The sequence below is a fragment of the Hymenobacter defluvii genome (genome assembly GCF_017589435.1).
Classification (GTDB): Bacteria; Bacteroidota; Bacteroidia; order Cytophagales; family Hymenobacteraceae; genus Hymenobacter; species Hymenobacter profundi.
Window position 1 is genome coordinate 173015 of sequence record NZ_JAGETX010000005.1, and the last position, 57671, is coordinate 230685.

The window sequence follows — 57671 nt, forward strand, 5'->3', positions numbered from 1 at the left end:
TTCAGGGTATTCGTTTGTGTGCAGGCCGAGGTTTGTGCCCAGGCCGGCGGGAGCCCCAGAGGAATCAGGGCTAGCAGTAGCCCCAACAAGCGTAAGGTTGTTTTCATATAATAAAGTTTTTTAGTGAGATGCGAGAACTGGGGAGGATCCGCTTGTATTAAATTGTATTAAGCAGCTGAATACTCAATCTGGGAAATCTGGACAAGGTCTTTGCAGCAACCTGCGCACCTTCTGTCCATCATATAATATGCTCGATTTAAGCCTGTAGCCACTTGTTCTTCTTAACCACCCATTATATACTACCCACAAAAAATAAAATCAAGCTTTCTATTTTTGAATCAAACTATTTCATTTTAGGAAATAGACAATAATAATTAATTGTCATTGTTTATTTCAAGCAATCATACGCACAGCATTCATTCTCATAATTGACTATTCAACAGCTATATGAGAATAAACTAGGCGCTTATTTGCACCGTAATTACCCAATATTGAGCCAATACATTGACGCAAAACAGGTGCATTAGGGGCATTTAATTAAAATCATTACCTAGTACTATTTACAATTATTAATAAATAGCATTAGGTAATATTTAAATCAATAATAATTAAACCATCACTCTTAAAAAGTTTAATTCACTTTTTTATATATTCACTTTGACAAGTTCAGATGGAATACGCTCATAAAGCAATTTTTTATAACTTTTTCAATAAAATATATATTAAAAAAGCCCAATACTACAGAGGTAGCATTGGGCTTTCGAGTATTTAGACGATCTACCTGAGTAAGCAGGCAGGGGGCAGTTATGTGGCTACACTAGGTCACGGCTGCACATGGCCACCAACTGGTGCAACTCGTGATTGAAATTGGTGGCCCGATTCAGGTCTTCCAAATCGAGGTGCAGACGGTATTTCCAAAAGTGCTGCGGGTTGGCGGGCACGTTGATCTGCTCGTCCTGCGGGTTCTCGCGGCGCAGGTCGGCGCTGAGAGCCAACAGATCCTGGAGCGGGAAAATGGCCCACATGGCAGGCGAGTGCAGGTGTTGCGCCACAATCTCGCGGGCCACCCACGGCTCGCAGTAATAAGGCGCCTGCTCGCCCCAGTGGCCCAGCGTGTTTTCGAAGAAGTGCTGGGTTTTCTGGCGGTCTTCCTCCCACCAACCGCGCAGGGTGCTCATATCGTGCGAGCCGGGGCTAACGACGGAGAGGTAGGGCGCCGCGTCGGGGTGGCCGAACTCCACCTTGGGGTCGGAGGGCATACGCTGGATGTTGAGGCCCAGGATGCCAAGCTGCTTCATCACGCCGGGCACCGAGGCAGGTACCATGCCCAGGTCTTCGCCGCAAATCAGCATGTTGGTGGCGTAGCGTACGGGCGGCAGCTTAATGAGGCCCTGCTCGCGCCAGAACTCCTCGTTGCGGCCGTAGAAGAAATTGATGTAGATGTCGTCGTAGAGTCGACGGCGGGCTTCGTCGCCGTCCAGCTCGCGGAAGGAGTAGGTTTTGTTGAGCGTGATGCGCGGGTGGTAATAGTCGTTGCCAGCGGGTAGGAACAGCACCTCGTTCACCAACTGATACAGGCCTGTACGCAGCCACTTGTAGTGGTCAGCGCTATGCGGCTCGCGGGCAATCTTCTCGTCTATATATGCCTCAATCTGCCGCTGCGAGGCCACGTGCGGCTTCAGTTGGATGGCACCGTAACCAGCATCGTCCATGTACTCGTCGTACACGGCCTGGGCCTGGTCGTGGAAGATGTCTTGCAGCATGTGCCACCGGATGTAGGGCATGCACAGACGGCCATAGTCAAACCAACCCAAGCGGCGCTCAATCTCATCGCGGTGCAGGGGTAGGGCCGGCGCAAAGTGGCCCAGTAGACCCTCCACCGAGTTGCCGGGCATCTCCCAGATGCGGAAGAAGCCTAGGATGTGGTCGATGCGCAGGGCGTCGAAGTAGCGGGCTAAGTGGCCCATGCGCTGCTTCCACCACGCGTAATCGTCCTCGGCCATGCGCTCCCAGTTGTAGGTAGGAAAGCGCCAGTTCTGGCCGGTGGTAGAGAAGTCGTCTGGTGGGGCGCCGGCTTGGCGGTCCATATGGTACAGCTCAGGCTGGGTCCACGCATCTACCGAGTGGCGGTAGATGCCAATGGGCAGGTCACCCTTCAGTACCACGCCCCGCTCGCGGCCGTAGTTCACGGCCTCAAGCAGCTGCTTATCGAGGTGAAACTGCGTGAAGAAGTGCACACCAAACTCGTCGAAGTCGGGTTGCGTCTGGGCCGTGAGAGCTTCCAGGTCGTGCGGAGCGCGGAACTCCTGGGGCCACTGCTGAAAATCGGCCGTCCCGAACCGGTCGCGTAGGGCTGAGAAGGCCGCGTACGGCACCAGCCAGCTGCGCTGCTCCTGCAAAAACGCTTTGAACGCCGGATCGGATAAGAACTGCTTTTTCTCTTGCTGGTAGAGCTTGCGAATAAACGCCCATTTGGCGTTCATCACCGGCTCGTAGTCCACAAAATCCTTGGCGTTCAGCTCCTCACGCAGGCGGTCCAGCTCGGCGCGGTCGGCGGGGTCTTGCAGCTCGGCCACCGCATCCAGGTTCAGGTACTGCGGGTGCAGGGCAAACACCGAAATAGCGGCGTAGGGGTAACTGTCTACCCAGGTATGGGTAGCGGTGGTATCGTTGATGGGCAATACCTGCACCAACTGCAAGTTGGTGCGCACAGCCCAGTCCATAAGCAGCTTCAGATCGGGGAACTCCCCTACCCCCAGGCCTTGCTGACTGCGCAGGGCAAACACGGGGAGGGCCACGCCGGCCCCGCGCCAGTGACCGGTGGTGTAGCGGAAGTTTTCGTCGGCGCGCACGCGCAGGGTGTACTCCTGCTCGGAAGGCGGCAGCACCCGGTCTTCGCCGGTTTCCAGCTGCACCATGGTTTGGGTGGCCGGGTCCCAGATACCATACTTATATAAAGCAATGCGGTCGGGTTGGGCCAGGGTTATGTCGGCGTGCCAGGTAGGGTAGTCGGCATCCGATAGCACTAGGGCCTGCTTGGCATCCCAAGCGCCCAGGGCGGCATCGGAGCCCAGCACGCACACCTGGCAACCCGAGGGCACACGCGGCGCGGCCAACTGGAAGCGCACCGCGGTGTTGCCAGTCACGCCCTCCGTGGCAGCCTCAGCTGGCGCGGAGGTAGGGCGGCGCATCAAGGCCTCGGTGAAAGCGGCCGTAAACAGCTCATTTTCGGGTTCGGCGGGTGCCCGCCAGAAATCGTGCAGCAGGACGCGCTGGTATTGTCCCTGCTGGTAGTCGATAGTACGATTAGGCCCCCATTCCCACTCCTGGGTACCGTCCTGCTGGTTCAGCAACATATACTTATAGGAGACGGTGCCGCTGGCGGTATCCGGCAGGGTAATTTCCTGGCTCCAGGTGCCCACGGCGGGGTCGAAGTGCAGGTTTAGAGCCTGATCAAGGTTCCAGTTGCCCAGGCTAGGCTCAGAACCGCATACCACCAGGCGTTGCCCCCAGGCAGTGAAGTAGGGAATAGAAAAACGGAGAATCATACGCAGCGCGTGAGTAGGAAAAGAATGCGAAGGGTCTGGTAGGGTTTACGACCAAACCGGGTGCGAAGCTACAACTGTTAGCTATTAGCTGATGGCTGTTAACGTCGGCTTTTATGTGGAAGAAGCTAACAGCCATCGGTCAATAGCTAATAGCCTCCGAAGCCAACCTAAGCGGGTAGTTTTGCGTTGGTTATCTCGATTCAATCTCTTTTTGCCTATTTCCCTTGCCTACTTTCGCCCGTCGCATCCTTTACGGTATTCTTGGTTTGCTGGCCTTTGTGCTGCTTCTTATTATGGGAGTGGTCGTTGCGCTGCAATTCCCGGGAGTGCAGGATTTTGCTGCCAACAAAGCAGCTTCCTACTTGCAAGATAAGATTGGCACGGAGGTGCGCATCGGTAAGTTTCGCACGGATTTCAAGCACGCCATCAGTCTAGACGGGGTGTATCTGGAAGACCAAAAAGGTGATACACTGGTGTCGGTGGGCCATTTAGGCGTCGATCTGGATTTGTGGGCTCTCACTAAGTCGGAAATCAACCTTAGCTCCCTGGAGCTGAACGACGGCACCGTGCACATCACGCGCACCGAGCCCGACAGCGCCTACAATTTCGACTACATCACGGCCGCTTTCGCTACTGCCGATACGGCTACCACCACCCCCGCCGACACCACGGGCGGCTTCAAATACAACATCGGCGATGTGCGCCTGACCAATATTTTCCTGACCTACCAGGACCAGGTAGATGGCATGAACGTGCGCAGCCGGGTAGGCGAGCTGGCCGTGAATATGGAGGAGGTAGACGTAGATAAGTCCATTTACCGGGTTAGTGATGCCAAACTGGCCCGCGCCGGCTTCAATATTCGGCAAACTAAAATAACGCCGGACACACCTTCTGAGCCACTCACGCTCACGTTCGACCTAAACAAAGTGAACTTGGATACCGTGAGCCTGGTGTACCAGGATGACCCCTCGGGGCAGTACATCAATACGAAAATTGGGCAGGCAGAAGTAACCGCTGATAACATCGACCTGATTAACAGCAAGGTAGCCTTGAACTCGCTGGTGCTCAAGAACAGCACCTTCGCCTACGCCCAGAACAAAGACATACCGACGGAGCAGCGCACCATCAACCCCGCCGAGGTAGTGCGCGGATTGGATAGCGCCGTAACCAAAACCACCGGCGACTCGACCAGCTGGGCCGTGACGCTGAAGAAGTCTGACATCAGCGGGCTGGATGTGAAGTTCGACAACTTCAACGAGCCCAAGCAGAAGACCCGCGTGCCGGCCATGGACTACAACCACCTGGATTTTACGGACCTGGCCCTGCAAACCAACAACCTAGTATACACTGAAAACAGCACTACCGGCCGCATCAACGAGTTGAAGGGCAAGGAGCAAAGCGGCTTCCAGATCAACCACGCCGAGGCCGATGTGATATTCGATTCGGTGCAAACGCGCTTGGATAATCTCGACCTTGTAACGCCCAATACCCGCATCCGGCGCACGCTGGCTATGGGCTACGAAAGCCTGGGCGGCATTGCTGACGATATTGCCAACCTCAAGATTGAGGGCGACCTGCGCGAAACCCGCATCGGCTTCCGCGACATTCTCTACCTCTACCCCGACATTGCCAGCACCCCACCCTTCACCACTGGCCCCGATCAATCAGTGCTGATTAGTGGGCAGGTGGACGGCCGTGTGGGCGACATGCGCATTCGCAACCTGAACTTTGTGGGCTTCCGCAATACGCAGGTGGTGGGCAGTGGCCGCATCCAGGGCCTGCCCGAAACGGACCGCCGCCTGTATGCCGATTTCGACGTGCAGAAGTTTACGACCACCGACGCCGACATTCGGAGCTTGGTACCCAAGGGTACTATTCCGGCTGGCTATTCCCTACCCCCCAACATTGCCGCATCGGGCACCTTCAAGGGTAGGCCCACGGCCATGGTATTTGACACCAATCTGAAGGTGCAAACCACCTACGGAAATGCCAATGCCGTGGTGAACATGGAAGCCGGTCCGGCTGGTAGGGAACCCATTACGGCCCGCTTTGCCGTGCAGAATTTCAATGTGGGTAAGGTACTACGCGACCCCACCATTGGCAGCGTAACGGCCACCGGCCGCTTCAACGGCCGTGGCCTCGACCCTAATACCATGGTAGGCCGCCTGGTGGCCGACGTGCAACGTGCGGGCTACCAGGGCTACGTATATCACGACATCAACGCGGTGGTAGACATCGACCGCAACAAGTACGACATCACGGCCCGTAGCGAGAAAGACGCCAACTTGGCCTTCACGCTCGACGGGGTAGTAAATCTGCGCGACGCCGACAACCCGGCGTACAGCTTCAATACCAACATCAAAGGCGCCAACCTCACCAAGCTGGGCTTCTATACCGGCGGTGATTTGCGGGTGCAGGGCAACTTGAACTTCGACCTGAGCGGAGCCAGCGCCAACACCATCAACGGCACGTTCTCGGGTACCGACGTAGCCATTGTGCTCGACAATCAACCCATCGTGTTCGACCGGTTGCAGGGCAAGATTGTGCAGCAGCCGGGCAACACGTCCTTGAACCTGGACTCGAATGTGTTGGCCGTGAACTTGCAAGGCAACACCCCGCTCGGCGACCTGGCCACAGTGCTGCAAGAGCACATCGACCGCTATTTCGATTTGCCGGGTGTGCGCTACCAGCCGGGTGGCCCTGTGCGGCAGTTCACCTTCGATGCCAGCTTGCTGGATACGCGCATTGCTACCAGCATGGTGGATGGCCTCACTACCCTGTCGCCCTTCAAGCTGACGGGTAGCTTTGACAGCCGCGATGCCGACCTGACTATGAACGCCCGCGTGCCGGTGATTGTGTACACCGGCTACCGCATGGATTCGCTGCGCCTGAATGTATCGTCGGACCCGCAGAAACTAGACTATGCCGTGCGTCTCAACCAGGTAACCCAAGACACTAGCCTGCGCCTCCCCCACCCCAGCCTCACGGGTAGCATCGCCAATAACAAGGTAGGCACGCACCTGCGCATTGCCGAAAAGGACAGCACCACTAAGCTGGACTTAGCTGGCGCGTTGCAAGTGCTCGAACAGGGTGATGCCTACTCGTTCAGCTTCGACCCCAAGCTGGTGCTCAACGATCAGCAGTGGACCGTGGCGCCCAACAACTCCATTGCTTACAACGTGAACAGCGGCGCCATTCGGGCCGAGAATGTGAACCTGAGCCAAGGCAACCAGCTAATTGCTTTGCAAACCCTACCCGGCGCCGACTATCCGCTGCAAGCCCGCCTTCAAAACCTCGACCTGAACATGCTGGCTACGGCCGGCGGCCTGCAGGACTCGCTGGTAGGCGGCACGCTGAACGGCGAAGCTGTGGTGCGGGCCATTGGGCAGCCGCGCATGGCCTTCACAGCCGACGCGAACCTCAACCAATTTGCTTATAATAAGTCGGTGATTGGGGATGTATCGCTGAAAGCCACTAACCCTACCACCGACCGCTACGAGGTGGATGCCCGCCTGACCGGTGGCCCCAACAACAACGACGTGCGCGCCACCGGCGCCTACCTCGCCAGCGGCGCTTTGGATATGAACGTGAACGTAACGCGCCTGAACCTAGCCACCGCCGAGCCCTTCGCGGCCGGCGAGATTAAGGACATGAGCGGCTACCTCACGGGCCAGATGAGCATTGCAGGCACTACCACGGCGCCCGAGATTAGGGGGAGCCTGAACACCAACGACGCGGGTTTCCGCATCACGCAGCTCGGCTCGCCCTTCACCCTACCCAACGAGAGCCTGGTGTTCGACGACCGGGGCATTCGTTTTGACAACTTCACGATTCTAGACTCGCTGCGCAACAAAGCGGTGGTGAATGGCTACGTGCTGACGCAGAATTACATCGACGACTACCGCTTCCAGCTTCGGGCCACTACCAATGATTTCATTGCCGTGCAGAGCACAGCCAAGGACAACGAGCTGTACTACGGCAAGCTGGTAGTAGACTCGGATACCCGAATCACTGGCGACCTGAACCTACCTAGAGTACGTACCACGGCTACCGTGGTAGACCCCTCGGCCCTGACGGTGGTAGTGCCCAACGACGAAGCCGGTAAGGTAGAGAGCGAAGGCATTGTGCAGTTCATCGACAAGAGCGCGCCGCTGGATACCATGCTGGCCCGGCAAGTACAAGTTGATTCGGCGCAGACGGCAGCAGGCTTCGATATTGCCGCTACCATCACCATCAACGACGATACGCCCTTCACCATCATCATCGACCCCATCACCGGTGACAACCTGCGCGTGCAGGCATCGGGCACGCTGAACACTGCCATTGACCCGGCCGGTACTATCACGCTCAGCGGGGCGCTGGCCGTGAAAGAAGGTCAGTACCATATGTCGCTGTATGACTTGGTAGAGCGCGACTTCGAAATTGCGGAGGGTAGCACCATTGTATGGGCCGGCGACCCGTACAACGCCCAACTGAACGTGTCGGCCATATATAACATCAAGGCCGCGCCTTCGGAGCTGCTGTCGTCGCAGGGCACCAACTCTGACACAGACAAGAACTTGGCCCGCAACACCATCCCGTTCCGCGTGTTTCTGAATGTGAAAGGCGAGATGCTGAAGCCGCTGATTGATTTCGACATTAAGCTGCCGGAAAACAACAGCTCTCCGCTACGTCCGCAGATTGAAAACCGCTTGGCGCAGTTGCGGCAGCCCAGCGAAACCAGCGAGCTAAACAAGCAGGTGTTCTCCCTGCTAGTACTGGGCCGCTTCATGACCGACGACCCCTTCCAGTCGACAGGTGGGGGTAGCATTGTGGGCGACCAGCTGCGCGGCTCGGCTAGCCAGGTGCTCACCCAGCAACTCAACAACCTCACAGGTAGCTACCTCTCCAACTTGGGCGTAGAGCTGGGGGTAGACTCGCAGAATCAGTTCGATAAGGCTGGCAACCAGAGCACCCGCACCGACCTGAACGTGGCCGTGCGCCGCCAGCTGCTCAATAACCGCCTCACGGTGCGCCTGGGTACCGATGTGCCCCTAGCTGGCGGTAACCCTGCCTCGCAGGGCAACCAGAGCGTCAGCAACTTTGGGGGCGACGTGAGCATTGAGTACAACATCCTGGCCAACGGCCGCCTGCGCCTACGCGCCTACCGCAACAACGCCTACGGCGACATTGATGGGCAGTACGTGCGTAACGGGGCCTCCCTGATTTTCCAGCGCGACTACCAAAACCTGGCCGACCTGTTTAAGGGCATCGATAAGGATGTGAAGCAGGAAAGCAAGCAGCGCCGCCGCCAGGACAAGGAAGAAAAGAAAGCTGCCCAGGACTCTACTGCCACCCGTACTGCCGCAGCACCCGCCCGGCGCGACTCCACCCGCACCACAGCGCGCCGGGACTCTACTCGCGCCCGCACCGTGGCTCGGCGCGACTCTACCCAGCGGTAGCGCGCCGGGTTCTGGCGCTATCTTCGCGCCCTCCCTGCTCATTGTTTCGCCTTTTATTTCTGCCTTTTGATTCGTTTTTCTTCCCCGATGATGTCCCGCTTCTCGTTTCCGCTCTCGGTGCTGGTGGCCTCGCTGTGGCTGGCGGTGGCCGGGTGCAGCGGCACCAAGTTCATCCCCGAAGGCTCCAAGCTCTACACGGGTAGCACCGTAAAGCTGAAGTCGGATGCAGCTATTCCCAACGAAAGTGAGCTGACTACCCAGCTGGAAGGCGTGATTGCGCCTAAGCCCAACAGCTCCATTCTGGGCCTGCGGCCTAAGCTGTACTTTTGGCACATGGGGGTAGGTAAGGAAAAAGGTCTGGGCCACTGGCTGGCCGATAAGTACGGCGAAAAGCCGGTGCTGCTGGCCGAAGTGGACACCCAGCGCGTGCAGGATTTGATGCGGAACCGCCTCAACAACAACGGGTACTTCAAGCCTACCGTCACCAGCAAAATCATCACGAAGGACCAGACGGCTTCCGTTGATTACACGGCCAATGTGGGCAAGCCCTATCGCATCAAGGAGATTCACTTTCCCGACCGCGACACGCTGCTGGACGCCGCCATTCGGGCTACCCAGCCGGGCACGTTGCTGAAGGTAGGCGACCCGTATAACCTGCAAACGTTCATCAACGAGCGCACCCGCATCGACGCGGCCCTCAAGAACCAGGGCTATTATTACTTCACGCCCGAGTACATTCTTTTTCAGGTGGATAGCACCCTTGATAACGAGGCCAACGTGTACGTGAAGGTGAAGGGCACGATTCCGCCCAAGGCAGCGCGCCCCTACGTGCTCAACCGCGTAACGCTGAACACGGACTTCAAGCTCTCCGACACTACCACCAACGTGCAGCCCATGATGTACCAGGGCTACCGTTATTTCCCCGACGAGTCGATGTTCCGGGCCAAGGCCATTACCAACGCCGTATTCCTGTACCCCGACAGCGTGTATCGTCGTCGCCGCTCCGACCAGACCCTGGCCCGCCTCATGAGCCTGGGCACGTTTAAGTACGTGGATATTCAGTACCGCCCGGCCCGCAATGCCCCCGACTCGGCCGAGTACGGCAAGCTGAATTCTTTGGTGCGCATGACGCAGGTGCCCAAGAAGTCGTTGCGGGCAGAGCTGCAAATGAACGTGTCGAACATCTTTACGGGGCCGGCCTTGGTGGTGGAATACCGTAACCGATCGGCCCTACGCGGCGCCGAGCAGCTGATTGTCAATGCCACGGCGTCGGTAGAGCAGGGCAAGGGCACGTTGTCGGGCATCACGTCCACGCAGTACGGTATTGATGCCAAGCTGCTGGTACCGCGCCTGATTACGCCGCCGTTCGACATCCGATTGGCTAACTCCGACTTCCAGCCGCGCACGTTCTTCAACGCAGGGTATAAGCTGGTGTCGCGCACCGAGTATTTCCGGCAGGACGTGTTCAACCTGGGCTACGGCTACTCCTGGAAGACCAAAGCCACCAACGAGCAGCAGTTTCAACCCATTGACTTGCAATACAACCGCCTGAGCGGCGTGACGGGTAGGTTCCAGGATATTCTGGACCAGCGGCCGTTTCTAGCGCGCAGCTTTCGGCAACAGTTTATCCTGGGTAGCAGCTATACCTACACCTATAACCAGCAGGTGCTGGACAACAAGCGCAACCAGATTTATTTTAGCGGGGGCATCAATTTATCAGGTAATCTAGCCTACCTGATTCAGAGCCTCGCAGGCGCCAGCAAAACGCCCATAGGCGACACTAATCCGCGCGACGCCTATACGCTGTTTGGTCAGGCCTATTCGCAATACACCCAGGTAAACCTGGAGCTACGCGACTATTTCCGTACGTCACTCGACCCTACCAGCGGCAACAAGTTTGCGACTCGCTTGCTGATTGGGGTAGGGATGCCCTACAAGAACTCCGACGTGCTGCCTTACCTCAAGCAGTACGGCATCGGTGGCCCCAACAGTATCCGGGCTTTCAACGCCCGCGGCCTCGGCCCCGGCACTTACCGCACTACGGCGGCCGAGCAAGGCGGCTTCTACGACCAGGTAGGCGACATCAAGCTGGAAGCCAACGTGGAATACCGCCAGGACCTGTTTCCCTACGTGAAGGGCGCCCTGTTTGTAGATGCCGGCAACGTGTGGCTGGTAAACGCCGACCCCAGCCGCGTCACCTACGACGACAATGGCAACCCCGACGGCCTGAATGGACAGTTCAAATTCAACACGTTTATGAAACAGATAGCCGTGGGCGCTGGCGCCGGTATCCGCATCGACGTGCAATTCTTCGTGATTCGTCTGGACGCGGCGTATCCGCTCATCTATCCGTATTCTTTCGCAGCTCCGGTAGGCAGTCCGGAAGGCTTGTATGAAGATAAACCTACTGGCTTCAAGCCAGTGAAACTGAATATTGCTATCGGCTATCCGTTCTAGCGTTTCCTACCCTGTCAAACATAAAGAGGCCCGACCGTGAAAACGGTCGGGCCTCTTTGTGGTTAGCAAATTACAGTTACGCCTCTACCGCTTCCGGCTTAGCTTTCTGCGTCTTCTTAGCCACTTCCGAAGGCACCACTGTCACGACTACATATTTCGAGGTAGGCGTATTGCTGACCTTGGCTACGCTGGCAACGGGTACTAGCGGGTTGGCCTCGGGGAAGTACGCCGACACGTTGCCGCGCGGAATGTCGTACGGGATGGCCAGGAACTTCTCCACGGTACGCATATTACCCTCGTAGTGGCTTGTGATGTCGATGAGTTGCTTGGACTCCAGGCCGCGGTCGGCCATGTCCTGCTTGTTCATGAACAGTACGCGCCGCTCGCCGTACACGCCGCGGTACCGGTCGTTGTAGTCGTAAATGGTGGTGTTGAACTGGTCGTGCGAACGGATGGTCATCAGCACCAGTTGGTCGGGCTCCAGGGTGTACTTCTCCAACTCGGTTTTGGTGAAGTTGGCCTTGCCGTTTTCCGTCGTAAACTTCCGGTCGCGGGGGCCATTGGGCAGGTAGAACCCGCCAGGACGACGCAGCTTCTCGTTGAAGTTATCGAAGCCCGGAATCACACGGCTGATGTGGTCGCGGATGACGTCGTAGTTTTCCGTCATGGCTACCCAATCGGCAATGTTGGTTCGCTCGCCCAGGGTAGCAATAGCAATGCCGCTCAGGATGGCAACTTCGCTCATCATCTGCCCGGCCAGCGGCACCAAAATGCCTTTGTTCTGGCTCACCACACCCATCGAGTTTTCGCAGGAGGTCATCTGGTGTCCCGATTTCTGCATGTCGATATCGACGTGCGTAAAGCAGGGTAGCAGCAGGCTAGTTTCGCCGGTAGTCAGGTGGCCGCGGTTGAGCTTGGTGCCCACAAATACGGTCAACTTCTGCTTACGCATGCCTTCGGCAATAACTTCTGTATCGGGGCCAGCCGCCAGCAGGTTGCCGCCCAGGCTAACGAATACCTTCGTCTTGCCCTTGTACATGGCCTTGATGCTTTCTACCGTATCGTAGCCGTGCTTGTAAGGAGGCGTGAAGTTGAACTCTTCTGCCAGCGAGTCCTGGAACTGCTTGGTAGGCTGTTCCCACACACCCATGGTCCGGTCGCCCTGCACGTTGGAGTGGCCGCGCACTGGGCAGGTGCCCGCGCCGGGCTTGCCTACGGCGCCTTTCATCAGCAGCAGGTTTACTAGCTCCTGAATGGTTTGCACACCCTGACGCTGTTGCGTGAGGCCCATGGCCCAGCAGGCAATGATTTTCTTTTTGTGCGCCAGCAGATTGGCAGCTTCCAAGAGTTGCTCGCGGGTGCAGCCGCTCAGCTCCTCAATATCCTCCCAGCTGGTATTCTGGATGTTCTCTACCACAGCATCGTAGCCGGTGCAATACTCGGCAATAAAGTCGTGGTCAACTACCTTACCGGGGTTCAACTCCTCAGCGGCCAGCAGGTGCTTCATAATGCCGCGCAGCAGGGCCATATCACCATCCACGCGCACTTGCAGAAACACGTCGGTGATGGTCGTACCGTTGCCGAGTAGTGTGCCCAGCACCAGCAGCGGATTCATGAAATCCTGCGGGTTTTTGAAGTGGTTGAGGCCGGCTTCGATCAGCGGATTCACGCTGATAATTTTGGCTCCATTGCGCTTGGCTTCTTGCAGAGCAGAGAGCATACGCGGGTGGTTGGTGCCGGGATTCTGACCGATAATCATGATGACTTCCGCCTCATGAATATCATTCAGCGTGACCGAGCCTTTGCCTAGCCCAAGCGTAGTAGACAACGCCGCGCCGCTGCTTTCGTGGCACATGTTGGAGCAGTCGGGCAGGTTGTTGGTGCCGAACTGCTTAGCGAAAAGCTGGAACAGGAAAGCCGGCTCGTTGGGCACTTTGCCGGAAGTGTAGAACACCGCCTCGTTGGGCGAGTCCAGCGCGTTCAACTCGTTGGCCACGATCTGGAACGCCTCGGGCCACTCAATAGGCTCGTAGTGCGTACCGCCGGGGCGCTTCACCATTGGGTGCGTCAGGCGACCCGCGTTGTTTTGGTCGCGGTCGGTCATGCGCGACAACTCGGCTAGGCTATGCTTAGCAAAGAACTCAGGGCCAGCGGCTTTGTCGTCGGCGTCAGAAGCCGTGGCCTTGGCGCCGTTTTCGCAGAACTCCGCCACCGAGCGGTGATGGTCCGGGTCGGGCCAGGCGCAGCTGGAGCAGTCGAAACCGTCCTTCTGGTTGAGACCAAGTAGAGCTTTGGTGCCACGGCCTACGCCGCCTTCACTCCAGCTAAACTCCATCGATTTGATAACGGCCGTTACGCCCGCCGCTACCTTAGCTTGCTCTTCCAGCTTCAGGCCCGTTAGAGCTTCTGGCGGCTGCGCCAGAATGGGGTTCTTGTATTTGGCACCGGCCACATCGGGGGCCGGAATATTTTCCTGGTCCCGCTCGCCCTGTGGGTCGGGACGGTAGTTGTCAGTCACGGGCGCTTCGCCCTGATCTGGGCGCTCGCCACTTTTCGGGGCGTTTTCAGCCTTTTGCTCCTGGCTCTTGCCAGCCTTAGCCGGGTTGGTTTTCGGTGATTCTTCCATTTCAGTCTCGGGTGGTTTAGATTCAGTTACACAGGAAAGCCACTTGCGTACTAATGCCGGCAGCCTAAGTCTTTCTCTACTAATATACGCAACTCAGTCGCTTCGGCTACGTGCAGGGTAGCAGAAAGGCTAATTTCTTCGGACGCAACCCAATTGTGTGCTACTGTTTCGGGCACCAGCACCGTGAGGCGCCCCGGCAGGTAGGCCACGCGCAGGGCTTCGGCAGCAGCCGTGGAGTTGTCGGGGGCGCGTTGCAGGGCGTAGGTGAGCGTGCCGTCGGGGCCGGGCGCCAGTGGCACGTGGGAGGCTACTTGTCCGGTTTCGCCGAAGGTTGCTACCTCCTCTTCCGAGAGACGAAGGCGTAGGGTGTTATCTTCAAAACGGAGCTTCATGGGTGGGAGAGGAAAGTTTTGAGGTTGTGAAGTAGTGAGATGATGAGTGGCGAAATGATGAAGAGAGGCGCAACTGCTGACGCATTTGCGACCCACGTCAGAGGTAGCAAGTCGAAAAATCATGTGTCATCCTGAGCTTGCGAAGGACCTTCTCACGGCTGAAATGACAAGCGTAATAACGACTCGTTCTGCGGGCACAAGGTCCTTCGCAAGCTCAGGATGACACATGATTTTGCTTACCTACCCCTTACAAGTTCACTATTTCACCCTTAATCCGCCACGGGTGCGAATAGATATTATACCGTTGCTGGCGCACAAAGCCCAGCAGCGTCATGCCGAAACCAGCGGCGGCCTGCACGGCTAGGCTACTAGGGGCGCCCACGGCGGCCAGCACCGGAATGCCGGCCACGGCCGCTTTCTGCACCAGCTCAAACGAGGCCCTACCGCTCACCAACAGCACGGTATCGTGCAAGGGCAACTGCTCATTGAGTAGGGCCGCACCAATGGCTTTGTCGAGGGCGTTGTGGCGCCCCACGTCTTCGCGCAGCAGGCGCAGCTCGCCGGTGGGTGAGAAGAGGGCCGCTGCGTGCAGGCCGCCGGTTTGCTCGAATACCTCCTGGGCTGCCCGTTGCCGCTCAGGTAGCTCATGGATAATGCTGGCCTCCAAGTAAGGGCCATCGGTGGGGAGCACGGGGCAGCTGCTGGCGTGCACCGCGTCGATGCTGGTTTTGCCGCAGACGCCACAGCTGCTGCTGGTGTAAAAGTGGCGCTCCAGGCGCGGCAGATCCACCGGGACGGAAGTAGCCAGCTCGGCGCGCACCACGTTTTCGCGCTCCTCTTCCTTGGTTACGTCGGGGCAATAGATAACGCCGTTCAGCTCTGCCCTACTTCGAATGATGCCTTCGGTGAGTAGGAAGCCCGCGGCCAACTCAAAATCGTGGCCGGGCGTGCGCATGGTAATGGCCAGGGTGCGGTGCTCGCGCGCATCCGTCGGCCCATAGCCTACCCTGATTTCCAGGGGTTCTTCGGCGGCCAGCACGTCGGTGGCGGTGGCCGCACCGTGTCCGGCTGTCACCTTCTGCACGGTTACGTACTCGTAGCTGGTGGGGGGTAAGAAAGATTGCAAAGGGCGAAGAGGTAGGAAGTGATACGTGTAGTATCTTAACCTCTTTCACCGGGCACAAGTTTGCAAATGGCCTTGCCGGTCCGACGCCGTAGGCGTCCGACCGGTCGTCGTTGCGGTCGGCCGCGCCGCCGGGGGTAGGCACTGGCAGGCGTTTGCGTGCAGATTGGGCAACGAGCACGCAGACATCAGCACGCAGCTCGTTCAACGACGACCGGTCGGACGCCTGCGGCGTCGGACCGGCCAGTTACTTCTCTGCTAGCACGTTAGCAACAGCTGCTCGTAGCCGCGCATCACGCCTTCCAGCGACAGGTGCTGCTCGGCGTAGCGGCGGGCATTCTGGCTGAACTGCGTGGTGTCTTGCGACATGGCTGCGGCAATACCGTCGTTCAGGGCCTGCTGGTTTTCGGCTTCTATCAGAATGCCCATCTGGTGCTCCTGTACCAGCGCGTGCATCCCCGAGCCGGGGTTGGAGGTGATGACGGCCACGCCCCCCACGGCCAGCACGGTGGTCAGCTTGGAGGGCATCACTAGGTATAAGTGTACCCTATCAGGAAGATTCTATTCTTCCTGAATGAAGAATGAGGTCTAAGGCGCAACGCATATCGTAGCCTTCGCTCCACAAATTTGACTGGATTATGCGTGCTTCCTAAGCAAGAGATATTTTTTGATCGTGGGCAGCTGCCGTTTCTATGGCCTGCTGCGCCTCTTTCTCGTCGGCCACCGAGGGCTCCACGTACAAGGCTTGCAGGTGGGGCGAGCTAGTGAGGCGCGCCAGGTAGTCTACGGCGTCGAAGTAGTGCGTACGCAGCTCCTGGTACTTCTCCCAGGCGGCATCCTGGTCTACCACTATCGGAATTCCCTGGGCAGCCAGCTGCTCCAAAGCCGCTGCATAGGCGGCCGGATCGGGGTCAACAATTGCATTCTTCTCCCGCCGCCAGAAGGACACCCGCGTGTGAGAATGGTCGTGAAAATAGCGCATAATCCGATTCAGTGACATGCACCCGGCCCGGAAGCATAGCTGTGTATACCGGTTGGAGGTTTGGTCTACGCCACTGAGAATAAGCGCTGCTGTGTCTAAAATGATATTTGCGGCCGTTACCCAGGAGCGCCCTGGCTGCGGCGACCGAAAAAACGTGAGCATGGGCAATGACGTGTGACTGGCCTTCAACTCCACAAACCAGGCCGCCCACTGGTCCCATTCCTTCTGGTCGTCGTCGAGGGAATGGGAGCGACCCAGCCAGCACACCAGGTCGATGGCCGAGCGGTTGTTGCCGGCGCGCAGTTCCAGCTGACTTACCACGGCCTCACGCCGAGCAAAGGCCTGATACATGGTTGGAATATACGATATCAGCAGTGTGATAAGCAGCAGGCCCAGTGCCGCCTCGGAGTAGGAAAAGGCGCTAACCACGAGCGAGCGGGACTCGTCGGTACCCAGCGTGAGCAGGGAGCTGCTGCTGAGCTTGTAGCACCGAGGCAGGCTACCGCTGCCCAGCGCCAATAGATGGCAGTGTACCCGGCCGACACCAGCCCCAAGCATATAAGGGGTAGCATTACCAGCCCTACCGGTGCAAACAGTGCCATTACCCGGTCGCGCTGGGCGTAGGTTTTGCCAAATACAGCTACTGTATCAAACAGGTAGCGCACCAAGGTCAGCGCCCACTTGTTGATGCGTACTGCTTCGCTGCGGGGCAGCACGAAGGAGCGAACGGCAGCCAATACCGTGGCCAACACCAGAAAGACTCCACCCATGAAGATGGGCACTCGCCACCATAAATCTGACATAGCCTACTTGCGCTGCTCCGTGAGTAAGGTTTCTCTATACGGCGGCGCCCAAATAGCGACGATTTCTTCTTTCCCTTATCATCATTGCCTCACGGTTAAGCTGCTTTGGGGGAGCGCACACGCTTTGGCTTGTGTCTGGCGTTGGAAGCATGTACCCTAGCCCCCTACCCTATGCTGCTTATCGACGACTTGCAGGTGGAGCGCGACATTCTACCGCTCTTCAACTTCACCCACCAGGAACAGTCGGAGGCCGCGTTGCGACAGCTGTTTGACGAACGGCCGCCTACCAAAGCAGCCGTAGCCGAGCGCCAGGCCATCGTTCAGGCATTTCTCAACAACTGGGCAGTGCTAGGCAATTTCTCCTACTCGGTGCTGTACTTCCGCGGAGCTCAGTCGTTTATGCAGGAGGTGCAGAGCGGACGCTATTTGCTGGCTACCGGGGCGAAGGCCCGGTGGCAGTTTTTCTTTTCGGAGGCAAAGCGTCACCACGTTCAGTCGCAGGTAGTGCAGCTGATTCTCTTTCTGGAAAAGCTGCATACCAGCTACCTCGCTCGCCTCGACCTCGCCTCTTTTCCGCCAGCTTTCAGGGCTGAGTTAACCGCTGCCAATGCCTTTCTGGGCTTATTTGACTTACGCGCGCAGGCTGCGGCGGTGCGAGAAAACGCCTTCACCGTCTCCCACATCTTGCAGACTACCAATTCATTGCAAAAACTGACAGCCGAAGAAACTGTGGCGTTCTGGTCGTTTCTATTTCGGTTTGAGGCCTACTGGTCGGTGGCGAAAGGCGTGATGCAGCACCAGTTGTGCTTTGCCCGATTCGACGACCAGCAATTGGTGGTAGAAGACCTCTACCATCCGCTTGTGCCCCAAGCAGTGCGCAATACCTTTCGGCTGCGGCCCGGCGAGAACGTGCTCCTACTCACGGGCCCTAACATGGCCGGCAAGTCTACGTTTCTGAAAGCCATAAGCTTGTGCGTGTACCTGGCGCACCTGGGCTTGGGCGTGCCGGCCACGGCGTGCACCCTACCCTACTTCGATACCATTGCAGTCAGCATCAACCTCAACGATAATTTGCGCAGCGGCTACAGCCACTTCATGACCGAGCTGTTCCACCTGAAAACCGTAGTGGAGCAGTCGGCGCAAAAGGGGCAGCAGCGGTGCTTGATGAGCTATTTCGCGGTACGAACCAGGACGATGCGCTGGACATCACCCAAACTACTGTCGGCGGCCTCACGCGCTTTCCACGCTCCGTCTTTTTCCTCTCCACCCACCTGTTGCAGCTAGAAGAGCAACTGCCACCACTGGGTGCGGCCGTGAGCGCCTACTGCATTGACTGCTCCATCGTCGACGGCCGTCCGGTGTTTTCCTACCGGCTCCGTCGGGGTTGGTCGCAACTGAAAATCGGGCGGCTGTTGTTTGACGAGGTAGGGTTGGACCGGCTGCTGAAGTCGTAAGCGGTAACGCTGGATCAGAGTTTTCAAGGTTTTTCCACTCGCTGTAGAAATCCTACCGTTCGCTGCAAAAAAGTAGCAAGTCAGCAAAAAGAGCCGGTTGCCCGGGCCTAGCGGCTTCATCCTTGTACTAGTCCACACAGCAGAAGCAAACCAGCCTAACCCGCTGATTTAGAATTCTGCGCGGTCTTCATCTCTTCTTGTTTTCACTCACATTTCAGGTATCATAGTATGGCTTACTCTACGAACACTCCTGCTGGTCAATCGGTACAAAACATCCTCGACTCGCTACCCGGCCTGATGGCCGTAGCCGTTGTTGATATTCAGTCGGGCATGGCCCTGGCGTCGCACTCCAACACCCCCAACCTGAACCCCGAAACGGCGGCGGCTTACAACACGGAGGTGGTAAAGCAAAAGCAAAAGGCCATGACGGCCCTGAAGCTGACCGGTGAAAAGATTGATGATATCCTCATCAGCCTCACCAACCAGCTGCACCTGCTCAACATCACGGAGGATGGCAATAAGTTTATTTACCTGGTAGTGAACTCCCGCGACACGAACCTGGCCATTGCCCGCGACGTGTGCCGGCAGGCGGCCGAAGTGCTGAAGTAAGCACTGGGTTATTATAATAACAAAGCCACTCCAAATTGGAGTGGCTTTGTTGGTTTTAGGAGGGTAACGAATCAGTACGTACTTACCCCAGCCCCTCCCCTCCGGGAGAGGGGTGCGTTCAACGATTCTTGGGCATATCGTCTGGCACCCCTCTCCCGGAGGGGAGGGGCTGGGGATGGGGTCTCCCTACCCCCCAATCGTCGACATCGACTCGAAGCTGAGTTGGTGCAGGGGGCGTTGGCTTTCGGCCTCAAAGCCGTTGGCGGCGCGGTAGCGGAAGGCGTTGGTGAGGGCCGCTACAATATCGGCATCGGAGGAACCGCCGCGCAGCATGGCCCGGATATCGAGTACGCCTTGGTCGTAAAGGCAGGTTTTGACGCCGCCTTCGGCCGTGAGGCGTATGCGGTTGCAGGTACCGCAGAACGTGCGCGAGTAGGCCGCAATGATGCCAATAGTGCCCTGGTGACCGGCCACGCTGTATTCGCTAGCTGTGGCGCCCACGGGGGTAGGCAGCGGCGTAAACGCCCCGAAATGCTGCTCCAGGTGCTCCCGAATACGGCGGTGATTCCAGGGGAGGGTAGCCGCATGGCTGCCGCCGTTGAAAGGCATTTCCTCAATGAACCGCATTTCCACAGGCAAGTCACGGGTTAGCTCGGCCAGCGGAATCAGGTCCTGGATGTTCTGCCCATCCATCACCACGGCGTTGATTTTCACGCGAATACCAGCGGCCAGCAGGGCGTAGAACGTATCTAGCACCTGGGGCAGCTCGTCGCGGCGCGTGATTTGGTGAAAACGTGCTCGGTCCAGCGTGTCCAGGCTCAAGTTTACGGCACGTACACCCATGCGGGCTAGCTCGGGCACGTGGGGCGCTGTGAGTACGCCGTTGGTGGTCAGGCTGATATCGTTGATGCCGTGGATGTGCGTGAGCTGTTCAATGAAACCCATCAGGCCGCGCCGCACAAACGGCTCGCCGCCCGTGAGGCGCACTTTGCGCACGCCCAGGCCAGCTAGCAGCGTTACCAAGCGAGTCATTTCCTCGTAGGTCAGCAGTTCTTGGCGCGGCACGTATTGAATGCCCTCTTCGGGCATGCAGTAGAAGCAGCGCAGGTTGCAGCGGTCCGTTACGGCCAAGCGAACATACTCCAGCGGCCGGCCGTGCGAATCGTAGAGAACAGTAGGAGTAGCGGACATGAAGGAATGCGAAAACGCCCCACCGACGCCGGCGAGGACAACTATTGGAACAAAAAGCGGGTAGGCTTCTTTTGAAGGTACTAGTTAAGCAACAAAACAGTTGCTTTGTTCATTCTTTCGCCAAATGAAATTAACCATTGCCCTCTTCGGCATCACCCGCGAAATCGTGGGTCGGCCTACCCTGGAGCTGACTACACCCGACGGCCAATCGGTGCAGAATCTACTAGCGGAGCTGCGCCAGCAGTACCCCGCGCTGGGCAAACTTAGCAGCCTGGCCGTGGCCGTGAACAACGACTACGCCACCGACGACACCGCCCTGCACGAGCGCGACGAAATTGCCCTGATTCCACCCGTTAGCGGCGGGTAAGCAATATCTCTTTAACTGTCATCCTTCATCTGGCGTCCGCTTGCGAAGGGCCTTTTCACACTAGAACGAATAGTTTAAACGGTTAACGTTCCAGCGTGAGAAGGTCCTTCGCAAGCGGACGCCAGATGAAGGATGACAATTTTCTTCCGGACACTACCCATATCCAAATGCACATCGACCTCACCGACCAGCCCATTGACATTACTGCCGCCCTGCAACTGGCCGAGGACGACGGTGCTGGGGCGGTCAATTCCTTTATCGGCACGGTGCGCAACCAAAGCACTGGCCGCCGCGTGGTGCGCCTCGAGTATGAGGCCTACGACAGCATGGCGCTACACCAATTGCGCAAAGTAGCCGAGCAGGCCCAGGAAAAGTGGCCGATGCTGCGCAAAGTCGTGGTCATTCACCGCAAGGGCACTCTATTTATTGGCGACGTAGCGGTTATCGTAGCCGTGTCTACCCCTCACCGCGCCGAGTCGTTTGCCGCCTGCCAGTACATCATCGACACCTTGAAGCAGGTGGTACCCATCTGGAAGAAAGAATTTTACGAGGACGGCACCACGTGGGTAGCGGCGCATCCGTAGGTAGGGTAAGAGGGCAAGGGGGTAGGAGGGTAAGAAGATTGTCATCCTGAGCAGCGCGAAGGACCTTCTCACGCAGGAACGATAATCGTAACAACGACTCGTTCTTACATGAGAAGGTCCTTCGCGCTGCTCAGGATGACTGCAAGTGAGGACTGTTACCCGGCCGTTTCAATCAGCTGCACGGCTCTTTCCAGTACCTCGTCCCTACCCTCTTTGATACCCTGAATGGTCGGCTTCACCTCGATGTCCGGCACGATGCCAATGCGCTGGGTTTCGCGGCCGTCGGGGTAGTACACGCCCAGGCCGGTAATCCAAGTGGAAACTCCACCGGGTAATACAATGGTAGACACATCGCCATCGGCGCCGGCCGTGGTGCTGCCGATGACGGTGGCATTGGGGGCGGTGCGCAGAGCCATAGTAGTAAATTCAGCCTGGCTCTGCGAGATTTCGCTGACAAGAATGACCACCTTTCCGGGGCAGAATTGGCCTATCCCTGACCGTACATATTCCGGTTGCTTGACAGGAAACTGCCCTGGATACGTAACATCCGGGCGACTAAGAAATGCAAATGGTGTGGATTTACGGACCAAGTACTGCGACAAGGGCAACACTACAAACTCAGCCGGATAATTACGAATATCGATAATGAGACCTTTGGTTTCCTTAGCAGCCCGCATCACTTCCGGCAGCTTACTTTTCTTTATGGTACCCAGCGCGAGGTAACCAATGTTGCCCGGCAGCAGGCGCCAGGGCGAGGCCTCTGCGTCCGGCGTGCCCCAATCCATTTTCAGGTTGAGCTTTGTACCCTCGTAGCGGGTGATAATCAGCGGAAACTCCTTGCCGTCGCGGCGCACAACTACAGGCACCTTTTCTGTATGCCCGCGCAGCAGCAGTTTAGCGATGTCGCGTAGCTGAGCGGGCTCGTTAGAAGCGGGGACAAGGGGCTGCCACTTTTTCACCAATTCCGGCACTGGGACGCCACCGATTTGCACTACCACGTCGCCCGGTTGCAGGCCCGATTCCTTTCCAAGGACAGCATTGTAGTAGTCGGTCACCACGGCTTGGTTTTCCACGAAGCGGAGGCGCACTGGTGCGTATAAGTTGCCTTTGTACTCGTTCAACACCTCATCTTCATAGATACCAGCATGCGAGTCGTGAATGCGGGCAATGAGTGCCTGTAAGCTGAGGCGGTACTGCTCGGCCGTGCTGCTGCTGGTCAGCTTGGGAATGAACTCCGGCAATACCTGTTGCCAGTCTTCTCCAATGGCGTAGCGGTAAGGAAAGAAATAGTCGACCATGTTCCAGAAGCGGTAGAGCGCCAACAGGCGCAGCCCGGCGTCGGGTAGTGCGGCGCGGCCATACGATGCTTCGTGCTGAAACACGGGGTTTTCTACCCTTGGAGCCGTGCTCACATAATAATGCTCCCCCTGGTTCCGGTTCTGGCGCAGATAAATAAGTTGAGTGCTGAGTGCGTCGCTAAGCTGTTTTTTATCTGATAGCCATGCCAGATCGGGTTGCAGGCGCACTTTGTCGGCGGGTAGCTCTTTGCACGTTTTGCACTTAGGCACCTCGCCAAATTTTGTAACCCAGCCGCGCAGCACCTCACTACGAGCGGGCTCGTTGGGCGCCGCCAGCACGGCGGGCAGTACCCGAAACAGCTCGGCGTCCATGTTGAAGTTGCCGGCGGCCACGGCCGGGTGGTAATACTTCACAAAGCCCCACACCCGGCCCAGCACTGCCAGGTTTTCTACCTGCTGCTGATTGAGTTTTTCGGGAAACACAATGCCGGAGCGTTGCTGAAAGGCGGTATCCTGCGCGGCCGGAGCCGTTTTTTGCGCCAGGGAAACGGTAGCGCAGCCTAAGTGGAATGCCAGCGCGAGGTAGGGTAGCTTCATAGAAAGAAAAGGATAAGCGTATGTAATATGAAGTCAGGAAGATAGCAGAAGCACTAGATATAGTGTGGCACTTACTCCGCCACCCGCATCAATAGGCCTAATCAGTAACTCATATAGTGTACTGACGGGGTGCCTCGTCCCCACCCCCCGCCGAAAAAGGGGAAGCCGAGAGGAAACCAAGAAGTAGGAATGCCATTCAACGAGCATTCAACTTTTAACACGCAACATTTCAATCGTCCGGTTCCCCCTGCTCCGAGTAAGGGTAGGGAAGTCGCGCATCCGCAACGGCCATTCCGAGCGGCGCGAGGAATCTGAGTGAAACTATTTCGGAATAATTACTCAGATTCCTCGCGCCGCTCGGAATGACAATTCTACCCGGCCGTTTCGATCAGCTGTACGGCTCTTTCCAGCACCTCGTCCCTCCCCTCTTTGATGCCCTGGATGGTAGGCTTCACCTCGATGTCCGGCACAATGCCGATGCGCTGGGTTTCGCGGCCGTCGGGGTAGTACACGCCCAGGCCGGTAATCATGGTAGGGATGCCGCCGGGCAGCATGATGCTGGACACGTTGCCGTCGGCGCCGGCCGTGGTGCTGCCGATAACGGTGGCGTTGGGGGCGGTGCGCAGGGCCATAGTAGTGTACTCGGCCTGGCTCTGCGAGATTTCATTCACTAAGATGACCACTTTACCAGGGTAGGGATTCGCTACGCCGGGCGATACCGAAACGGGTTCTGGCATCAGGGGGAAAGTGCCTGGATAGGTTATGTCGGGGCCGCTGAATAGCGCAAACTGTGTGGGTTTGGGCACCAGGTACTGCGACAAAGCAAACACCACGAACTCGGAGGGGTAGTTGCGGATATCAATCACCATTCCCTTCGTACCTTCTGCGGCCTGCATAATTTCTGGCAGCTTATTTTTCTTGATCGTGCCCAGCGAGAGGTAGCCGATATTACCCGGCAGCAACCGCCAGGCCGAGGCTGCTGGGTCCGGCGTGCCCCAGTTCATTTGCATATCGAGCTTGGTGTTTGCGTAGCGGGTGAGCGTGAGCGGAAATTCCTTGCCGTTGCGGCGCACCACTACGGGTACTTTCTCTGTGTTGCCACGCAGCAGCAGGTTGGCAATGTTGCGCAACTGGGCCGGCTCGTTGGAGGCCGGGGCAAGGGGCTGCCACTTTTTCACCAACTCCGGCACCGGCACGCCGTCGATTTTCACCACTACGTCGCCCGCTTGCAGGCCCGATTCTTTCCCGAGCGCCGCATGGTAGTAATCCGTCACTACGGCCTGGTTTTCCACGAAGCGAAGACGCACCGGCGCGTACAACTTACCGTTGTAGTGGGTCAGCACCTCATCCTGATAAATATTGGCGTGCGTGTCGTGAATGCGGGCAATGAGCGCCAACAGGGTAAGGTGATACTGCTCGGCGGTGCCGGCGCGGGTCAGCTTGGGAATAAACTCCGGCAGCACTTGTTGCCAATCTTCCCCGATGGCATACCGGTAGGGAAAGAAATAGGCAATCATGTTCCAGTAGCGGTAGAGCGCCAATAGGCGCAGCCCGGCATCGGGTAGTGCGGTGCGGCTATACGGTGCTTCGTGCTGAAAGACGGGGTTGCCTACGTTCGGAGCCGCACTCACGTAGTAGTGCTCTCCCTGGTTTCGGTTTTGGCGCAGGTACGTGAGTTGGCTGCGAAGCGCTTCGCCGAGCTGTTTTGTATCTGATAGCCACGCCAGATCGGGTTGCAGGCGCACTTTGTCGGCAGGCAGTTCTACGCATGTTTTGCACGCGGGCACTTCTCCAAACTTCTTCACCCAAGCACTCAGCAGCTGGCTGCGTTTCTTCTCGTTGGGTGCCGACAGCACGGCGGGCAGCACCCGAAACAGCTCGGCGTCCATGTTGAAGTTGCCAGCGGCCACGGCCGGGTGGTAGTACTTCACAAAGCCCCATACCCGGCCCATCACCGCCAGGTTCTCTATCTGCTGCGTGCTGAGCTTTTTTGGAAACGTAATTCCCGAGGCCTGCTGAAACGCAGTGTCTCGCGCTGCTGGCTTAACGGACATGGTTCGCGTAGCTACAGCGGACAGCGGTTTATTATCAATGGTCAGCTCCAGGTCGTCGAACCAAGCAGTGCCGGTGCCAGCCAAAATGCCGCCGAACAGAATATATTCTGCCTGCTCCTCCAGGGGCAGCGTAATGCTGAACTGCTTCCAGTCGGTAGTGCCCCGCATGGGCTGGTCCTGGGTGTTTTTGAAAGACACGGAACCACTTGACCCATCTTCGCGCAGCCAAAGTGCCGCCGAGCCCTGCTCTGATACGCCCTCCGTTTTGATGAAGCCCTTCAGTGTAACCGACTTACCCGCGTATTGCGCCGGAATTCGCAACGTAGCCACGCCAAATTGCCCCTCCTTGGCCTGGCTATCCTGCATCCGCAGCGCATACTTGCCTTGGTGGCGCACTGCCGAGTCGAGGGTGACGCGGTAGCCTTTGCCGTTGTTGGTGTACCAAGTAGCGGGCAATTGACCACTAGGATACTCAAAATCATAGGCAGTCGCCGGGGCCGCAGTTTGCGCCAGGGAGACGGTAGCGCCGCCCAGTTGCAATGCCAGCGCGAGGTAGGGTAATTTCATAGGAAAGAGAAGAATAGGTGTATGGCATATGGAGTCAGAAATGTAGTAGAAGGTAGCAGGTAGGCTTTAAAATTTATAGCCCCGAAGCGCGAACTATGTAGTTCACGCTTCGGGGCTATCGTACCACTTGTTGTTCTGAGGCGCGAACTACATGGTTTGCGCTACTAATATGGGTGCTTCAGCTCAACGCCTACCCCCTGGCAGAGCCGGGCGCCTGCAAGGCGCCCCTACCCTAGCTCCCGCTCGGCGGCGGCGCGCTCCTGAGGCGTATTGATATTGCGCAGCTCCTGTGGGGCGGGCGGCGTCAAGAGCTGAATTTCGCTGTTGATGAGCGCCTTGCGCGGGCAGGAGTAGCCCAGTGCCAGAAATTGCAAGAGCACCGCGTAGCTGCGCGGCTCCCAGATGGTGATAAGCGGCTCGGGCCACTCATTGTGCGGGCTTTGGTAGGCCGTGGCCACACGGCCGGCGTGGCGGTGTGCTACCAGATGGCGCAACGTTTCGGCGGAGAGGAAAGGTAGGTCGCAGGCCACTACCAGCCAGGCGGCGTTGGGGTCGTGGCGGAAGGCGGTGAGGATGCCGCCCATCGGGCCGAGGTCTAGGAACTGGTCGGGTAGGGGTGTGAGGCCGGCGGGGAGGGCATCGGCCTGGTCGGCGCGGCAGGATACAAATACGTCCTGGCAGACCTCGGCCAACAGGCTCGCGGCGTACTCGCGCTGCTCCTGGCCGTGATAGCGCAGCTGGCCCTTGTCGGTTTGCATGCGCTGGCTGTGGCCGCCGGCCAGCACCAGGCCGCGTAGGGGCGGTGCGCTGGCTTGCCACCATTGTTGCACCCAGTCGGCAATGGCGGCGGTGTCGTCGAGGGAAAGGACGGTGGGTTGCCGCTCGCCCAGGTGGGCTTGCAGATAGGCGGGCAGTTCGGTTTCGCCTTCGCTCAGCAAAATCAGCTGCACGTCGGTGAGGCGGTCGAGCTTCTTTTCGAGTGGCTTTTTCGTGCTGATGATGGCAATTTGTTGCTGGGCGCGGAAGTGGTTGCCGTTCACTAGCACTAGGCTTTGGGCACCCAGCCAGTGCTGCTGGGCAAATTTGTCTATGCCGCGCTGCACATCGAGGCGGCGAAAATGGATTTTGTCGGTCAGCTCGGCGGCGGCGCCTACCGTTAGTAATGTGTCGGCAGGGGCAGCTTCGTCGCCAGTGGCATGGTCGGCGTCTACGTAGGCCGCGTGCAGGGTAGGCGACAGGTGCGGCAACAGGCGTGCTACCAAGTCTTTAATCACGCTGCAGGGCGCACCCAAAATGGCTAGTTCCTGACGGTTGAACTCGCCAGTGTTGGGCCGGGCCAGGGCGGCGTGCTTGGCGTGCGGGGCAGGTAGGGGCTGGTTAGTCGACATGATGAAAATCTTGTTTGCCGCCGGTTTTTTCCAGCAAGCGCGTTTCCTGAATAATGATGTTGTGCGACAAGGCTTTGCACATGTCGTAAATGGTGAGAGCCGCCACCGAAGCACCCGTCAGCGCCTCCATTTCCACGCCGGTTTTGCCGGTCACGGACGAGGTGCATTCAATAATAACTGAATCAGGTTGCTGCACTTCAATGCGCACTTGGCAGTCGTCGAGACCCAGTGGGTGGCACAGCGGAATCAGCTCCGAGGTGCGCTTGGCCCCCATGATACCGGCCAGAATAGCCGTTTGAAACACGGGGCCTTTGCGGGTGGGCAGGTCGCCGTCCTGCACCAGCTTTAGAATTTCGGAGCCTACTACCACAATGCTGCGGGCGCGGGCCACGCGGCGGGTAGCGGTTTTACCGCCTACATCAACCATGGCGGGCTGGCCAGCAGCATTGAGGTGGGTGAGTTTAGAGGAGTCAGACATAGCAGGAACGCGGTATGTGAGGACGCGCTTGGTAACGGATGTTGAACAAAAAAGCAGTGCCCAGCCGGGGCTTTGCAGTGCGTTGCAGACCGTGCGAGGAAGGAGCTGATATAACCAAACCAGAGGCAAATCGTCTAGTTCTACCATCGTGCTCGTTGCACAAGGTCTACCACCTATACGCGAAGTAACGCTTCGCGCTTCATCTCTGCCCCATGACTACCGTCGAAGAAGCCACTCGCCTAGTGCTGTCCACCGTTCGCACCCTCCCCACGGAACGGCTCCCCCTCCCCGATACGTTGGGCCGGGTGCTGCGCCAAGCCGTAACCGCTGACCGCGACTTTCCGCCCTTCAACCGGGTAGCCATGGATGGCATTGCGCTCAACTATGCGGCCATTGCGCAAGGCCAGACGCAGTTTGAGGTGGTCGGAACGCAGTTTGCCGGCCAGGCCCCTACTACCCTCGCCAGCCCTGCCACTACCCTCGAAATCATGACCGGGGCCATGCTACCGCCCGGCACCGATACGGTGGTGCGCTACGAGGACGTAGACATAGCAGAGCAATCCGATGGCCGCCGTATAGCCACCGTGCGCGTGCTGCCTCCCAAAGCCGGCCACAACGTGCACGCCCAGGCCACCGACCGCCACCAGGGCGACGTGCTGCTGCCTGAAGGCACCTTGCTGGGACCAGCCGAGGTAGCCGTAGCGGCCACGGTAGGTGCTACCCATTTGGTGGTGGCACAACGCCCGCACGTGGCCGTGGTGAGCACCGGCGACGAGTTGGTGGAGCTGAACCAGGCGCCCCTCCCCTACCAGATCCGGCGCTCCAACTCCTACATGCTGCAAGCGGCTGTGTGGCAGGCCGGCGGCCGGGCCGAGCGGTTTCACTTCAACGATGACCCCGACGCCTTGCGCCAGGGCCTACCGCCCCTGCTGCACCAGTATGATGCCGTGCTGCTCAGCGGCGGCGTGTCGATGGGCAAAGCCGATTTCCTACCCGCGGCATTGGCTGAGGCGGGCGTGGAGCAACTGTTTCATGGGGTGCAGCAGCGGCCGGGCAAGCCCTTTTGGTTTGGACAGCACCCACAGGGCGCGGTGGTGTTTGCGCTGCCGGGCAATCCGGTTTCCACGTTTGTGAACTACTGCCGCTACGCTGCGCCGTGGCTGCGGGCCGTGCAGCAGCCTACCCTACCCCAGCCAGAACCTACGTTTGCCGTACTGGCCGCCGATGTGGTGTTTCGCCCGCCTGTCACGCATTTCTTGCTCGTAAGCCTTGCCGGCGCCCCCGATGGCCGGCTGCTGGCCACGCCCGAACGCGCCCACGGCTCCGGCGACCTGGCTAGTTTACTGCCTAGCAGTGGCTTTTTAGAGCTGCCTATAGGGCAAGACGAGTTTCCGGCTGGTACGGTGCTACCGGTATGGCGCTTCCGGTAATTCAGAGAATTGATTTCGATTGAAGGTGGTCAGAACGCCAGCCTAACTGTCATCCTGAGCGGGGCGAAGGACCTACTCACGTCAGCACGATGCTCGTAACAACGACTTGTTCTAACGTGAGAAGGTCCTCGCAAGCTCAGGATGACAGTTGGGTTGGCGTTCTGAGCAGCCGGGTTGCCTTTTCTAATCGTGTGTTAAGAAAACTTAACAATGCCCTACGCTGCCCAAAAGGCATTTATTATCATTCTGATAAAATTTTATACATAACTCATATCAATAGATAATTCAATATTTTATATACTTGCCATATACTTCAGCAAGTCACATTTTTTCTAACTATAATTCAAGCTTATGCGTGTTTTCTACTCTCTCCTCCTTTGCCTCTTTATCAGCGTTGGTACAGCCGTAGCAGCTAAAGCACCACGCAAACGGCCAGATTCGCATCGGCACCGCACAGTGAGTGACATGTTTAAGCCCCGTATGAGCCACTTCGGCACCGGCAAGCCCTTGATTCCCTACCACAAGCGCGTGAAGCACGCGAAGGAGAAGTCTTTGACCTTCTAAAGGGACTCATTCCTACAAAAGAGCCGACCGCATAGCATGCGGCCGGCTCTTTTGCGTTGTTTACCGTGTGCGTGTCAGGCTGCTTCCAGCACCTCAGCGTCGTTGTGCGCGGGCGAGTTCACGCGGGTGGTCACGGCGTATTCCATCATGCCATCGGTGGGGTAGGGTACGAGTAGCTGCTGATGGTCGGCGGGATTGAGGTTGTCGGCGAGCCAGGCTTGCTCGGCCTCTGGGCCAGGGAGCAGCACGGGCATGCGAGTGTGCAGGCGGGCCATCAGCTCGTTGGGCTCGGTGGTGATGATGGTGAAGGTAGGCAGCACCTCACCGGTCTGGCGGTCGAGCCACTCGTCCCATAGACCGGCGAAGGCAAACGGTTGCTCATCGCGTAGCATAATCCGGTGCGGCACCTTGCCCTGGGGCGTCTGCTGCCACTCATAGAACGAATCGGCCAGCACCAAGCAGCGCTTGCGCTGGAGCAGCTGCCGAAACGAGGGCTTGTCGGCCAGGGTTTCGGCGCGGGCGTTGATGGGCTTGACGGCCTTTTTCAGGTCTTGCACCCAGCCCGGTATCAGCCCCCACTGCACCAGCTGAATGGTGTCGGGCGCGGCGTTGGTGATGATGGGTAGGCGCTGCGACGGAGCAGCGTTGTAGTTCGGCTCGGTGGGTTCGGCAAGCGTTGCGCCGAAGCGTTTTGCCAAGCCCGCGGCAGGTGTAAGGGTAGTGTAGCGACCACACATACAAGCAAATCAAAAAAGAGTGGGAGTAACGAAAGAGTAGCTGCCGTTTGGAAGCTAGGAATTGGCGGCCGCAGAAAATAGTAGCGTATCGCCCGCACCTGTTTACGTTTGGCGATTGGTTAGGTGCTGCGCTACGCAACGAAATTCTGCTGTATTACTAATAGCAGTTTCTACGTTGTTATCTGTTTAGGCTACCTAGTGAACGGTGTAGAGACGCCTACTTGCGTCTCATCGGCCGCGCTGAATGCACGAAATCGTTCAACGACGAGACGCAAGTAGGCGTCTCTACATTGTTCTACACAGGCACCGCTGTTTCAGAAACCGGCTCGGCGGCCGCAGGTTGCAACGACGCTTCGCGTGACTTGCGGCGCAGCGTGCGCAGATGCAACACCCCAATCAGTAGCGTAAGAATACCCTCTGCTAATACTGTGTTCTGCACGCCAATGTGCTCCGACACAGCGCCTACCAGCAGGCTACCCAACGGCACCAGCCCCGCATAGGCCAGCACATAGAGGCTCAGTACCCGCCCCCGTAGTGCGGGCTCCACGGTTGTTTGAAGTAGGGTATTGCTGATGGTAATCTGCGACATCATCCCAAACGCGCCGAGTACCAGAAACAACAACGCCAGTGGATACCACGGCGCATGCGAAAACAGCAGCAGCCCTACCCCAAAAATGAAGGTATTCACCGTGAGCACCTTGCTCAGGTTGACGCTGGCTTTCAACGACGCCAGAAAAATGGCCCCGATAAAGGCGCCCAGGCCAATGGCCCCATCCAGCATGCCAAAGGTGCTGGCCGTACCACCAAAAACGTCCTTGGCATACACGGGTAGCAGCGTAGTGAAGGGTAGGGCCAGCAGGCTGGCGAGGGCTAGCATCAGAAGAATGTGCCGGATAGCCGGTGTTGCGGCCACATAGGCCAGCCCGTCGCGTAACTCAGCCAGCATGTTTTTCGTGTGTAGCTTGGCTACGTAGGGCGGCAGCCGGATAGCCAACAGCGAACCAATGACGGCCACAAAGCTCAGTGCGTTCAGCCCAAAACAGGCCACCGCGCCCAGGTGCTCCAGCGCAAAGCCCGCCAAAGCCGGGCCTACCAGCTTGGCCAGATTCACCATCGAAGAATTCAGCGCCAGGGCGTTGGGCAAGTCCTGTCGGTTCTTGATCAGCTCGGGCACCAGCGACTGGCGGGCCGGCACGTCGAAGCCGTTGATGATGCCCAGCATGGCGCTCAGGCCGATGATGCCCCACACTGCATCCGGCCGTTGCCAGATCAGGAGCGTGAGCAGCAGCGCCTGTATCATGGAGAACACCTGCGTGAACAGCAACACGCGGTAGCGCTGGTAGCGGTCGGCTACTCCGCCGCCGAGAAAGGAAAAAATAGCGGCCGGAAACAGGGTAGCAAATACGCTTATTCCCAACATCAACTTGGAGTTGGTATGCGAATACACCACCCAGCTAACGGCCGTTTTCTGCATCCAGGTACCCAAGAGCGACAACGACTGCCCACCAAAATACAACCGGTAGTTGCGGCTACGAAAGGCGCGAAAGGTGCTCAAATTCATGCGTGAGATACTGCAATCCGCGTCTAAAGCGGTTTTGTGCTTTGTGTAGGGTAGTGCGAACTATGTCGTTCGCAACTCACCTCACGGGCCGTACAACAGTGTAGCTACGCGAACAACACAACCCGCACCATATTATAACAATCAAGGAGTCACATATACTATGTGATATATAGTGGTGCCTAGCAGCTTACACCCACTACTTCTGGCGTTGCTTCTGCTCGTTGAGAAGTTTTAGCAAGACACCGTTGGTCCAGCCGAAGCCATCTTGCAAAGGGTACTCGCCACCACCCGCGGTTTTGTGAATGTCCTCCACGTTGTACTTCTCAAGCAGCTTGCCGGTTTCCCGAAACACGCGCACGTTCAGGCTGGTCCAGCGGTGGGCTACGGTATCGGCCAGGGCGTGGTGCTGGTAGCGGCGCAGGCCCTGCACGGCCAGGTATTGCAGGGGCGCCCAGGCGTTGGGCGCGTCCCACTGCTGACCGCTTTCGTTGCTGGTAGTAAGCAGGCCCCCATCGCGCAGAAACTCGCTTTCGAGGCGGCGGGCGGCTTTGCTGGCTTGCCCCTTGGTCGCTACCCCGTAGGCCAGCGGAAACACGCCGGCCAGGGTATGGATGCTGGCCCGGCGTCTCTCCGGCAAATCATAATCGACGTACCAGCCGGCCTGCTTGTCCCAGCAATAGCGCTGAATAGCCTTCTCCCGCGCCTTGGCCTTTTGTGCGTAGGCAAGCGCCTGGGGTTTATTTCCTTCCTGTTCATAGACACGGGCCAGGGTTTGCTCCAGCACCAGCAGCAGGCAATTCAAATCGACTGGCACTAGATTGGTGGTTTCGATGGTAGCCATGGTATTGGCGGGACCAAACCAGCGCGTACTGAAATCCCAACCCGAGGCGGCGGCGGCGCGCACATTGCGGTAAAACTCCGGCAGCGGCTGCCGCGTGAGCTTGCCCGCTGCCACGTCCTCGGCGTAGGACTCTTCGCGGGGCTGGTCGCTGCTGTCCCAGTAGCGGTTCAGCAGTTCGCCCTTGGGCATGCGCACGGCGCGGCGGGTAGCAGTGCCGGGTTGCAGGGAGTCGGCGCCGGCCATCCAGTAGGCGTACTCCTTCTCAAGCTGGGGGCGGTAGCGAGCCAGGGTAGCGGGCGTGCCTTCGGCCTGGGCCAATAGCTGCACCATCTGGGCAAAAAACGGCGGCTGCGAGCGGGTGAGGTAGTAGGTGCGGTTGCCGTTGGGAATGAAGCCTACCTGGTCAATCAGGTAGGCAAAATTGTCTACCATATCGCGCACCTGCTGGGTGCGGCCGGCCTCTTGTAGTCCCAGCATGGTGAAGTACGAATCCCAGTAGTACACCTCCCGAAAGCGCCCGCCCGGCACTACGTAGGACTTAGGCAGCGCCACCAGCGACGAGTAGGGCGGCGCCGTAACCCGCGCCGGGCGGCGCAGCACCGTCCAGAGCGTGTCGAGGTGGGCCCGGATGCCGGCGGCCACGTTGCTGTGGTAGGTGGCAGTGTCTTCGGCGGGCAGCGCGAAGTAGCGCTGGGTAAAGGCTTTCAAGTCGAAGCCGGGCTGATCCTTTTCTCGTTGGTAGGCGCTCATCACCTCGGCCGGCGGCACGGTGGGCAGCAGGTCCACAAAGGTTTTGTTGTCGGGATACACGCGGCCCAGCTGCACGGCCTCAAACAGGCCGGGGTAGAGCTGCCGGGGCGAGGGTTGGGCATAGGCCACACCAGTAGCCAAGAGCAGAAAGCAGAGCAGAACGTTCTTCATCGTCATCGTGGGTAGTGTCGGGAAGGGTATCTGCGGAAAACGCAGCCACGGCGCAGAAGTTGGCACATCCCCTACCCTGCTCTCTGTGCTTGTCCACAGTTCGCTTTACTTAAGGCCCTGAGAAGCACGCTTGTTCCTTGTCGTACTGGTCGTTATATGCACAATATCAAAATCTTTTTATATTACCATAACATTATCAACACATTACGTAAAAGAGAACCTTTCCCTAGCCTTTCCTATACCTCATCCTACTCTATGGAAAACACCTCAACCCTAGAAAGAATGCCGCCGGTTACGTCCATTCATACTCCCTCTCAGCTAACCAGCAAGGGTAGAGTGGTACGGGCTTTTCCCAGCGCCATTTTCAAGTATTTGCTCATTGGGTTTGGCATTTTGGTGGCCATGCAGTTGCTGATTGTGGCGGAGTTCATGAATGACATCCGGCCCGGTCGCCTATTGTTCGAGAAGTTTTATTTCGACCGCGAGGCCAACTTTCCGGCTTTCTTCTCGGCGTTCATTCTCTTTTTCTCCTCGCTTCTGCTGGCTGTTATTGCTTCTTTGAAGCGGCAGGACCAGGATGGTTTCTGGCGGCAGTGGCAGGGGCTCAGCTTCGTGTTCCTGTTTCTGGCCCTCGATGAAAGCGTGAGCTTGCACGAACTCCTGATTGAGCCCCTGCACAACATGTTCAATCTTACAGGCTACCTGCGGTTTTCGTGGGTGATAGTGGGCGGACTGTTTGCGGTGGTGTTTGCGGTGGCCTACCTCAAGTTCCTGTTCTCGCTGTCGCCACAGATGCGGTTGCGCTTTATTCTGGCCGGGGCCGTGTTCGTACTGGGCGCGGTGGTGTTTGAAATGCTGGGCGGCAACTACTTCACCGACGGCAACCCCGACCCGACCACCGACAACCAGACGCCTACCTACCTCGTCATTATGACGCTGGAAGAGGCATTCGAAATGGCGGGTATTCTACTGTTCATTTCCACGCTGTTTGCCTACATCAAGCAGCACTACAATAAGCTCATTATTTCCGTTGAGCAGCCTGGAGAAGTGGTAAGGGTGTGAAATGGCGAGTTGTGACGTAGAAAAAATTCTGTCATCCTGAGTGCAGCGAAGGACCTTCTCACGCTAGGGTCCGTAAACCAGGAAATAGCAAGGCCGTCATGCTTCGCAAACCGCGGCAGGACGGCCTAATTGTTTGCTGTATACTTGCTTCCAAACGATGAATGCCGGAGCATGGCGTTCTAACGTGAGAAGGTCCTTCGCTGCACTCAGGATGACAGACGCATTTTCTTTCACCATTTCACTATTTCAATGCCTGATTTGCTGCTGACTGTAGCGCATAGCTTCCGGGTGCCGGGGCTGGGCATGGTGGCGATACCCGCCGAAGCAGCTCCGCTTCTCCTACCCCTAAACCTGCACACGCCCTTGGCGGTGACGGTCATTTTTCCGGACGATCATAGTGAATCTGTGACGGCCACTGTGGAGGAGATTGAGCACGTAGGCACCACCCGGCGCGGACTTTTATTGGAGTTCACAACACCTACTTCCCTACCCCCTGGCACCCGTGTCGTATCAACGGAGGCTATGCTGGTATCGAATAATTCAATGGGAAATCCGTACCTTTTCTAAACTCAAGTCAGTTTATAGCAGTTATTTCGGGGCACCAAAACCATCCAACATTACCACTATGGCAGACGAAACCAACAACGGCCAGCACACGCCCGCCGACGGTACCGGCACCGCCGTGAACGGCGTAGGCTCTTCGCACGACCAGCGCACCGCTGACGGCGAAAACGCCCAAACCCTGACCACCCGCCAGGGCCACCCGCTGACCAACAACCAGAACCTGCGCACCGTGGGCAACCGCGGTCCGGCTACACTGGAGAACTACCAGTTCATTGAGAAAATCAGCCACTTTGACCGCGAACGGGTACCCGAGCGCGTGGTGCACGCCCGCGGTGCTGGTGCGCACGGCACGTTTGAAGCCTACGGCAAGGTAGGCGACGAGCCCATTGAGAAATACACCCGCGCTAAGCTGTTCAACACCAAAGGCAAAGAAACGCCCGTGTTCGTGCGCTTCTCTACGGTGGGCCACGGCGGCCACTCGCCCGAAACCCTGCGCGACCCGCGCGGCTTCGCGGTGAAATTCTACACCGAAGATGGCAACTGGGACTTGGTAGGCAACAACCTGAAAGTGTTCTTCATCCGCGACGCGATGAAGTTCCCAGACCTGATTCACTCGCAGAAGCCCGACCCGGTGCACAACCGCCAGACCGGCGAGCGGATTTTCGACTTCATCTGCAACACGCCCGAGGCGATGCACATGGTATCGTTCCTGTTCTCGCCCTGGGGCATTCCGGCCAACTACCGCCAGATGCAAGGCTCGGGTGTGAACACCTATAAGTGGGTGAACAAGGACGGTGACGCCGTGCTGGTGAAGTACCACTGGGAGCCCATGCAGGGCATCAAAAACCTGACCGCCGGCGAAGCCGAGAAGATTCAGGCCAAGAACTTCAACCACGCTACCCAAGACCTGTACGAGAACATCAAGAAGGGCAACTTCCCTAAGTGGGAGCTGCGCGTGCAGATCATGTCGGACGACGAGCACCCGGAGCTAGACTTCGATCCGCTTGATGACACCAAGATTTGGCCCGAAGACCAGTTCCCGCACCTGCCTGTGGGCATGATGACGCTGAACAAGAACCCTGAGAACTACTTCGCGGAGGTAGAGCAGGCGGCGTTCGGTACCGGCGTACTGGTAGACGGCCTCGATTTCTCGGACGACAAGATGCTGCAAGGCCGCACCTTCTCCTATTCCGACACGCAGCGCTACCGCGTGGGTGCCAACTACCTGCAACTGCCCATCAACGCGCCTAAAAAGCACGTGAGCACCAACCAGCGCGATGGCCAGATGACCTACCACGTGGATTCGGCCCCTGGCCAGAACAACCACGTGAACTACGAGCCTTCGTCGCTGAACGGTCTGAAGGAGGCCCCCCGCTCGGCTCCCGACCACACGCCGCAGTACACCGGCCGCCTGGTACGCCAGACCATCGACCGCGAAAACAACTTCAAGCAAGCCGGTGAGCGGTACCGCACCCACGAAGACTGGGAGCGCGACGACCTGATCAACAACATGTCGGGCGCACTGGCCGATGCCGCCGAGGTGATTCAGCAGAAGATGATTGAGCTGTGCACCAACTGCGACCCCGAATGGGGCCAGCGCCTGCGCGACGGCATTGCCGAGAAGAAGAGCATGATGATGAAGGACGAAGAAGCCGTGGAGCAAGCCGAAGAGCTGGCCCACGATGCCAAGCCGTACTAACTCGTTCGTAGCTTATTTTGAAAAAGGGGGCGCTGACAAAAGTCAGCGCCCCCTTTTTTTGTTGGAATTTTGAAGTAATGAGAGAGGCTGTTTGGGTTAGCGGAAAAGGTATCTGAAACGGTGTAGAGACGCATACTTGCGTCTCGTCGTTGAACGCCAACCACCCAAATCGTTCAACGACGAGACGCAAGTACGCGTCTCTACACCGTTCAGTGGTAACTCAAACCAGTTTCTAAACAAAAGTGTCTGTCATCCTGAGCTTGCGAAGGACCTTCTCACGGTAGAACGAGTCGTTGTTACGCTTGTCGTTCTACCGTGAGAAGGTCCTTCGCAAGCTCAGGATGACAGACGCTTTTTCTACTGCACATTCAGCACTTCACAATCTCACAACTTCACCATTTACTCCATCGGCTGGATAAACACGTGCTTGATGTGCGGCAGCTTCTGTTGCACGGCAGCCTGCACGCGCACCACGGCCGCCGCTACCTCCTGCGCCGACTGCTCCGGCTGGAACCGCACGCGCACTACTACCAACAACTCCTCCGGCCCTAGGTAGCTGGAAAGCGGTTCTTCAGCCGCGACAACGGCTTTGTCTTCACGTACCACTTCGGTCACGTGTTGCAGCACGTCGGCCTCGGCAGGTTCGCCCATCAGTAGGCTTTTGGTTTCGCGTAGCAGCAGGCCCGCCACAATCAATAGAATAACGCCAATGCCGAGTGAGGCTACCCCATCGAGGGCGGGCATGTTGAGGGTATGGCTGAGGTAGACGCCTAGGAAGGCCACCGATAGGCCCAGCAAGTCGGCCGCATCTTCGAACAGCACGACAAAGGTGCCGGGGTCTTTGCTGCTGTGGAAGGCCCGCCAGAACCCTACCCCCCGGCGCTGGGCGTTGAAGGTGCGGCGGGCCAACAGGAACGAGCCGCCATCGAGCAGAAAGGCAATGCCCAGCACCCAGTAGTTCCAGGTAGGGTCGCTGAGAGGCTCGGGGTGACGCAGGTGCTCCACGCCTTCGTAGAGCGACACGCCCCCGCCAATCCCAAAGATGCACACCGACACCACAAAAGCCCAGAAGTACAGCTCGCGCCCGTAGCCGAACGGCCGGCGCGCATCGGCGGGGCGCTGGCTGCGACTCAGGCCTAGCAGCAACAGCCACTCGTTGATGGTATCGACCAGAGAGTGAATGCCTTCTGACAGCATAGCCGAGCTGCCCGTGAAATAAGAAGCCACAAACTTGACGATAGCAATGGCCAGATTAGCCGCCAACGCCCCAAAAATGGCGATTTTGGAAGAAGGCTGTTCGGGCGCCGCCGACTCGGGAGTAGTAGAATTCACGCGGGAGAGGAGAATAGAACGTGGAAATGGCTATACGCAAAGGATGCCTGGCGGGCTGCAGCCCGCCTGTCGTTGCAACAGTAGCTGGACTTTTGAGGTATAGGGTAGCAACCTTTTCCCGATTCTCTTTAACTACTTCAGCATGGAAGATTTAGCCAAACTAACAGACCTCGGCAAACCCCGTGTGGTGATAGTGGGAGGCGGTTTTGCCGGTCTGGAGTTAGCCAAGCAGCTCCGCGACGTGCCCGTGCAGGTGGTACTCATCGATAAGCAGAACTACCATAACTTCCAGCCTCTGCTTTACCAGGTAGCCACGGCGGGCCTCGATGCCAGTGATATTGTATCGCCCTTCCGCAAGATCCTGGGGCGGCAGAAAAACTTCTACTTCCGCATGGCAGAGGTGCAGTCGGTGGATGCTGATGCCCATGTGCTCCAGACGTCCATCGGCCTGATCAATTACGATTACCTGGTTATTGCAACTGGCTCTACCACCAACTACTTCGGCGACGACCAAATGGAGGCAAATGCCATTGCAATCAAGTCGATAGAAGATGCTATTGAGCTGCGCAACACCGTGCTGGCCAACTTCGAGAAAGCTCTGCAAATGGGCGACGCCGAGCAGATGAACAGCCTGCTGGACTTCGTGATTGTGGGCGGCGGTCCTACCGGCGTAGAAGTGGCTGGTGCCCTCAGCGAATTGCGCAAGCACGTATTTCCTTGCGATTACAAGGAACTGGATTTCAAGCAGATGGATATTCATTTGATCCAGAGCGGGCCGGTGTTGCTGAAAGGGATGTCGGCGGAGGCTTCGCAGAAATCGTTGGAATACCTGGAGGAGTACGGCGTGAAAGTGGTGCTGAACAGCCGGGTGAAGTCCTACGATGGCTACACTGTGACGCTCAGCACCGGCGAAACCCTGATTACGCGCACGCTTATTTGGGCGGCCGGCGTGACGGGCTCCCCCATACCCGGCCTGCGCCCCGAGGCTTTATTGAAAGGCAATCGGTATAAGGTAGACGAATACAGCCGCGTAGAAGGCTACACCAATGTATTTGCCCTCGGCGACATTGCCTCCATGCAAACCCCGGAGTTTCCGGAGGGTCACCCCATGGTGGCGCAGCCAGCCCTGCAACAGGGCCGGCTGTTGGGCCACAACATCCCCCGCCTGCTGAATGGCCAACCCTTGGAGCCCTTCCGCTACGACGACAAAGGCGCTATGGCTACCGTGGGCCGCAACCGCGCCGTGGCTGACCTGAAGCTACCCGGCGGCAAGGATTACCGCACGCAAGGCCTACTGGCCTGGCTGATGTGGACGTTCATCCACGTCATTTCGCTGGTGAGCTTTCGCAACCGTTTTGCCGTGTTGCTCAACTGGACCTGGAGCTATTTCAGCTACGACAAAGGCGACCGGTCTATCATTGGCAAAGCCAAGGACCCGTTGCGCGTGAAAATAAAGCCTCCAGTAGAACAAATGGTGACCGAGCCACTGAAGGACTAGGACTTTTCTTCGCTTATTGGCGCCGGCTGCGGCGTGTGGGTAGGGTGCCCGTCGGGCAGTAGGCGGGGCCAGCCGTTTTCGTACACCACGCGGTCTAGCAGCATAACGCGCCGGGAGTAGCCCTGCTCATCGTTGATGGCATCAAAGGTAGGCTGGCGCGGGTCGATGGCGTGGTAGGCCAGCCAGTCCTGGCCGGCCGCATCGGTGATAAGGCAATTGTGGCCAGGCGCATGCCAGTGCGCGTTGCCGGTGAGGATGGTACTGTCGGGGCGGCCGGTGGCCTGGGCCAGCGTTTCGAAAGGACCGGTGGCGTGGCGGGCACGGGCTATCATTACGCCGTAGTGGGCATCGGGTCCACAGCAGTTATTGCCGGAGTAGAACAGGTAGTACCAGTCGTTGCGCAGCACCACCCAGCTACCCTCAATCAGGTGCTGGTACTCATCGGCGCTACCCGGCACGTCGGGCTGTACTAGCTCTACTTCCTGGCTATTAGGCGCAAACAACAGCCGATCGGGTGCCAGTTCGCGCACGCGCAACGGCCCGAAGCCGGAGCCCCAGTACAGCAGCCGTTTGCCAGTAGCGGGGTCGTCGAAAGCCATCGGGTCGATGTGCTCGAAGCCGGTTTCACCACAGAGCAGCGGCTCGCCATTGTCTACGAAGGGGCCAGCTGGGTGCTCGGCGGTGGCTACGGCCAGGCAAAGTCCGGCGCCGCTATCGGGCTGGGCCGAGTAGTAGAGGTAGTAGCGGCCATCTGCCTCGCTCACGTGGGGCGCCCACAGCCGCTGGGTGGCACTGGCCCAGCGGGGCTTGTGGGGTAGGGCCTCACCCAGCCACTCCCACTGCACCAAATCTTGCGAGCGGGCCACCTGCAAGTTGATAATCACCCCGTCGCGCTTGGTTTGCGTGCCGTAGGCGTAGTAGAATCCGTCTTTTGCCCGGATAATGGTAGGGTCCGGAAAATCGTCGTCGAGAATGGGGTTGGTGTAGGTAGGAATAGACATGGTGGTGAGACAGTGAGGTGGTGAGTAAAAAAACGTCTGTCATCCTGAGCTTGCGAAGGACCTTCTCACGCTGACACGAGTCGTTGGTACGCTTGTCGTTCTAACGTGAGAAGGTCCTTCGCAGGCTCAGGATGACAGACGTTTTTTTATTCACCACCTCACCTCTCACTACTTCATAACCTCACCATTTCACCCTTCCTCATCGGGCAGTGGGAGTCGAGCCAGGTGATGGCGGCTTGCTCCTCCAGAAAGCGACCTATCTGGTAGGGTAGGGTATCGAAGTAGGACAGCGGCAAAAGCGACGTATCGGCTTCCAATGCCTGCAAATGCACGGGCGCCAGCAGAAAAGCCAGATGCACCCGGCCTTGCAGCCGGCTTGCCAGCTGCGGATAAAACACCTCCATCATCCATGGAATACCGTTCTGGTTGGTATGGTCGCGGCGGCGGGCATCAATCAGCCAGCGCATGCACCCGCAGGTGGTAGCGGCATTCAGCATCAGGTTGTAGCCTTGCTGCATTTCTGCCAAAGCAGGATTGCGCATCCACCGGCCTACCAGCAGGTCCAGATCGGCCCGATACGTGAGGTCTAAGTAGTCCGGCGATAGTAGCTTATCCATAAGTGAAGGGCAGGAAAACAGTGCGGTATAGTAATCGTTGGCAGGCCACCAAAAATGCGGCCAATTAGCACTATTTTCAGGATAAGCTACCGCCTAAAACACCTCGCCCACATTGAATGACAGCGCCCGCGAGCCGTCAAACCCAAAGCCGTAATCGATGGACAGGTTGGTGCGCGAGAGCTTGTTCATGGCCACGCGCAGCCCTACCCCCACGGCGGGCACCACCTTCTCGAATTGGTTGGTAGCGGGCTCCGATATGGTTTGTGCATTGCCGAACGCTACGCCGCCTAGCAGCCGGTTGCGCGTGATGCGAAACCGATACTCGGCCTCGGCATACAGCATGTCTTTGCCCCGAAAGCGCCCCTGTATGAAGCCACGGCCAGTATTGTTGTAGGTATCCCAGCCCGTGCTGGGCAGGTCGAGGTAGGGCGGCGTGCCTTGCAGCGTGATGCTATTATACGACCACAGGGCTAGCATATTGCCGGAGCCTTCGCGCAGGCGCAGGTAGCGGCGGGCCTCCAAGAGTAGCGTTTGGTAAGTGACGGTGCTTCCCAACAGCTTCAGGTTGGGGCGGTAGAGCAGATTTACATAAGCGCCGCCCGGCTGGGGGTTGATGGCGTTGCCGCGCGAGTCGTAGAGCAGGTTCAGGGCCACCCCCGACGACACCGACGAGCCCGTAATACCTTGCTCGTAGCCCGAAATGCGGGCTACCTCCTGCCCGTAGCTAGTGCTTTCGATGCCCCAATGATAATCGAGCTGGTAGCCCAGGCCGCCGTAGAAGTTGGGCAAGATGCGGCGCAGCATGGTTTGGTAGATGCGCAGGTAGTCGAACTCCATGTTCACCACGCCGCGGCGGGTGCTGGTGCGCGTGCCCAGGCCGTAAGTGTTTTGGGGGTAGTGCATCAGGCGCCAGTCGCCAATCCAGTTGATGCGGTTGTCGGGCGTCCAGATAGAGGACGTGGCCGTCAGAATCACCTGCTTGTTCTGCGTTACGGCCAGGGCCGACACCAGCGTGGAGATGTTGGCGCCGGGTTTCTGATACGCCACATTGCCAGCCACTTGCAGCAGCCCGCGGGTTTGCAGCGTGTAGCTGACAACGGGAATGATGGAAACAAAGCGGTGGCCGCTTTCCAGCGTCACGGTGGTGTCGCGGGCGGCGGGGCGCAGGCGCGGGAAGAAATACGTCAGCACGTCGCCCAGGTCGCGCCGGTCTTCATCGGAGGTAGCGGCCGCGGGCGCGCCGGGTTGCTGCCGCAGCGTATCAGCCGTTTGGGCACGCGTCGGCACTACGCCCGCCAGCAACAGTCCACTCAGCACCCACCACCAGCGCGAAAACAACGGCAAAACCATACGGCAAAATCAAACAAAAACTATGCTCTACGCTCGTGCTTGCGGGGCGCTTCGTCCCATCAACCGCGCCGCTACCCGAAAGTTATGTACCACGCAAGGCAGTGGGTCGGGCATTTCTTTTTGGCAGATCCTCGTACACTCCCCTTGTATCCTGTCTTCTCCATTTCACCTATCACCCTATGTCTTTCACCAACGAGCTATTGAACACCGTGCTGCGCGAAGCCGGGCGGGAAGTATCACGCAAGGAATTTCTGAATCTAGCGGGCCGTGGCCTGGCCGTGGGCGTGGCGGCCGGCACCCTGGCCAGCTGCCAGGATAAATCGGGGGCTGCAAGTGGTGGCACTGCCGCGGCTACCGTGCCCACCACCGGCACGCCGGCCTCTCAGGTAGACGCCTCTACCACTTACACTGCCCCCGACGGACAGAAAATTCCGTCGTCGGAGGCCGTGTCGCCGCCCGCCAAGGTGCCCGCCGATGTGGAAAAGCCCATCGAGCTGGAAGCTTGGAAATCGGATGTAGACCCCCAATCCGGCCCTACCCCTACCCCCCTGCCGCCTGACCGCCGGGTAGGCTACGCGTTGGTGGGCCTGGGCCACCTCACGCTGGAGGAGCTGCTACCCGCGTTTGGGGAGTGCAAGAAATCGAAGCCGGTGGCACTGGTCAGCGGCTCGCCGGAGAAGCTGAAAAAGGTAGCTGCGCAGTACGGCATAAAGCCCGAAAGCTGCTACAGTTACGAGAACTACGAAAAGCTGAAGGACAACCCCGAGGTGCAGGCCATTTACATTGTGCTGCCCAACTCCATGCACGCCGAGTACGTGATTCGAGGGGCGCAAACCGGTAAGCACATTCTCTGCGAAAAGCCCATGGCTACCTCGCCCGAAGAGTGCCAGGCCATGATTGATGCCTGTAACAAGGCTAAGGTGAAGCTGATGATTGCCTACCGCATTCAGTACGAGCCTTACAACCGCCAAGTGCGCGACATGATACGCGACAAGAAATACGGCGAGGTGCAGTACATACAAGCCCAAAACAGCCAAAGCTCGGCCAACCCCGACCACTGGCGCCACAAAAAAGCCCTGGCCGGCGGCGGCGCCCTCCCCGACATTGGCCTGTACTGCCTGAACACCTCGCGCTTCCTGCTCGGCACCGAGCCGACCGAGGTGTTTGCCTACTCCTACAGCACGCCCGGCAACCCGTTATTTAAGGAGGTAGAGGAGATGATGTCGTTTCAGCTGCGCTTCCCCAACGGCGTGGTCGTCGATAACATCACGCACTACAACACCCATGACTCGCGCTTCTACCGCGTGAACACGCAGCGGGGCTGGCTGCACCTGAACAACGCCTACGCCTACACCGGGCAGCAGCTGCAAACCTCGCACGCCGAGGGCAAGGCCAAGATGGAAAATCACATCACCATTCCCTCCAAAAACCAGTTTGCCGCCGAAATGGACCACTTCTCGGAGTGCATTCTGGACAACAAAAAGCCCCACACGCCCGGCGAAGAAGGTTTACAAGACCACCGCATTATGGCAGCCATCTACCAGTCGGCCCGCGAGGGTAGGCCCGTGAAGCTGACTCCCGTGCAGGGCACCGACGTCTTCCGCGGCCCCGAGCCGAAGGAAGCGTAGGGTAGGGTTGAGGTATGGTAATGGCGCGGGGCTGTGCCCCGTGTCTACTATTCGCAGGCCTCTGGCCTGCCGTCGTCTGCGCCACTAGGAACGCTTGAGTGCATTGTTCTGGCGATGCAGGCCAGAGGCCTGCGAATAGTAGACACGGGGCACAGCCCCGCGCCATTACTGTACCTCGTACCATTTAGTGCGACTACAGCATTATTAGTTTCTTCCCTATCCCACTACCATGTTTATCATCGAGCAAACCGGATTAGCCATTGGCGTTTGCCTACTCGCCATGCTATGCTGGGGTTCATGGTCGAACGGACAAAAGATAGCCGCCCGCGATAAGGTGCCCATCACCCTGTTTTACCGCGACTATGTGCTGGGTATTGTGCTGTGGGTGGTAGTGGCGGCTTTCACACTGGGCAGCCTAGGAGAAGACGGGCGGCCGTTTCTAGAAGACTTGCGCAAGGCCGACTGGGCCATGTTGGGCCTGGCGCTGGCGGCGGGCGTGGCGTTCAACCTGGGCAATCAATTGCTGGTAGCAGGCATTCAGGCGGCGGGGCTGGCCATTGGTATGCCCGTGGGCACCAGCATTGCGCTGATACTGGGGCTGATAGTAAACTACCTGGCCGAGCCTGAAGGCAACGTAGCCCTGTTAGCTGCCGGCGGGGCGGTGGTATTAGTTTCCATTGCGTGCAGCGCCTTCGCCTACCTCAAAAAGGAAGCCGACAGCCAAGACGGTGAAGATGACGCCGAAGGCAGCAAAACCAAGGGCCTGCTGATTGCAGGCTCTGCTGGCTTGGCCAACGGGTTCTTCTTCTGGTTGATAACTACTTCTCTAGCCTCCGATTTTGCCGACCCCGAACGCGGTCAGCTTACGCCCTACACGGCGCTGGTGGTGTTTGCGCTGGGTATGGTCATCAGCAACTCACTATTCGAGCAGATCCTGCGCCGCTTTGCCGACAAGCCCGAAGCCGCCCAGCTCCGCTACCGCGATGTGACCACCCGCCACCATTGGGTAGGGGTAGGCAGCGGCCTGCTCTGGGGCCTGGGCATGACCTCCTTGCTGCTGGCTTCCACTGAGGCCGGCAATGCCATATCCTTCGGCATCAGCCAGGGCGCTACGGTGGTAGGCGTGCTCTGGGGCTTATTTGCCTGGCGGGAATTTAAGGGTGCGCCTACTACAGCTTCCCGCTGGCTGTGGGTTATGGGCGGTACTTATGTGCTGGGAGTAGGCTTGATTGTAGCGGCGCGGCTGGGTAGCTAACTAGTACCGAGAGGGTAGGGCGCCGCACATAGCGGCTCGCTGTTGCGGAAAGCAACGCTGTTCGAGAAATCAGCCTGTCAGACCGACCTAATGTATTGTGTACTTGCTACAATACCACGGCCTAAATATATTCATACTATATATTTCGCAAATACCATATAGTAGGTATTGCCAAGGCTTCTGTAAAGATAGAATTTTAGCCACTACACCAATGGCAACGGCCGCAGCATTTATTCAGGCTAACGCGTTGGTTTCCAATCTCCACCCTTAACCAGCTAGGTGGTTATGGCTACTCCTTCTTTTTCCGTTTTGGTGGCGGCTACGCCCTCTTTGCAGCGCTACGGGCTGCTGGCTACGCTGCACGAAGCCTGGCCGGGCCTCACCACCGATACTACCGCCGACGCTAGCCAACTCACGTACTTGGTGCGGCAGCATAACTACAACCTGGCCATTATAGATGGCCTGCTGCCCGGCCTGCTGCTGCCCGAGCATTTGCTGCCGCTGTGGCCCCGGTTGCCGGTGCTGCTGCTCACGGGCAGCCGGCTATCCGCTATGGTGCGGGAACAGCTGTTGCAGGCCGGCACGGTGGCGCTACTCCCCTACCATACTACGCCCGAGCACATCATAGAGGCGGTGGAACGGCTGCTGCGCGACCCGCGTAGTGCGTTGCTTACTTCCCCCGTGGCTACGCGTCGGACCGCGGCGCCTGCCACGGCTTTCAGCCGCCGCGAGCTGGAGGTGCTGCGGCTGGTAGTGGCCGACTGCTGCAACCAGGAAATTGCCGACCGTCTCTACTTGAGCGTGCGCACCGTGGAAAGCCACCGCCGGGCGCTGTTGCAGAAAGCTGGCGCCAAAACGCTGGTGGGCCTGGTGGTGCAGGCCGTGCGCGAGGGCTGGGTAGCAGTAGCCTGATGTGGCGTTGCAGCACCTGAGAAGGCGGCCGCTCTCGGGGCGGCTCTGTGCGAGTAGCGTTTTTGCCGGGTAGCGCCTACCTTCCGGCGTCTCACGCTCGCCTACCCGCTGCCCATGCTCCCCCACAACCTACACGCTACCATTCTGCTTATTCTGGGCCTGCTGCTGGCCATGTTGCTGCTCGTGATGCTAGGGCAGAAGCTGCGCATCTCCTACCCTATTTTTCTGGTGCTGGCCGGCCTGGCGCTCAGCTTTGTGCCAGGGCTGCCCCGAATAGTCATCGACCCCGACCTGATTTTCCTGATTTTCCTACCTCCGCTGCTCTACCAGGCGGCCTGGGAAACCTCCTGGAAGGACTTCTGGCGCTGGAAACGGCCCATTCTGCTGCTGGCGCTGGGGCTGGTATTCTTTACTTCTACCCTGGTGGCCTATGCCTCCCGCCGCCTGATTCCGGGGTTCACGCTGCCGCTGGGCTTTTTGCTAGGCGGTATCATTTCTCCGCCCGATGCGGTGGCGGCCACCTCTGTGCTGAAGGGTGTGCAGGTGCCGCGGCGCATCACCAGCATTCTGGAAGGCGAAAGCCTCATCAACGATGCCAGCAGCTTGATTGTGTTTCGCTTTGCCCTGGCCACGGTGGTATCGGGCACGTTTGTGTGGCAGGAGGCCATTAGCAGCTTTCTGCTGGTGAGCGGCATGGGCGTGGTGGTAGGACTGGTGCTGGCCCACGGCTTCTACCTCATGCACCGCTACCTGCCCACTACGCCCAGCATCAACACGGTACTCACGTTCATTGCGCCCTATGGCATGTATCTGGTGGCCGAGGAGTTTCACTTCTCGGGCGTGCTGGCCGTGGTGAGCGGGGGGCTGCTGATGTCGTTTCGCTCGCACCGGGTGTTCGATGCCGATACCCGCCTGCAAGCCAACAGCGTGTGGGCCAGCGTGGGCTTTGCGCTCAATGGCCTGGTGTTTATCCTGATCGGGCTGGAGTTACCCCAGGTGGTAGAGGGGCTAGGCTCCTACTCCCTACCCCAGGCCATCACCTACGGCCTACTCATCAGTGCCTTGGTCATGCTGATTCGGTTGCTGTGGATGTTTCCAGCGGCATTTGTGCCGCGCTGGCTGAGTGCCAGCATTCGCGCCAGCGAAACCAGTCCCGGCTGGCAAGGACCGGTGGTGATAGGCTGGGCCGGCATGCGCGGCGTGGTGTCGCTGGCCTCGGCGCTGTCGGTGCCCCTGCTGCTGACGGATGGGCAGGCATTTCCGCAGCGCAACCTGATTCTGTTTATCACCTTCGTGGTGATTCTGGTTACGCTGGTATTCCAGGGCCTCACGCTACCACTGGTCATCCGCCTGAGCGGCGTGGGCCAGCTAGAGGAGCCTATACCGGCCGAGGAGCAAGAAGCCGGCATTCGGCTGCGCCTGCGCCGCGTGGCACTTCACTACATGGCCCAACACTACGCCGCCGACGTGCAGCACAACGAGCTGATTCGGGCGTTGCAGCAGCGCATGCAGGCTGAGGCCCAGCGCACTGGCAACCTGCTCGAAGCCCTCGACTACGACGAAACTAAGCGCCAGGCCCTGCAACGCTACCACCAGGTGCTGCTGCACGTGCTGCGCGTGCAGCGCGAGGAGCTGTTTGTGCTACGCCACGAGGATGTGTTCGATGAAGAGATGTTGCGCCACCAGGAAGCCCAACTCGATCTGGACGAGGCCAAAATCAGCCACATGCCGCATTAAGATGGGGTAATTAGGTTGTCGATGCGATAGGGAAGTTGATCAATAGGTAGGCGCGGTGTAGAGACGCATACTTGCGTCTCGTCGTTGCTGATGTTGTTTGATAGAACGGTACTGACGCGAGTTATTCAACGATGAGACGCAAGTATGCGTCTCTACACCGTGCAGTACTGTCGTGCTTGCGCGACTTACAAAACAGGCCCTTTTATTTCTGCGCCTTCTGCGGGCTATACACGCCTGTACCACGCACCACCTAAAATTCAGTAGTGACACGGTAAAATCCGGTGTCGGAAACAGCCAGTTTTGGAGCAAGCATGACGGCGGGAAGGCTGAAGAAGGACTGATAGCCGCACAGGTACCTATGGCGGCGGCACACCGCACATGCAGCTAAACTTTTATCGTAGTTCATCATGATTGCAAGGCCATCTACCACGAAGTTCGGTAACAGCTAACAGCAATAGACAGCCCGCTGGCTCAGCTTATTAGGTACGCGTTGTCTGTCGGGCGCATCGGCGCATCCGGCACTATGTATATACTTTGTAAAGTAACGTGTCATGGATGTAGCAACCGAATTATCTACGCGCCTTGCGGGCTACGTGGGCTTGGTGCAGGATGTGCTGGCGCTCTTATCTGACGATGAACGGACGGCCCTCAACCTCACCTCCACGCTCCAGCGTCCCGACTTGCTTGCGCTCCGCCTACCCCAGGATGCAGGTCCGTTGCGGGTGCATTTGCTGGCCATCCTAGGTGCCTACCCCGGCCTGCTAACGGGCGCCCTGGAAATGGCAGCCCCCGACCAGCACCTAAGCCTTGCCGACAAACACCACCACGATACTCCCGAAACGCGGCAGCTGCAACAAGATCATCTGCTTGCCTTTGTGGCGCAGGTGGAGCGGCTGCTAACCCACGTGTTGCTACCCCGTCGGGATTTCCTCCGAGACAGCCTTGCCAAAAAGGCCGGCATGTCCGGGCTATCGGCTATGGCCGCCTCACCACCGCCCGACCACTGGCGCTATGCCATTCGGGCGCTGTTGTATGCAACTCCCAAAATCAGGGTGGCTGTGCTCGATGCTCTGGCGCCGTATGAGCCCATTCTGGTTGCCAAGGCCCGGCAAGTGCTGGAGCAGCGCAAAGCTGTGGGTCCAGAAGGGAGAAGAAGGCTGCTCACCGACGACCGATACCGCGACAAGGTGCTTGGTGCGGGCAAAAGCTCCCTACCCTTTGAGGTGGTGTTTCGGTGCGAGCTGAAGGAAGTAGAGGCCCGCCGCAATGCCCGGCCAGAAAACCGCCACTATCAGACCCCGACCCTACCCGAATCGTTCGACGCCTGGCAGCGGGCCGACGGGCTGGGCCTATGCGGCCTGGCTTTCTCGGGCGGCGGCATCCGGTCGGCTACCTTCAACCTGGGCATTTTGCAGGGCCTGGCCGGCAAGGGCTGGCTGCCGCGGGTCGACTACCTCTCCACGGTCTCGGGCGGGAGCTACCTGGGGGCGTGGTTTTCGGCGTGGGTGAAGCGCGCCGGCTCCCTCGACAAGGTAGTAGACCGCCTGTGCCCCGACCTCACCCCCGAGCCCCGTGCCGAAGAAGTGCGTCCTATTCGCTGGCTGCGCATGTACAGCAACTACCTCGCGCCTAACCCCAGCATCATGTCGCAGGACTCCTGGACCATGGGCCTCACCTGGCTGCGCAATGCGCTACTGAATCAGCTGATTATCGTGCTGGCCCTAGGAGCGGTAGTAGCGCTGAGCATTGCCTTACAACATCTATGGCGCGGCCCCACAGGCTGGACGCAGCAGCCCAGTGGCTGGGCTGCGCTGCTCACGGTGCTCACGCTGGGCGCGGGCCTGGCGGGCGGCTTTGGCATGAGCATGTACAAGACCGGTCACCGCTGGCCGCCTCGGCTGCGCGTGCGGCGCCTAGTAACGCTCACGCTGCTGCTGAGCATGGTGGGGGCCTTTTTAGCTAGCGCCCTCATGGTGCACTGGCTGCCGCCTACCCTGGCCCTCCCGGCCCTACGCTGGACGGCCTACTGGCCGGTAGGCGCCTGGCTGGTGGCCACCCTGTTTGGCGTGCTACTGTTTATTGCCGTCATCGGGCGCTACGACCGTTGCTTCTACAACGTAGAAGACCAGCTGCCTCGCAAGCGTTGGAAAAAGCGGCTTGCCTGGGTCTGGATTAGCTTTTGGAGCCTGCTGGCGGCGGTGGTGGGGCTGGTAGCCTTGCTGGCGGTGTGGCACGGGCTGTTCACGCTGTTTCATTACTCACTTTCGCCCAATCCTAATCAGCAGCCCGGCATAGGGGCATTCGACTACTTTGCGCGGGCTACCGATACGCTGTTTTATCAGGTGCTGCGGCAACGGGTGGCGCCGTTTACCCCGCTGTACATGGATCTGGCTTTTTTGCTGGGGCTGCCGCTGGTGCTGGAAGCGCTGGCCGTAACGGTTATCGCCCGTATGGCGCTGCTGGGCCGCAACTTCCCCGACGAGCGGCGCGAGTGGTGGGGGCGCCTGGGGGCCGTCATCAACCTGACGGCCGTGCTGTGGTTGGTGGTAGTAGGCAGTACTTTCGTGGGGCCCTACCTGTTCGAGGTTATCCAGAACAGCCTAGCCGCCAAGGTGGCCGCCACTGGTTGGGCAGCCTTGGTGGCAGCCGCAGTGCGCTGGGCGTATAGTGCCCGCACCCCCGCCCAACCCGACCAGCCCGGCGCCAGCTCCTGGGTAGACACCCTGCTAAGCGTAGGCCCCTACGCCTTTGGGCTGGGCCTACTGCTGCTGATTGCAGCGCTGGTAAAAACGTTACTGGTACAAGTTGAGTGGGTCATTGTCGATGAGGCCCTGCGGGCGTTTGCGCTGGCCGGCGTGCTGGGCGCAGTGGCCTTGCTCCTGGCCTGGCGCATCGATGTCAATGAGTTTTCGTTGCACCACTTCTACCGCAACCGCCTCACGCGCGCCTACCTGGGGGCCTCGCGCAGGCGCTCCGAGCGCGCCCACACTGCCAACCCCTTCACCAGCTTCGACCGACTAGACGACCTTAAGCTGTGTCGCCTGCGCCGACACGACCCACTCCAATTCGACAAGCCCTATGACGCGCCCTACCTCATCATCAACGCCGCGCTGAATGCCACTGTGGTAACGGACCTGGCCCGTCAGGACCGCAAGGCCGAGTCCTTCGTGTTCACGCCCCACTACTGCGGCTTCGATTTCACGAGCCTGCGGGCCGTGAACCCTACCGTGCCGTCGGCCGACTTTGGCTACCGCCCTACCCGCCAATACGCCTACCCCGAGGGCAACGGCCCGGCGCTGGGCACAGCCCTTACCATATCCGGGGCGGCCGCCAATCCCAACTGCGGGTATAGCTCGTCGCCGGCTTCGGCTTTCCTGCTCACGCTGTTCAACATCCGGCTGGGGTGGTGGATGGGTAACCCCTGGCGGGAAGATACCTGGCGCCACTCGGGCCCGCGCCTGGGCCTGCTCTACCTGCTGAAAGACTTGGTGGGCCGCTCCGGCACCGACGACCGGTACGTAAACCTCTCCGACGGCGGCCACTTCGACAACATGGGCGTGTATGAGCTGGTGCGCCGCCGCTGCCGCTTTGTTATTGTGGGCGACGGCGAGGAAGACCACCTGTTTTCGTGCGAGGGACTGGCCAACGCCATCCGCCGCTGCCGGGTGGATTTTGGGGTGGAAATAGACTTAGACGTGACGCCCATCACCAACCGCACCAACCGGATTTCCAAGCGCCATTATACCATCGGCACTATCAGCTACCCCGAAGACCCACCGCGCCAGCCATCGGGGCGCATCCTCTACCTCAAGTCGTCGCTGACGGGCAACGAGCCGACCGACATACGCGAGTACGCCGAGAAGAACACCGATTTCCCGCACCAGTCCACGGCCGACCAATTCTTTAACGAGTCGCAGTTTGAGAGCTACCGGCGGCTGGGGCTGCACCTGGTAGAAGAGCTAAACCGGAGCGTACCGCTCGCCCTGGGTCCGGGCTGCTCGCTGACGACCGTGTTCGATCAGCTCCAGCAGACCGTAGCGCCCCCGCCGTCTCAGAAGCCGGTTATCAAGCACCGTATTCACACACACGCCAACCATCACTACCACTATGCCCATTACCGCTACCTACGAAATCAAACCGGGCGACACACTGGCTAAAGTCGCGGCCAAGTACAAGCTGACGCTTAGCACCCTGCTGGCAGCCAACCCGCAAATCACCAACCCAAACGTTGTAGTGGTGGGGCAGCTGCTGGTTATTCCGAGCCGCGTGCCCGACCCCGCCCCTACCCTTACCAACTACGACGGCCTCACGCCCGCGCCCGGTACCATTGAAATCAACGCGGCTAAACTCATTCACCCACCTCTCACCAACGATGAAGCGGCCCGCACGGTAGCAGTATACACCGAAGTCATTGACCAGTTTGCTGTGGGCAAAAATCCGCGCTACCGCCCCCGCGACGGCAACACCTATTGCAACATCTTTCTTTGGGATGTGACCCGCGCCATGCACTGCGAAATTCCGCATTGGGTGAATGCGCAAGGCAGTCCGGCCGAGCCGTTTCAGGCTGGCGCCAACGAAATGAATGTGAATGGCACGCTCACGTGGCTCACCAACCAGGGAACCCGGCACTTTGGCTGGCAAACGGCCGATGCTACTACCGCCCAACGTTGCGCCAACGAGGGCCACCCGGCCGTGGCGCTCTGGCGCAACCCCACTGGCGGCCACGGCCACACGGCCGTGGTGCGCCCTGGCGCGTTGCTAGCTGGTCGTGGTGCGGCTATTGCGCAGGCTGGCCGCCTCTGCTTCAACCTAGGCCACATCAAAGACGGTTTCGGCAACCTGACCCCAAAGTTCTACGTGCATGGGTAAGAAGCACTTGACGAAAGGGTAGGCGAAATCTCTCCCGAGCGTCTAAGGCCTGCGCGGCGTTCCTGACCGCCGCACAAAACGAAAATCCAAGACCCTAAGCCCCCAAGACCCAACATGGCGACTCTTCTCCAACCCGATACCGTATTTGAGCCCTCGGCCGTGCTGGGGCAGCAGGCGCTGCTGGGCAACCTCAGCCGGGAGGTGCTACCCATTACCACCCAGGCTGTGCGCATGAGCCTGAAGTCGGTGTTCATCAACCGGATTCGGGAGTTGGGGAGAGGCGAGATTCAGGTAATTAGCGTGGTGACGGATGGCGTATCGGCGGAGCCGATCCAACTGTGCTCGGAGGTGTACCGAAACGTTAGAAGGCGCACGTCCCTACCCATTGGCCCCGGCGGCATCACGCTCTACCGCACCCAGGCCGAGGGCAAAATCCCGCCCTTTCTGGACTACCGCATTCTGGTGATGGAGCTGGACGATGACGCCCGTCAGGCCGGCGACCTGCTGGACCAGGTGCGCCAGGACAGCCAGTTTCAGAGCTTCCGCGACTCGCTGTTGCAGGTCACCACCTTCACGGCGCCGCAAATTGCCCTCATCGGCGCTGCCACCGACTTCACCCTCAACATCATTGCCAAGCTCCTGAAAGCCAACAAAGACGACCAGCTGTATCTGCTGCGCGGCTCCTTCGACAACGCTTTCGATGACCTGGGTGTGGGCTTCGGCGAGATAACCCAGGGCAACCGCAACGTGACGGTGAAGTATCAGGTGGAGTCGGTGTAGCGTCGCAGCCCTACCCTCGCTGCATCCGCAGGTTCTCCTGTCCCGGCCACCACGCCCGCTCTGGGGGTAGCCGCAATTGCCGGCCTGCAAACTGCTGTATGCCGTGCTCACCTCCATTTAGCTCTCCGAAATCGTGAGCCACTTGCACGCGGTACTCCTCATCCACCCAAAACAGCTTGCGGTCGAAAGCGCGGTGCAGGGTAGGCGTAAGGGCCAGCCCGTTGGGCAAGGTGTCGTTGTGGCTGATGGCCCAAGGGACAATGTGGCAGGCATCGAGCAGGGGCGCCACGGCCCCACGCGTACTTACCAGTTTCAACCCCGACACGGCGCAGGTGTGGTCGTAAGCTTCCAGCACCACACGCTTAAACAAGCCACTGCGCACGGCAGTATCCAGCTCATCGGCCGGCACCACGCGGCGCTGATACACGGCAGCAGGCTCCTCCAGCATCTGTTGCCGAATGGCCTGTATGGCCTGAGCGCCGGCCGTTGGTTGGTAACGGAAACGCGTTTGTGGAAAGTAGCGCAGTAGCAGTGCCTGACGCAGCGCCTCGCGGGCGGCGGGGTCCTGCAGCAACGCCCACAACTCAGCATCCAGGGTGGCGTAGTCCACGGTGTCGCGCAGGCTGCGGAAGCTTTTCACCGAGCGCGAGGCTGTGAGCAGCACTTCCAGGCCCGGCAGCGTGCGCAGGTGCCAGAACCCGTCGCCAGAGAGGTGGTAGAAGGGTAGGGAAAAATTGTTGGCCCGAAACAGCTCGGAGGTGCTCAGGGCGCGGCAGAGGCTGCGGAAGTTGGCCAGCAGCTCCGGCGTGATGTAGATGCGGTTGTCGAGGATAGAGCCGTCGTCGATGCCCTCGAGCACGGCCAGCAGGAGGGCAGGCTTGTAGGGCGCTTCGCCGTGCTGGCGGCTGCGTGCCACACGCAGGTGGGTGAAGCGGTGGCGGTAGTGGTTGAAGTTCACACTCGAAAAATAGTGTGTTATAATAAAATGTCAGCCGCCTACCCCACCACCCTACTATACTTCTCCCGATACTGCTTCGGCGACAGGCCCGTTACGCGCTTAAACATCAGCCGGAAGGCTTTCGGATCGGTGTAGCCTACGCGGTACATCACCTCATTCACGTGGTCGGCCGATGATTCCAGGCTGTTCTTGGCCGCTTCTACCTTCACCCGCTGGATGTACTCGACCACCGAGTTGCTGGTGGCGCGTTTGAAGCGGCGCTCCAAGTTGCGGCGGCCAAGTGCCAGCAGGTCGGCCAGCTGATCCACGGTTATTTTGTCCTGGTAGTGCGTTTCGATGTAGGTCTGCGCCCGTTTGATTAGCTCGTCGGCGTGGTTTTTCTGCCCGTTGAACACCACGAAGGCCGACTGGCTGACCCGCGCCATATCAATCTGGAACACCTTGGCGCAGAGCACGGCCATTTCGCGCCCCGCGTATTTCTCTACCAGGTAGAGCACCAGATTGAGGTAGGAAAATGCCCCGCCGCTGGAATAAATACCGTGCTCGTCGGTGAGGAGGCGGTCTTCTACCAACTCCACCTCCGGAAACATGCGCCGGAAATCGGGGGCAGCGGCCCAGTGTGTGGTGCACTGCCGGCCCGCCAGCAGACCAGTAGCCGCCAGCAGAAACGCCCCTACACACAGGCTGGCTACCTCGGCCCCGCGCTGGTGTTGCTGCACCACCCAGGGTAAGAAGGCCTTGTTGTGTTCCAGCGCCAGGGCCAGGTCGCCGTCTACGGCCGGGATGATAACGAGGTTGGTGTGCGCTGGGTCAGGTAGGAGGTGGTCGGCCGCTACGGTGTAGCGGCCGCCACACACGGGCGTGGCGGGCTCCAGGCCTACCAGCCGCACGGCAAATAGCGGGGGGCGCCCCATGCGCTGCAACAACGCATTCACCTCCGAAAACACCAGTCGGGGGCCTTCAATGCTTCCCAAAATAGCTCCCTTCGGAACCAGAATCGAAATGTGTTTCATGGTACGTTCGCTACGATGTGGCGGTGTCGCATTTACCCCTGATTTAGTCGGAATTACCCCCCAAACGCAAAGGCTATTTTACTAATTTTGTTGGCAACAACACCGGAAATATAGCCAATATTTCCATGCCAATTAGCAAAATATCTTTCAACCAACATATTTAACTTCCGATGAGCAAAGTAGCCGTTGCCATGTACCTCACGCTGGACGGCGTGATGGAAAATCCTGCCTGGACCGCGCCTTATTTCGATGAGGAAGTATCTTATTTTCAACAAGAAGTTATGTACGACTGCGACGCTCTGCTGCTGGGCCGCGTTACCTATCAGGCGTTTGCGGCCGCCTGGCCCGCCATGCCAGACGCCCCCGGCGCCGACCGCATGAACAGCCTACTCAAGTTCATGGCCTCTATTACCCTAACCGCCACAGCGTGGAACGCTACCCTGCTGCGCGGCGACGTGCCCGCGGCCGTTCGGCAGCTCAAGCAACAGCCCCATCAGAACTTGCTGGTGTATGACAGCGGCCGGTTGGTGCGCACGCTTATGCAGCACAACCTGATTGACGAGTATCGACTGATGGTGCATCCGCTGGTGTTGGGCAACGGGCAGCAGCTATTCACCCAGGGTATTGCGGCGACTCTGCAATTGCAAGAAGCTCGGCCCACTGGTTCCGGTGTGCTGCTACTCACCTACCACCCTCAACGCACCAAAGCCGAGTAGGCCAGTGCGCATCCGATGGTTTCATGCAATTGACTTTGCGCTATGGTAGAAGTTTTCAAAACCAACGTCCGCACCCGGCACCATGCCCGGCAGCTGGTGCGCCAAATTCACGTCACCTTCGCCCATTACCACGCCAACTTTGACCTGGACGACTGCGACCGAATCCTGCGGGTGGAGTGCGTCAGCGGCTTCGTGCTCCCCTCCTGCCTGATTAAGCTGCTGCGCGATGCCGGCTTCCAGGCCGAAGTGCTGCCAGAATAAACAAAAACGCACTGCCTGATTTGGCAGTGCGTTTTTGTTTACTGAGTCCGTGGGCGTCTGACCGGTATCATTGCGCGAGCTTCGTGCTAATGGTTATCCATGCGGCGCAGGCATCAGCAACGGCAACCGGTCGGACGCCTACGGCGTCGGACCGGTGGACGCTCAGTACCCTACCCCAAGCTGCGGTAGCGCACGCGCTTGGGCTCTACGTCGCCCAGGCGCTTCTTCTTGGCTTCTTCGTAGTCGGAGAAGTTGCCCTCAAACCACACCACTTCCGAATCGCCCTCGAAGGCGAGAATGTGGGTAGCCAGACGGTCCAGGAACCAGCGGTCGTGGCTGATAATGACGGCGCAGCCGGCAAAGTTTTCCAGCGCGTCTTCCAGCGCCCGGATAGCGTTTACGTCCA

44 protein-coding genes (2 of these 44 running past the window's edge) are annotated in these 57671 nt (G+C 58.7%); 21 read left to right on the forward strand and 23 right to left on the reverse strand.

Annotated features, from left to right (window positions below; genetic code table 11):
• On the reverse strand, nt 1-107 hold the 5' portion of the coding sequence (locus J4D97_RS11115) for a T9SS type A sorting domain-containing protein (protein WP_208307643.1). It extends 7552 nt beyond the left edge of the window; 107 of the gene's 7659 nt are visible here — the first part of the coding sequence; the start codon lies at nt 105-107; its stop codon lies off the left edge, out of view.
• A 705-nt stretch (nt 108-812) separates the two neighbouring features.
• Nucleotides 813-3548, reverse strand: coding sequence for a 4-alpha-glucanotransferase (locus tag J4D97_RS11120; protein WP_208307644.1), 2736 nt, complete (start codon nt 3546-3548; stop codon nt 813-815).
• Between the two features lie 224 nt (nt 3549-3772).
• On the opposite strand from J4D97_RS11120, the gene J4D97_RS11125 reads away from it, so the two are divergent.
• Nucleotides 3773-8989 (forward strand): translocation/assembly module TamB domain-containing protein, encoded by a 5217-nt coding sequence (locus tag J4D97_RS11125; RefSeq protein WP_208307645.1) that lies wholly within the window; start codon nt 3773-3775, stop codon nt 8987-8989.
• 87 nt (nt 8990-9076) lie between these two features.
• Entirely contained in the window at nt 9077-11446 is a 2370-nt protein-coding gene (locus J4D97_RS11130) for a BamA/TamA family outer membrane protein (RefSeq protein ID WP_208307646.1), read from the forward strand.
• A gap of 76 nt (nt 11447-11522) precedes the next feature.
• Here the strand turns inward: J4D97_RS11130 and J4D97_RS11135 are convergent, their stop codons facing one another.
• The 6 genes from J4D97_RS11135 to J4D97_RS11160 all read right to left on the reverse strand — a co-directional run bounded on the left by J4D97_RS11135 (nt 11523) and on the right by J4D97_RS11160 (nt 17372).
• Entirely contained in the window at nt 11523-14072 is a 2550-nt protein-coding gene (locus J4D97_RS11135) for an FdhF/YdeP family oxidoreductase (protein WP_208307647.1), read from the reverse strand.
• Between the two features lie 50 nt (nt 14073-14122).
• Nucleotides 14123-14464, reverse strand: a complete 342-nt coding sequence (locus J4D97_RS11140; protein WP_185282103.1) for a DUF7009 family protein — start codon at nt 14462-14464, stop codon at nt 14123-14125.
• A gap of 247 nt (nt 14465-14711) precedes the next feature.
• Nucleotides 14712-15590, reverse strand: coding sequence for a formate dehydrogenase accessory sulfurtransferase FdhD (gene fdhD / locus J4D97_RS11145; RefSeq protein WP_185282102.1), 879 nt, complete (start codon nt 15588-15590; stop codon nt 14712-14714).
• 255 nt (nt 15591-15845) lie between these two features.
• The gene (locus J4D97_RS11150) at nt 15846-16115 is read right to left on the reverse strand and encodes a glycosyltransferase (protein WP_185282101.1); all 270 of its coding nucleotides are present in this window, start codon (nt 16113-16115) and stop codon (nt 15846-15848) included.
• 121 nt (nt 16116-16236) lie between these two features.
• Nucleotides 16237-16920, reverse strand: coding sequence for a hypothetical protein (locus tag J4D97_RS11155; protein ID WP_208307648.1), 684 nt, complete (start codon nt 16918-16920; stop codon nt 16237-16239).
• Nucleotides 16921-16937: 17 nt separating this feature from the next.
• Nucleotides 16938-17372 carry a hypothetical protein gene (locus J4D97_RS11160; protein ID WP_208307649.1) on the reverse strand — a complete coding sequence of 145 codons (435 nt, stop codon included), beginning with the start codon at nt 17370-17372 and terminating at the stop codon, nt 16938-16940.
• A gap of 171 nt (nt 17373-17543) precedes the next feature.
• Here J4D97_RS11160 and J4D97_RS11165 point away from each other — a divergent pair, with 171 nt between their 5' ends.
• From J4D97_RS11165 to J4D97_RS11175, 3 genes are all read left to right on the forward strand, one after another.
• Nucleotides 17544-18656 carry a MutS-related protein gene (locus J4D97_RS11165; protein ID WP_208307650.1) on the forward strand — a complete coding sequence of 371 codons (1113 nt, stop codon included), beginning with the start codon at nt 17544-17546 and terminating at the stop codon, nt 18654-18656.
• Nucleotides 18647-18826 (forward strand): hypothetical protein, encoded by a 180-nt coding sequence (locus J4D97_RS11170; protein WP_208307651.1) that lies wholly within the window; start codon nt 18647-18649, stop codon nt 18824-18826. The genes J4D97_RS11165 and J4D97_RS11170 overlap by 10 nt, the downstream gene beginning before the upstream one ends.
• A gap of 228 nt (nt 18827-19054) precedes the next feature.
• Nucleotides 19055-19435 carry a hypothetical protein gene (locus tag J4D97_RS11175; protein WP_208307652.1) on the forward strand — a complete coding sequence of 127 codons (381 nt, stop codon included), beginning with the start codon at nt 19055-19057 and terminating at the stop codon, nt 19433-19435.
• 186 nt (nt 19436-19621) lie between these two features.
• On the opposite strand, the gene moaA is transcribed toward J4D97_RS11175, so the two are convergent.
• Nucleotides 19622-20626 (reverse strand): GTP 3',8-cyclase MoaA, encoded by a 1005-nt coding sequence (moaA, locus tag J4D97_RS11180; protein ID WP_208307653.1) that lies wholly within the window; start codon nt 20624-20626, stop codon nt 19622-19624.
• Nucleotides 20627-20750: 124 nt separating this feature from the next.
• On the opposite strand from moaA, the gene J4D97_RS11185 reads away from it, so the two are divergent.
• Both J4D97_RS11185 and J4D97_RS11190 read left to right on the forward strand, forming a co-directional pair.
• Nucleotides 20751-20993: a MoaD/ThiS family protein gene (locus J4D97_RS11185; protein WP_208307654.1), complete on the forward strand. Its 243-nt coding sequence runs from the start codon at nt 20751-20753 to the stop codon at nt 20991-20993.
• 167 nt (nt 20994-21160) lie between these two features.
• A complete protein-coding gene (locus tag J4D97_RS11190; protein ID WP_185282095.1) occupies nt 21161-21577 on the forward strand; it encodes a molybdenum cofactor biosynthesis protein MoaE in 417 nt (138 codons plus the stop codon).
• A 155-nt stretch (nt 21578-21732) separates the two neighbouring features.
• Here the strand turns inward: J4D97_RS11190 and J4D97_RS11195 are convergent, their stop codons facing one another.
• The 4 genes from J4D97_RS11195 to moaC form a co-directional block, all read right to left on the reverse strand.
• Nucleotides 21733-23472, reverse strand: a complete 1740-nt coding sequence (locus tag J4D97_RS11195; RefSeq protein WP_208307655.1) for a S41 family peptidase — start codon at nt 23470-23472, stop codon at nt 21733-21735.
• A gap of 371 nt (nt 23473-23843) precedes the next feature.
• The gene (locus tag J4D97_RS11200) at nt 23844-26093 is read right to left on the reverse strand and encodes a S41 family peptidase (protein ID WP_208307656.1); all 2250 of its coding nucleotides are present in this window, start codon (nt 26091-26093) and stop codon (nt 23844-23846) included.
• Between the two features lie 227 nt (nt 26094-26320).
• Nucleotides 26321-27481 carry an NTP transferase domain-containing protein gene (locus J4D97_RS11205; RefSeq protein ID WP_208307657.1) on the reverse strand — a complete coding sequence of 387 codons (1161 nt, stop codon included), beginning with the start codon at nt 27479-27481 and terminating at the stop codon, nt 26321-26323.
• On the reverse strand, nt 27471-27959 hold the full coding sequence (gene moaC / locus J4D97_RS11210) for a cyclic pyranopterin monophosphate synthase MoaC (RefSeq protein ID WP_208307658.1): 489 nt from the start codon (nt 27957-27959) through the stop codon (nt 27471-27473). Before moaC ends, J4D97_RS11205 begins: the two co-directional genes overlap by 11 nt.
• Nucleotides 27960-28171: 212 nt before the next feature.
• On the opposite strand from moaC, the gene J4D97_RS11215 reads away from it, so the two are divergent.
• A complete protein-coding gene (locus tag J4D97_RS11215; RefSeq protein WP_208307659.1) occupies nt 28172-29389 on the forward strand; it encodes a molybdopterin molybdotransferase MoeA in 1218 nt (405 codons plus the stop codon).
• Nucleotides 29390-30027: 638 nt separating this feature from the next.
• Here J4D97_RS11215 and J4D97_RS11220 read toward each other — a convergent pair.
• The 3 genes from J4D97_RS11220 to treA form a co-directional block, all read right to left on the reverse strand.
• Nucleotides 30028-30690, reverse strand: coding sequence for an SOS response-associated peptidase (locus tag J4D97_RS11220; RefSeq protein WP_208307660.1), 663 nt, complete (start codon nt 30688-30690; stop codon nt 30028-30030).
• 295 nt (nt 30691-30985) lie between these two features.
• Nucleotides 30986-32251 carry an MFS transporter gene (locus tag J4D97_RS11225; RefSeq protein ID WP_208307661.1) on the reverse strand — a complete coding sequence of 422 codons (1266 nt, stop codon included), beginning with the start codon at nt 32249-32251 and terminating at the stop codon, nt 30986-30988.
• A 196-nt stretch (nt 32252-32447) separates the two neighbouring features.
• Nucleotides 32448-34013: an alpha,alpha-trehalase TreA gene (gene treA, locus J4D97_RS11230; protein ID WP_208307662.1), complete on the reverse strand. Its 1566-nt coding sequence runs from the start codon at nt 34011-34013 to the stop codon at nt 32448-32450.
• Between the two features lie 255 nt (nt 34014-34268).
• Here treA and J4D97_RS11235 point away from each other — a divergent pair, with 255 nt between their 5' ends.
• From J4D97_RS11235 to J4D97_RS11245, 3 genes are all read left to right on the forward strand, one after another.
• Nucleotides 34269-35075, forward strand: coding sequence for a hypothetical protein (locus J4D97_RS11235; RefSeq protein ID WP_208307663.1), 807 nt, complete (start codon nt 34269-34271; stop codon nt 35073-35075).
• A 249-nt stretch (nt 35076-35324) separates the two neighbouring features.
• The gene (locus tag J4D97_RS11240) at nt 35325-35642 is read left to right on the forward strand and encodes a hypothetical protein (protein WP_208307664.1); all 318 of its coding nucleotides are present in this window, start codon (nt 35325-35327) and stop codon (nt 35640-35642) included.
• 58 nt (nt 35643-35700) lie between these two features.
• Nucleotides 35701-37338, forward strand: a complete 1638-nt coding sequence (locus J4D97_RS11245; protein ID WP_185282085.1) for a catalase — start codon at nt 35701-35703, stop codon at nt 37336-37338.
• Between the two features lie 399 nt (nt 37339-37737).
• Here J4D97_RS11245 and J4D97_RS11250 read toward each other — a convergent pair whose 3' ends face one another.
• The gene (locus J4D97_RS11250) at nt 37738-38670 is read right to left on the reverse strand and encodes a cation diffusion facilitator family transporter (protein WP_208307665.1); all 933 of its coding nucleotides are present in this window, start codon (nt 38668-38670) and stop codon (nt 37738-37740) included.
• A gap of 142 nt (nt 38671-38812) precedes the next feature.
• On the opposite strand from J4D97_RS11250, the gene J4D97_RS11255 reads away from it, so the two are divergent.
• Nucleotides 38813-40168 (forward strand): NAD(P)/FAD-dependent oxidoreductase, encoded by a 1356-nt coding sequence (locus J4D97_RS11255; RefSeq protein WP_208307666.1) that lies wholly within the window; start codon nt 38813-38815, stop codon nt 40166-40168.
• Here the strand turns inward: J4D97_RS11255 and J4D97_RS11260 are convergent.
• The 3 genes from J4D97_RS11260 to J4D97_RS11270 all read right to left on the reverse strand — a co-directional run bounded on the left by J4D97_RS11260 (nt 40165) and on the right by J4D97_RS11270 (nt 43136).
• Nucleotides 40165-41169, reverse strand: coding sequence for a glycoside hydrolase family 43 protein (locus J4D97_RS11260; RefSeq protein ID WP_208307667.1), 1005 nt, complete (start codon nt 41167-41169; stop codon nt 40165-40167). The two genes, J4D97_RS11255 and J4D97_RS11260, sit on opposite strands and share 4 nt — an antisense overlap.
• A 173-nt stretch (nt 41170-41342) precedes the next feature.
• Nucleotides 41343-41786, reverse strand: a complete 444-nt coding sequence (locus J4D97_RS11265; protein ID WP_208307668.1) for a hypothetical protein — start codon at nt 41784-41786, stop codon at nt 41343-41345.
• Nucleotides 41787-41879: 93 nt separating this feature from the next.
• The gene (locus J4D97_RS11270; RefSeq protein WP_208307669.1) at nt 41880-43136 is read right to left on the reverse strand and encodes a BamA/TamA family outer membrane protein; all 1257 of its coding nucleotides are present in this window, start codon (nt 43134-43136) and stop codon (nt 41880-41882) included.
• Nucleotides 43137-43315: 179 nt separating this feature from the next.
• Here J4D97_RS11270 and J4D97_RS11275 point away from each other — a divergent pair, with 179 nt between their 5' ends.
• The 7 genes from J4D97_RS11275 to J4D97_RS11305 all read left to right on the forward strand — a co-directional run bounded on the left by J4D97_RS11275 (nt 43316) and on the right by J4D97_RS11305 (nt 54317).
• Nucleotides 43316-44764 carry a Gfo/Idh/MocA family protein gene (locus J4D97_RS11275; RefSeq protein ID WP_208307670.1) on the forward strand — a complete coding sequence of 483 codons (1449 nt, stop codon included), beginning with the start codon at nt 43316-43318 and terminating at the stop codon, nt 44762-44764.
• 229 nt (nt 44765-44993) lie between these two features.
• Entirely contained in the window at nt 44994-46019 is a 1026-nt protein-coding gene (locus J4D97_RS11280; protein WP_208307671.1) for a GRP family sugar transporter, read from the forward strand.
• Between the two features lie 285 nt (nt 46020-46304).
• Nucleotides 46305-46931, forward strand: a complete 627-nt coding sequence (locus J4D97_RS11285; RefSeq protein ID WP_208307672.1) for a response regulator transcription factor — start codon at nt 46305-46307, stop codon at nt 46929-46931.
• Between the two features lie 114 nt (nt 46932-47045).
• Nucleotides 47046-48668 (forward strand): Na+/H+ antiporter, encoded by a 1623-nt coding sequence (locus J4D97_RS11290; protein ID WP_208307673.1) that lies wholly within the window; start codon nt 47046-47048, stop codon nt 48666-48668.
• Between the two features lie 551 nt (nt 48669-49219).
• Complete coding sequence (locus tag J4D97_RS11295; RefSeq protein ID WP_208307674.1) at nt 49220-52825, forward strand: patatin-like phospholipase family protein; 3606 nt, start codon at nt 49220-49222, stop codon at nt 52823-52825.
• Nucleotides 52776-53537, forward strand: a complete 762-nt coding sequence (locus tag J4D97_RS11300; RefSeq protein ID WP_208307675.1) for a LysM peptidoglycan-binding domain-containing protein — start codon at nt 52776-52778, stop codon at nt 53535-53537. Before J4D97_RS11295 ends, J4D97_RS11300 begins: the two co-directional genes overlap by 50 nt.
• Nucleotides 53538-53651: 114 nt before the next feature.
• A complete protein-coding gene (locus J4D97_RS11305) occupies nt 53652-54317 on the forward strand; it encodes a hypothetical protein (protein ID WP_208307676.1) in 666 nt (221 codons plus the stop codon).
• Nucleotides 54318-54327: 10 nt separating this feature from the next.
• On the opposite strand, the gene J4D97_RS23865 is transcribed toward J4D97_RS11305, so the two are convergent.
• Both J4D97_RS23865 and J4D97_RS11315 read right to left on the reverse strand, forming a co-directional pair.
• Complete coding sequence (locus tag J4D97_RS23865) at nt 54328-55275, reverse strand: HNH endonuclease (RefSeq protein WP_208307677.1); 948 nt, start codon at nt 55273-55275, stop codon at nt 54328-54330.
• 38 nt (nt 55276-55313) lie between these two features.
• Complete coding sequence (locus J4D97_RS11315) at nt 55314-56288, reverse strand: GlxA family transcriptional regulator (RefSeq protein WP_208307678.1); 975 nt, start codon at nt 56286-56288, stop codon at nt 55314-55316.
• 170 nt (nt 56289-56458) lie between these two features.
• Here J4D97_RS11315 and J4D97_RS11320 point away from each other — a divergent pair, with 170 nt between their 5' ends.
• Complete coding sequence (locus tag J4D97_RS11320) at nt 56459-57004, forward strand: dihydrofolate reductase family protein (protein ID WP_208307679.1); 546 nt, start codon at nt 56459-56461, stop codon at nt 57002-57004.
• Between the two features lie 42 nt (nt 57005-57046).
• Nucleotides 57047-57265: a hypothetical protein gene (locus J4D97_RS11325; protein ID WP_208307680.1), complete on the forward strand. Its 219-nt coding sequence runs from the start codon at nt 57047-57049 to the stop codon at nt 57263-57265.
• A 170-nt stretch (nt 57266-57435) separates the two neighbouring features.
• On the opposite strand, the gene ettA is transcribed toward J4D97_RS11325, so the two are convergent.
• Nucleotides 57436-57671, reverse strand: partial view of an energy-dependent translational throttle protein EttA gene (gene ettA, locus J4D97_RS11330; protein WP_208307681.1) — the end only. The gene runs 1429 nt beyond the window's last position; the window shows 236 of its 1665 coding nt (coding positions 1430-1665); its start codon lies beyond the right edge, outside the window; its stop codon occupies nt 57436-57438.

Bases quoted from the DNA above. Each gene is read 5' to 3' on its own strand.
- J4D97_RS11285 (WP_208307672.1), top strand. From the start codon at position 46,305: ATGGCTACTCCTTCTTTTTCCGTTTTGGTGGCGGCTACGCCCTCTTTG.
- J4D97_RS11290 (WP_208307673.1), top strand. From the start codon at position 47,046: ATGCTCCCCCACAACCTACACGCTACCATTCTGCTTATTCTGGGCCTG.
- J4D97_RS11225 (WP_208307661.1), bottom strand. From the start codon at position 32,251: ATGAATTTGAGCACCTTTCGCGCCTTTCGTAGCCGCAACTACCGGTTG.
- J4D97_RS11255 (WP_208307666.1), top strand. From the start codon at position 38,813: ATGGAAGATTTAGCCAAACTAACAGACCTCGGCAAACCCCGTGTGGTG.
- J4D97_RS11140 (WP_185282103.1), bottom strand. From the start codon at position 14,464: ATGAAGCTCCGTTTTGAAGATAACACCCTACGCCTTCGTCTCTCGGAA.
- J4D97_RS11160 (WP_208307649.1), bottom strand. From the start codon at position 17,372: ATGTCAGATTTATGGTGGCGAGTGCCCATCTTCATGGGTGGAGTCTTT.
- J4D97_RS11195 (WP_208307655.1), bottom strand. From the start codon at position 23,472: ATGAAGCTACCCTACCTCGCGCTGGCATTCCACTTAGGCTGCGCTACC.
- J4D97_RS11295 (WP_208307674.1), top strand. From the start codon at position 49,220: ATGGATGTAGCAACCGAATTATCTACGCGCCTTGCGGGCTACGTGGGC.
- J4D97_RS11235 (WP_208307663.1), top strand. From the start codon at position 34,269: ATGGAAAACACCTCAACCCTAGAAAGAATGCCGCCGGTTACGTCCATT.
- treA (WP_208307662.1), bottom strand. From the start codon at position 34,013: ATGAAGAACGTTCTGCTCTGCTTTCTGCTCTTGGCTACTGGTGTGGCC.
- J4D97_RS11240 (WP_208307664.1), top strand. From the start codon at position 35,325: ATGCCTGATTTGCTGCTGACTGTAGCGCATAGCTTCCGGGTGCCGGGG.
- J4D97_RS11300 (WP_208307675.1), top strand. From the start codon at position 52,776: ATGCCCATTACCGCTACCTACGAAATCAAACCGGGCGACACACTGGCT.
- J4D97_RS11130 (WP_208307646.1), top strand. From the start codon at position 9,077: ATGATGTCCCGCTTCTCGTTTCCGCTCTCGGTGCTGGTGGCCTCGCTG.
- J4D97_RS11185 (WP_208307654.1), top strand. From the start codon at position 20,751: ATGAAATTAACCATTGCCCTCTTCGGCATCACCCGCGAAATCGTGGGT.
- moaA (WP_208307653.1), bottom strand. From the start codon at position 20,626: ATGTCCGCTACTCCTACTGTTCTCTACGATTCGCACGGCCGGCCGCTG.
- J4D97_RS11120 (WP_208307644.1), bottom strand. From the start codon at position 3,548: ATGATTCTCCGTTTTTCTATTCCCTACTTCACTGCCTGGGGGCAACGC.
- J4D97_RS11165 (WP_208307650.1), top strand. From the start codon at position 17,544: ATGCTGCTTATCGACGACTTGCAGGTGGAGCGCGACATTCTACCGCTC.
- moaC (WP_208307658.1), bottom strand. From the start codon at position 27,959: ATGTCTGACTCCTCTAAACTCACCCACCTCAATGCTGCTGGCCAGCCC.
- J4D97_RS11220 (WP_208307660.1), bottom strand. From the start codon at position 30,690: ATGTGTGGTCGCTACACTACCCTTACACCTGCCGCGGGCTTGGCAAAA.
- J4D97_RS11135 (WP_208307647.1), bottom strand. From the start codon at position 14,072: ATGGAAGAATCACCGAAAACCAACCCGGCTAAGGCTGGCAAGAGCCAG.
- J4D97_RS11260 (WP_208307667.1), bottom strand. From the start codon at position 41,169: ATGTCTATTCCTACCTACACCAACCCCATTCTCGACGACGATTTTCCG.
- J4D97_RS11205 (WP_208307657.1), bottom strand. From the start codon at position 27,481: ATGTCGACTAACCAGCCCCTACCTGCCCCGCACGCCAAGCACGCCGCC.
- J4D97_RS11150 (WP_185282101.1), bottom strand. From the start codon at position 16,115: ATGCCCTCCAAGCTGACCACCGTGCTGGCCGTGGGGGGCGTGGCCGTC.
- J4D97_RS11190 (WP_185282095.1), top strand. From the start codon at position 21,161: ATGCACATCGACCTCACCGACCAGCCCATTGACATTACTGCCGCCCTG.
- J4D97_RS11200 (WP_208307656.1), bottom strand. From the start codon at position 26,093: ATGAAATTACCCTACCTCGCGCTGGCATTGCAACTGGGCGGCGCTACC.
- J4D97_RS11280 (WP_208307671.1), top strand. From the start codon at position 44,994: ATGTTTATCATCGAGCAAACCGGATTAGCCATTGGCGTTTGCCTACTC.
- J4D97_RS11270 (WP_208307669.1), bottom strand. From the start codon at position 43,136: ATGGTTTTGCCGTTGTTTTCGCGCTGGTGGTGGGTGCTGAGTGGACTG.
- J4D97_RS11275 (WP_208307670.1), top strand. From the start codon at position 43,316: ATGTCTTTCACCAACGAGCTATTGAACACCGTGCTGCGCGAAGCCGGG.
- J4D97_RS11215 (WP_208307659.1), top strand. From the start codon at position 28,172: ATGACTACCGTCGAAGAAGCCACTCGCCTAGTGCTGTCCACCGTTCGC.
- J4D97_RS11320 (WP_208307679.1), top strand. From the start codon at position 56,459: ATGAGCAAAGTAGCCGTTGCCATGTACCTCACGCTGGACGGCGTGATG.
- J4D97_RS11305 (WP_208307676.1), top strand. From the start codon at position 53,652: ATGGCGACTCTTCTCCAACCCGATACCGTATTTGAGCCCTCGGCCGTG.
- J4D97_RS11265 (WP_208307668.1), bottom strand. From the start codon at position 41,786: ATGGATAAGCTACTATCGCCGGACTACTTAGACCTCACGTATCGGGCC.
- J4D97_RS11325 (WP_208307680.1), top strand. From the start codon at position 57,047: ATGGTAGAAGTTTTCAAAACCAACGTCCGCACCCGGCACCATGCCCGG.
- J4D97_RS11155 (WP_208307648.1), bottom strand. From the start codon at position 16,920: ATGTATCAGGCCTTTGCTCGGCGTGAGGCCGTGGTAAGTCAGCTGGAA.
- J4D97_RS11315 (WP_208307678.1), bottom strand. From the start codon at position 56,288: ATGAAACACATTTCGATTCTGGTTCCGAAGGGAGCTATTTTGGGAAGC.
- J4D97_RS11245 (WP_185282085.1), top strand. From the start codon at position 35,701: ATGGCAGACGAAACCAACAACGGCCAGCACACGCCCGCCGACGGTACC.
- J4D97_RS11175 (WP_208307652.1), top strand. From the start codon at position 19,055: ATGGCTTACTCTACGAACACTCCTGCTGGTCAATCGGTACAAAACATC.